The organism is Glaciecola sp. SC05, from assembly GCF_041380235.1.
Classification (GTDB): domain Bacteria; phylum Pseudomonadota; class Gammaproteobacteria; order Enterobacterales; family Alteromonadaceae; genus Glaciecola.
The window spans coordinates 57,672-115,342 of sequence record NZ_JBGIYY010000003.1; the positions used below are offsets into that span (position 1 = coordinate 57,672).

General features: G+C 43.5%; 49 protein-coding genes (2 of these 49 cut by a window edge). 26 read left to right on the forward strand and 23 right to left on the reverse strand.

Annotated features, from left to right (window positions below; translation table 11 throughout):
- Window positions 1-1,833, reverse strand: partial view of a TonB-dependent receptor gene (locus AB9H30_RS03550; protein ID WP_371193266.1) — the 5' portion only. The gene continues 444 nt to the left of window position 1, outside the view; only the first 1,833 of its 2,277 coding nucleotides appear in the window; it begins with the start codon at window positions 1,831-1,833; the stop codon falls past the left edge of the window.
- Between the two features lie 151 nt (window positions 1,834-1,984).
- On the opposite strand from AB9H30_RS03550, the gene AB9H30_RS03555 reads away from it, so the two are divergent.
- The gene (locus AB9H30_RS03555) at window positions 1,985-2,977 is read left to right on the forward strand and encodes a helix-turn-helix domain-containing protein (RefSeq protein ID WP_371193268.1); all 993 of its coding nucleotides are present in this window, start codon (window positions 1,985-1,987) and stop codon (window positions 2,975-2,977) included.
- Window positions 2,978-3,272: 295 nt separating this feature from the next.
- Here the strand turns inward: AB9H30_RS03555 and AB9H30_RS03560 are convergent, their stop codons facing one another.
- From AB9H30_RS03560 to AB9H30_RS03570, 3 genes are all read right to left on the reverse strand, one after another.
- Entirely contained in the window at window positions 3,273-3,533 is a 261-nt protein-coding gene (locus tag AB9H30_RS03560; protein ID WP_371193269.1) for an EF-hand domain-containing protein, read from the reverse strand.
- A gap of 80 nt (window positions 3,534-3,613) precedes the next feature.
- The gene (locus AB9H30_RS03565) at window positions 3,614-4,609 is read right to left on the reverse strand and encodes a rhodanese-related sulfurtransferase (protein ID WP_371193270.1); all 996 of its coding nucleotides are present in this window, start codon (window positions 4,607-4,609) and stop codon (window positions 3,614-3,616) included.
- 133 nt (window positions 4,610-4,742) lie between these two features.
- Window positions 4,743-5,249, reverse strand: a complete 507-nt coding sequence (locus tag AB9H30_RS03570) for a hypothetical protein (protein ID WP_371193271.1) — start codon at window positions 5,247-5,249, stop codon at window positions 4,743-4,745.
- 190 nt (window positions 5,250-5,439) lie between these two features.
- Here AB9H30_RS03570 and AB9H30_RS03575 point away from each other — a divergent pair, with 190 nt between their 5' ends.
- Window positions 5,440-7,086 (forward strand): response regulator, encoded by a 1,647-nt coding sequence (locus AB9H30_RS03575; protein ID WP_371193272.1) that lies wholly within the window; start codon window positions 5,440-5,442, stop codon window positions 7,084-7,086.
- Between the two features lie 55 nt (window positions 7,087-7,141).
- Here the strand turns inward: AB9H30_RS03575 and AB9H30_RS03580 are convergent, their stop codons facing one another.
- Complete coding sequence (locus AB9H30_RS03580) at window positions 7,142-7,990, reverse strand: DUF6279 family lipoprotein (RefSeq protein ID WP_371193273.1); 849 nt, start codon at window positions 7,988-7,990, stop codon at window positions 7,142-7,144.
- A 67-nt stretch (window positions 7,991-8,057) separates the two neighbouring features.
- Here AB9H30_RS03580 and AB9H30_RS03585 point away from each other — a divergent pair, with 67 nt between their 5' ends.
- Window positions 8,058-9,053, forward strand: coding sequence for an ATP-dependent 6-phosphofructokinase (locus AB9H30_RS03585; RefSeq protein WP_371193274.1), 996 nt, complete (start codon window positions 8,058-8,060; stop codon window positions 9,051-9,053).
- A gap of 97 nt (window positions 9,054-9,150) precedes the next feature.
- Here the strand turns inward: AB9H30_RS03585 and AB9H30_RS03590 are convergent, their stop codons facing one another.
- Entirely contained in the window at window positions 9,151-9,612 is a 462-nt protein-coding gene (locus AB9H30_RS03590; protein WP_371193275.1) for a DUF962 domain-containing protein, read from the reverse strand.
- A gap of 145 nt (window positions 9,613-9,757) precedes the next feature.
- Here AB9H30_RS03590 and AB9H30_RS03595 point away from each other — a divergent pair, with 145 nt between their 5' ends.
- The 3 genes from AB9H30_RS03595 to AB9H30_RS03605 all read left to right on the forward strand — a co-directional run bounded on the left by AB9H30_RS03595 (window position 9,758) and on the right by AB9H30_RS03605 (window position 14,807).
- A complete protein-coding gene (locus AB9H30_RS03595) occupies window positions 9,758-11,566 on the forward strand; it encodes a M61 family metallopeptidase (protein ID WP_371193276.1) in 1,809 nt (602 codons plus the stop codon).
- A gap of 142 nt (window positions 11,567-11,708) precedes the next feature.
- Window positions 11,709-13,175, forward strand: coding sequence for a decarboxylating NADP(+)-dependent phosphogluconate dehydrogenase (gnd, locus tag AB9H30_RS03600; protein ID WP_371193277.1), 1,467 nt, complete (start codon window positions 11,709-11,711; stop codon window positions 13,173-13,175).
- 201 nt (window positions 13,176-13,376) lie between these two features.
- Entirely contained in the window at window positions 13,377-14,807 is a 1,431-nt protein-coding gene (locus AB9H30_RS03605; protein ID WP_371193278.1) for an MFS transporter, read from the forward strand.
- A 66-nt stretch (window positions 14,808-14,873) separates the two neighbouring features.
- Here AB9H30_RS03605 and AB9H30_RS03610 read toward each other — a convergent pair whose 3' ends face one another.
- Genes AB9H30_RS03610 through yejK form a run of 3 tightly spaced genes read right to left on the reverse strand, consistent with a single transcriptional unit; the run spans window position 14,874 to window position 17,609 of the window.
- Complete coding sequence (locus tag AB9H30_RS03610; RefSeq protein ID WP_371193476.1) at window positions 14,874-15,668, reverse strand: M23 family metallopeptidase; 795 nt, start codon at window positions 15,666-15,668, stop codon at window positions 14,874-14,876.
- Window positions 15,669-15,714: 46 nt separating this feature from the next.
- Window positions 15,715-16,584, reverse strand: coding sequence for a 6-carboxytetrahydropterin synthase (locus AB9H30_RS03615; RefSeq protein WP_371193279.1), 870 nt, complete (start codon window positions 16,582-16,584; stop codon window positions 15,715-15,717).
- Window positions 16,581-17,609 (reverse strand): nucleoid-associated protein YejK, encoded by a 1,029-nt coding sequence (gene yejK, locus AB9H30_RS03620; RefSeq protein WP_371193280.1) that lies wholly within the window; start codon window positions 17,607-17,609, stop codon window positions 16,581-16,583. The genes AB9H30_RS03615 and yejK overlap by 4 nt, the downstream gene beginning before the upstream one ends.
- A gap of 178 nt (window positions 17,610-17,787) precedes the next feature.
- On the opposite strand from yejK, the gene AB9H30_RS03625 reads away from it, so the two are divergent.
- From AB9H30_RS03625 to AB9H30_RS03655, 7 genes are all read left to right on the forward strand, one after another.
- Entirely contained in the window at window positions 17,788-18,012 is a 225-nt protein-coding gene (locus AB9H30_RS03625) for a DUF1414 domain-containing protein (RefSeq protein WP_371193281.1), read from the forward strand.
- Window positions 18,013-18,046: 34 nt separating this feature from the next.
- On the forward strand, window positions 18,047-19,546 hold the full coding sequence (locus AB9H30_RS03630) for a DUF3413 domain-containing protein (protein ID WP_371193282.1): 1,500 nt from the start codon (window positions 18,047-18,049) through the stop codon (window positions 19,544-19,546).
- A gap of 192 nt (window positions 19,547-19,738) precedes the next feature.
- Entirely contained in the window at window positions 19,739-20,548 is an 810-nt protein-coding gene (locus AB9H30_RS03635) for an alpha/beta fold hydrolase (protein WP_371193283.1), read from the forward strand.
- Window positions 20,549-20,718: 170 nt separating this feature from the next.
- Window positions 20,719-21,831 (forward strand): cystathionine gamma-lyase, encoded by a 1,113-nt coding sequence (locus AB9H30_RS03640; protein WP_371193284.1) that lies wholly within the window; start codon window positions 20,719-20,721, stop codon window positions 21,829-21,831.
- Window positions 21,832-21,846: 15 nt separating this feature from the next.
- Window positions 21,847-23,376: an acyl-CoA carboxylase subunit beta gene (locus tag AB9H30_RS03645; RefSeq protein WP_371193285.1), complete on the forward strand. Its 1,530-nt coding sequence runs from the start codon at window positions 21,847-21,849 to the stop codon at window positions 23,374-23,376.
- Window positions 23,377-23,561: 185 nt separating this feature from the next.
- A complete protein-coding gene (locus tag AB9H30_RS03650; RefSeq protein WP_371193286.1) occupies window positions 23,562-24,428 on the forward strand; it encodes a transglutaminase domain-containing protein in 867 nt (288 codons plus the stop codon).
- Window positions 24,429-24,446: 18 nt separating this feature from the next.
- The gene (locus AB9H30_RS03655; protein WP_371193287.1) at window positions 24,447-26,678 is read left to right on the forward strand and encodes a transglutaminase family protein; all 2,232 of its coding nucleotides are present in this window, start codon (window positions 24,447-24,449) and stop codon (window positions 26,676-26,678) included.
- A 160-nt stretch (window positions 26,679-26,838) separates the two neighbouring features.
- Here AB9H30_RS03655 and AB9H30_RS03660 read toward each other — a convergent pair whose 3' ends face one another.
- The 5 genes from AB9H30_RS03660 to AB9H30_RS03680 all read right to left on the reverse strand — a co-directional run bounded on the left by AB9H30_RS03660 (window position 26,839) and on the right by AB9H30_RS03680 (window position 33,007).
- Complete coding sequence (locus AB9H30_RS03660) at window positions 26,839-28,137, reverse strand: cystathionine gamma-synthase family protein (RefSeq protein ID WP_371193288.1); 1,299 nt, start codon at window positions 28,135-28,137, stop codon at window positions 26,839-26,841.
- Window positions 28,138-28,158: 21 nt separating this feature from the next.
- On the reverse strand, window positions 28,159-29,064 hold the full coding sequence (gene mmsB / locus AB9H30_RS03665) for a 3-hydroxyisobutyrate dehydrogenase (RefSeq protein ID WP_371193289.1): 906 nt from the start codon (window positions 29,062-29,064) through the stop codon (window positions 28,159-28,161).
- A 93-nt stretch (window positions 29,065-29,157) separates the two neighbouring features.
- Entirely contained in the window at window positions 29,158-30,327 is a 1,170-nt protein-coding gene (locus tag AB9H30_RS03670) for an enoyl-CoA hydratase/isomerase family protein (protein WP_371193290.1), read from the reverse strand.
- Window positions 30,328-30,329: 2 nt separating this feature from the next.
- Window positions 30,330-31,484, reverse strand: coding sequence for an acyl-CoA dehydrogenase family protein (locus tag AB9H30_RS03675; protein WP_371193291.1), 1,155 nt, complete (start codon window positions 31,482-31,484; stop codon window positions 30,330-30,332).
- Window positions 31,485-31,504: 20 nt separating this feature from the next.
- Entirely contained in the window at window positions 31,505-33,007 is a 1,503-nt protein-coding gene (locus AB9H30_RS03680) for a CoA-acylating methylmalonate-semialdehyde dehydrogenase (protein WP_371193292.1), read from the reverse strand.
- 460 nt (window positions 33,008-33,467) lie between these two features.
- Here AB9H30_RS03680 and AB9H30_RS03685 point away from each other — a divergent pair, with 460 nt between their 5' ends.
- Both AB9H30_RS03685 and AB9H30_RS03690 read left to right on the forward strand, forming a co-directional pair.
- The gene (locus tag AB9H30_RS03685; protein ID WP_371193293.1) at window positions 33,468-35,105 is read left to right on the forward strand and encodes a response regulator; all 1,638 of its coding nucleotides are present in this window, start codon (window positions 33,468-33,470) and stop codon (window positions 35,103-35,105) included.
- Between the two features lie 134 nt (window positions 35,106-35,239).
- A complete protein-coding gene (locus AB9H30_RS03690) occupies window positions 35,240-35,731 on the forward strand; it encodes a glutathione peroxidase (RefSeq protein ID WP_371193294.1) in 492 nt (163 codons plus the stop codon).
- Window positions 35,732-35,733: 2 nt separating this feature from the next.
- On the opposite strand, the gene AB9H30_RS03695 is transcribed toward AB9H30_RS03690, so the two are convergent.
- The gene (locus AB9H30_RS03695; RefSeq protein ID WP_371193295.1) at window positions 35,734-36,483 is read right to left on the reverse strand and encodes a methyltransferase domain-containing protein; all 750 of its coding nucleotides are present in this window, start codon (window positions 36,481-36,483) and stop codon (window positions 35,734-35,736) included.
- Window positions 36,484-36,505: 22 nt separating this feature from the next.
- Window positions 36,506-37,273: a Nif3-like dinuclear metal center hexameric protein gene (locus tag AB9H30_RS03700; protein ID WP_371193296.1), complete on the reverse strand. Its 768-nt coding sequence runs from the start codon at window positions 37,271-37,273 to the stop codon at window positions 36,506-36,508.
- Between the two features lie 99 nt (window positions 37,274-37,372).
- Between AB9H30_RS03700 and AB9H30_RS03705 the strand changes: the two genes are divergently transcribed.
- Window positions 37,373-37,741: a hypothetical protein gene (locus AB9H30_RS03705; protein WP_371193297.1), complete on the forward strand. Its 369-nt coding sequence runs from the start codon at window positions 37,373-37,375 to the stop codon at window positions 37,739-37,741.
- A gap of 100 nt (window positions 37,742-37,841) precedes the next feature.
- Here the strand turns inward: AB9H30_RS03705 and sohB are convergent, their stop codons facing one another.
- The 3 genes from sohB to AB9H30_RS03720 form a co-directional block, all read right to left on the reverse strand.
- Window positions 37,842-38,861 carry a protease SohB gene (gene sohB / locus AB9H30_RS03710; RefSeq protein ID WP_371193298.1) on the reverse strand — a complete coding sequence of 340 codons (1,020 nt, stop codon included), beginning with the start codon at window positions 38,859-38,861 and terminating at the stop codon, window positions 37,842-37,844.
- Window positions 38,862-38,986: 125 nt separating this feature from the next.
- The gene (locus tag AB9H30_RS03715) at window positions 38,987-41,521 is read right to left on the reverse strand and encodes an acylase (RefSeq protein WP_371193299.1); all 2,535 of its coding nucleotides are present in this window, start codon (window positions 41,519-41,521) and stop codon (window positions 38,987-38,989) included.
- A 136-nt stretch (window positions 41,522-41,657) separates the two neighbouring features.
- Entirely contained in the window at window positions 41,658-44,273 is a 2,616-nt protein-coding gene (locus tag AB9H30_RS03720; RefSeq protein WP_371193300.1) for a VolA/Pla-1 family phospholipase, read from the reverse strand.
- Window positions 44,274-44,534: 261 nt separating this feature from the next.
- On the opposite strand from AB9H30_RS03720, the gene AB9H30_RS03725 reads away from it, so the two are divergent.
- Window positions 44,535-45,296, forward strand: a complete 762-nt coding sequence (locus AB9H30_RS03725) for a YciK family oxidoreductase (protein WP_371193301.1) — start codon at window positions 44,535-44,537, stop codon at window positions 45,294-45,296.
- Window positions 45,297-45,375: 79 nt separating this feature from the next.
- Here the strand turns inward: AB9H30_RS03725 and glnS are convergent, their stop codons facing one another.
- A complete protein-coding gene (gene glnS, locus AB9H30_RS03730; protein WP_371193302.1) occupies window positions 45,376-47,040 on the reverse strand; it encodes a glutamine--tRNA ligase in 1,665 nt (554 codons plus the stop codon).
- A gap of 405 nt (window positions 47,041-47,445) precedes the next feature.
- On the opposite strand from glnS, the gene AB9H30_RS03735 reads away from it, so the two are divergent.
- Complete coding sequence (locus tag AB9H30_RS03735) at window positions 47,446-48,624, forward strand: DUF3089 domain-containing protein (RefSeq protein ID WP_371193303.1); 1,179 nt, start codon at window positions 47,446-47,448, stop codon at window positions 48,622-48,624.
- A gap of 133 nt (window positions 48,625-48,757) precedes the next feature.
- Here the strand turns inward: AB9H30_RS03735 and AB9H30_RS03740 are convergent, their stop codons facing one another.
- Entirely contained in the window at window positions 48,758-49,066 is a 309-nt protein-coding gene (locus AB9H30_RS03740; protein ID WP_371193304.1) for an isoamylase early set domain-containing protein, read from the reverse strand.
- Between the two features lie 274 nt (window positions 49,067-49,340).
- On the opposite strand from AB9H30_RS03740, the gene AB9H30_RS03745 reads away from it, so the two are divergent.
- Entirely contained in the window at window positions 49,341-49,721 is a 381-nt protein-coding gene (locus AB9H30_RS03745) for a VOC family protein (protein WP_371193305.1), read from the forward strand.
- A 199-nt stretch (window positions 49,722-49,920) separates the two neighbouring features.
- Here AB9H30_RS03745 and AB9H30_RS03750 read toward each other — a convergent pair whose 3' ends face one another.
- Complete coding sequence (locus tag AB9H30_RS03750) at window positions 49,921-50,532, reverse strand: histidine phosphatase family protein (RefSeq protein ID WP_371193306.1); 612 nt, start codon at window positions 50,530-50,532, stop codon at window positions 49,921-49,923.
- 295 nt (window positions 50,533-50,827) lie between these two features.
- On the opposite strand from AB9H30_RS03750, the gene AB9H30_RS03755 reads away from it, so the two are divergent.
- On the forward strand, window positions 50,828-51,364 hold the full coding sequence (locus tag AB9H30_RS03755; protein ID WP_371193307.1) for a heme NO-binding domain-containing protein: 537 nt from the start codon (window positions 50,828-50,830) through the stop codon (window positions 51,362-51,364).
- On the forward strand, window positions 51,361-53,187 hold the full coding sequence (locus AB9H30_RS03760) for a putative bifunctional diguanylate cyclase/phosphodiesterase (RefSeq protein ID WP_371193308.1): 1,827 nt from the start codon (window positions 51,361-51,363) through the stop codon (window positions 53,185-53,187). The genes AB9H30_RS03755 and AB9H30_RS03760 overlap by 4 nt, the downstream gene beginning before the upstream one ends.
- Before the next feature lie 15 nt (window positions 53,188-53,202).
- Here the strand turns inward: AB9H30_RS03760 and AB9H30_RS03765 are convergent, their stop codons facing one another.
- Entirely contained in the window at window positions 53,203-53,679 is a 477-nt protein-coding gene (locus AB9H30_RS03765; RefSeq protein WP_371193309.1) for a DUF2177 family protein, read from the reverse strand.
- A gap of 220 nt (window positions 53,680-53,899) precedes the next feature.
- On the opposite strand from AB9H30_RS03765, the gene AB9H30_RS03770 reads away from it, so the two are divergent.
- The 5 genes from AB9H30_RS03770 to AB9H30_RS03790 form a co-directional block, all read left to right on the forward strand.
- Entirely contained in the window at window positions 53,900-54,241 is a 342-nt protein-coding gene (locus AB9H30_RS03770; RefSeq protein ID WP_371193310.1) for a hypothetical protein, read from the forward strand.
- Between the two features lies 1 nt (window position 54,242).
- Window positions 54,243-54,770 (forward strand): hypothetical protein, encoded by a 528-nt coding sequence (locus AB9H30_RS03775; RefSeq protein ID WP_371193311.1) that lies wholly within the window; start codon window positions 54,243-54,245, stop codon window positions 54,768-54,770.
- Between the two features lie 458 nt (window positions 54,771-55,228).
- Window positions 55,229-55,924, forward strand: a complete 696-nt coding sequence (locus AB9H30_RS03780; RefSeq protein ID WP_371193312.1) for a PEP-CTERM sorting domain-containing protein — start codon at window positions 55,229-55,231, stop codon at window positions 55,922-55,924.
- Window positions 55,925-56,091: 167 nt separating this feature from the next.
- On the forward strand, window positions 56,092-57,621 hold the full coding sequence (locus AB9H30_RS03785) for an AMP-binding protein (RefSeq protein WP_371193313.1): 1,530 nt from the start codon (window positions 56,092-56,094) through the stop codon (window positions 57,619-57,621).
- A gap of 47 nt (window positions 57,622-57,668) precedes the next feature.
- Window positions 57,669-57,671, forward strand: the start of a protein-coding gene (locus tag AB9H30_RS03790) for an amidohydrolase (RefSeq protein WP_371193314.1). Its footprint extends 1,719 nt past the window's final position; only the first 3 of its 1,722 coding nucleotides appear in the window; its start codon is at window positions 57,669-57,671; its stop codon lies off the right edge, out of view.

Here is a 57,671-nt window from a genome sequence, read left to right on the forward strand (position 1 = left end):
AACTTCAAGACCGCTGCTAACCGCTTTACCAGCATTTTCTAATCTAGTAATGCCACCAACGACTTGGAATATTTGGAGATCTTGGTAATCCATATAGTAAAAAGAACCGTTCAGAGTTAAGTCGTTGTTCAACAATGTAGACTTAAATCCAAGCTCATAATTAACTACTGTTTCTGGCGAGACAGAATTTCTAGACTCAGGGGCAACTCTAAATCCGAGTGCAGCATTCGGTGCCGGATAACTATTAAACGCACCGGATTTATATCCCTTAGTCACGCTTGCATAAATCAGGCTTTTATCAATTTTGTAATCCAAAACGACTCTTGGCGACAAGTCAGTCCATTCGTCCTCAAGGTTTAGGCCGCTAGGATCGACTTGTCCGTTTTCATCAATGAATTGAACAGGGGTTGGTACGATTAGACCTAATCCACCTAATAGAGCAGCGCCGTTTTCGTGAAAGCCGTTGTTATAAGCCATAGTCTTAGTGTCTAAAGAATACCTAGCGCCAACAGTTAAATTGGCGTTTTCGCTCAACTCTAGTGTAAAGTCGCCAAAAATTGCAAAGCTATCGGTGTCAGATGCGGTAAGGCTATTCTCAAAAAATGGGCTACCGCCATTAAACGGCGTACCTGTAAATGCTCCTAAATCTGCCAGGCCAAGTACAAAGTCTAATTCCGCTTTTTCTTTATGAAAGCTTGTTCCCAGTACCCAAAAAAGACTTTCGTTATCAAAGGATAGCCTGAATTCCTGACCGGTAGACTCACTAGACTCAATCGATCTTACGTTCTCACCCAGAAAAAACTCAGTACCATCGTACTCTCTGGCCGATTCAGTTGTATATTTGCGGTAAGTTGTTAAAGACGTAATTGACAGGTCGTCTATTTTCCAAGTAATGTCTAGCCAATGCTCGCGTAATACACGATCATATGTAGGTATTCCTGCCTCACGATTGTTTGCTGGGTTACCGAAGGGGTCAAAGCCACCATTAACTACCTGCTTATCGCTTATGTTAGTTGTTAATGCGCTTACAGGGAGCGCAGATGATATATTTTCGACATAACCGGCGGTATCGTTGTAACTACTCCATGTATTAGATAAGTTAACTTCGATATCATCGTTTACCAACCAATTAAGCTTAATACCGCCATTAGCCCTGTCTTCTTGATAGCCGTTTTGGTTTGATAAAGTATTGGTCTGCCATCCATCACTTTTAGAAAGTGAACCAAACAATTTTGCATATAACGAATTCTCAACCAAGGGGATATTTACGACTGCGCTTGCATTTTTTGTTGAGTAATTGGCTAATGATATTCTGAATGTTCCTTCCAAAAATTCGCTTGGTTTTTTGGTAATAATACTGATTGCCCCGCCAATTGAATTTCTGCCAAAAAGCGTACCCTGCGGACCTTTGAGTATTTCCACTCTCTCAATATCTAATAGTTCGGTCAATGCCCCGCCTAGGCGAGATGCATATACACCGTCAATGTATACGCCAATACTAGGATCAGCGCCGATACTAGTATCATTGGTGCCAATACCTCTAATGTAAGTAATAGGGAAGGCGTCTGAGCCTCCTACTACACTCAAGCTGGGAACAAGTGCTGTCAAGTCAGTAAAATCTTCAGCGCCAATGCTATTCAATGTATCTGCGGAGAAAGCGGACATCGAAATTGGCACATCTTGAATACTTTGCGCCCTTTTTTGTGCTGTGACCGATATAACCTCTAGTGAATCTTCATCGATTGCATTGAGCAATGGATTTGCAACGCTTGGTAATGCAATAGTCGCCGACAAGGCTAATAACAGCTTAATTTTGTTAAATTGCAATTTCATAGTAGATATCCTCTTATTACGATATAGAATACGAAACAATGGACCCACATAATGTGCAGCCAGCGTGTATTTTTGTGCAGCTTATGTTAATTCGGTGTTAATGTAGGTGCGAACGACATATTGGGCCACGGTTTCTAAGTGAGTGATTTAAATGGAGCGGATTGATAATTGTATTGTTGCTGACGTCCAAGACGTGCAGCGTCTTTTGGCGACAAACAAAAATACTGCTGGTATCGTCTCTGTAAAAAGTTTTTCTCAAGCGAAAAACCTGACTTGGTCTTCGGGAAGGTTCGATTTATATGAGTATAGGAAAGTAGCCTATGCTGGTATTAAAGACTTTTCAATTGACGAGGCCTTCACCACTAAAACAAGCCTGTCTAATTTAATATCATTCGAATACATGCTTAATGGTGGCTCTGACCAGCAATTAGCTGGCAAAACATTTCTAAATAATGATATGCCACGGTTGTATGTTACCTCACACGGTAAATCAAGTAAGCAGACACGCTTTCATAAAGCAGGAGAAAAATACAAAGGGGTTGGAATTTGGATCACGCCCGACAAACTAGAAGAGTTATTTTCCATACACTCTATTGACTTCCCATATTCAATAACTCAAGTATTGAATGCGAAAATCAATAGAGTTTTAACATTTCCTCTGACAGGCAATATACGCCGCGTAGTAGACCAAATTCTAAACCATCCATTTACTGAAAAGCTTAGTTACCAATTTGTAGAATCGAAGCTCACCGAGCTACTATGCTACACATTACTTTGCATGCAATCTCCAGAGCATGCGTATAACAATGACAACCAACTTTCAAATACAAAAAATAGCGCAATGAAACTCCTACTAACTAAGTTAGAAGGAGATTTAGAAAAAATCCCTAGTGTAGATAAACTTTCTAAAGAGCTAGGAATGAGCAAAGCGCAGCTTACAAAGACCTTTAAATCTAGTTATGGGATGACGATTTCTGAATACTTGACGCAAAAGCGAATGCAGCGTTCTCAAGACCTTATTAAAGAAGGTAAGTTATCAATTATGCAAGTAGCAATAGAGGTAGGGTATCTTAATCAATCGAGCTTTGGACGTGCCTTTAAAAAGTTCTTTGGTTATACACCGTTAAAGGATAAGACACGTTAGCGATATCAATCCCGTTCGATGTACTTTATTCCTATTCTCCAATTTAAACTCAATTTTGACGGACAAACTTCTCACATAATTTTGAACCGCGTATAACCCCCCTTTTGCCGCTTAAGAGCCTATTAGGTTAATAAGCCTCAATTCTCAACTTACATGTCATAACATTACACATTTCTATTTTTGAGTGGTTCAACAAGAACACTATCTTGAGCCTGAAAATCGGGAGTTATGTGGCAATAAACAAAAGTTCAGATCAAAAAAAAGCGCCGTAAAGCGCTTTCAATTTATACTTATTTCAGTATTCCCACCAGCATTCCTGCCACCAAGCTAAAAACTCTTCAAAATCAATAAACCCGTCGCCGTTGCCGTCAATCAGGTCAAATCCCTCTTGCACATGATTCGCCTTGGTTTTTGGAGACAATATCGTAAGCAAATCAATAAATTCATGTAGATCAATTTGACCGTTTAAGTCACGGTCAAAAAAATCAAAGTCTTTGCGAATACTTGCTATCTGCTCATTAGTCATTTTGTTGGCAGAAGTGTCAGTATCACTCATGGGTTTTCCCCTGTTTGTGTAACGTTAATAACAAGTTTACTCTGATAACTTTGTCACTGTCTAGGAAAAAAACCGATGAATTACTGCTGAGCTGCCTTTTGTGCCATTGCACGCTGTCTCTGCGCATCCGCTTTTTCTTCTCGCTTCTGATGCATGATGTCTCGTGCGCCAGTGCCTACATGTTCTTGCTGACGCTCTCGGGCTAAATTTACCTGTTTTTCACGCTCTCTGAATCGCGCTAACTGTTCCTCAGTGTGAGTACCAAAACATTTTGGACAACTTACACCCGCTTCATACATGTTTGTCTGTTTTTCGGCCTCGGTTATCGGGAGTCGACATCCATAACACTGGTCATAATCACTTTTTTGCAGTTGATGGTTTACCGCTACTCGATTATCAAATACAAAACAGTCACCCTGCCATAAAGATTGCTCTTCAGGCACGTCTTCTAAGTACTGCAGAATGCCGCCTTGAAGGTGATACACTTCATCAAAGCCCTGTTCCTTAAGGTACGCTGTCGATTTTTCACAACGAATACCGCCAGTACAAAACATCGCAACTTTTTTATGTTTTTTCGGGCTAAGTGTACTGGCTACATACTCTGGAAATTCACGAAATGACTGAGTATTCGGGTTAATCGCGTTTTTGAATGTACCAATTGCAATTTCGTAATCATTCCGCGTGTCGATAACTGTTACATCAGGGTCCGATATAAGCGCATTCCAATCCTCAGGCTTCACATAGGTACCAACAGTTCTGCGCGGGTCGATACCCTCAACCCCCATGGTCACTATTTCTTTTTTAAGCTTAACTTTCGTGCGATAAAAGGGCTGCTCGTCGTGCCATGACTCTTTGTGCGAAACTGGTGCAATTCGTGGGTCTTCATTAAAATGTGCAAGCAGTGATTTGATGCTATTTTCAGGTCCAGAGACGGTGCCGTTGAGACCCTCTTTGGCAAGTAAAATAGTACCTTTTATCGCTAATGATTCCATTAACACACGAAGGGGTTCGCGCATCGCTTTATAATTTTCGAGCGCGACAAACTTATATAGCGCGCATACTAAATATTGTTTCATCTTGTGACCTTTGCGAAGTTGGAACGTAAAACCAATGCAAAATTGCGGTGCGAAGATTAGCACAAGGCTCTGTAAAAATCGAATTATCTAGTTTGTGTAAAGCTTAAGTAGGACCTTGAGAACGGGGAATTGCCTAGAGCGTATCAAACTGCTCATGCACTTGTTCAATAATTTCGTGGAGCATTTCTGGGCGCTGCACGTATAGCTCATCATCGTTAACTAAAGTGGCTACTGATTGCATTTTTCTATGAGTTTGCTGAGTGGCATACGAGCAATTTGCAATGACTTCTTCGTTAATGTGCTTTTCATCATTGTGCATAGATAGAGGGTGTGTTTGTGCACACATTAATAAGCTAAAACCCAGCATTTGATGCTGATTTATTGCTCGGTTAAGCGCCTGAGCTGTTTGATAATCGGCATCTTCGGTCATCAAATGATATTGACATCGGGTATTGGTATGCATACCCACAAAGGGATCTGCTGATAGTAATGGTTCGTCTCGTTCAATATGCTCTCTATAAATGTCTAGCTGATCATTAAAAATTGCGGAAAATAGCGCAAATCTGGCCTTGCCTGCTGAATCAACATGCAATGCTTGATTGAGTGTTTTTTGCGTATAAACATAATCATCTAGTTTCATTTACAACACCGCTTTTTTTCTAAATTTGCATTAAATATTGGCTCTCTTACAAATATCTATCGGCACAAAGGTGAAATAGCTCAAGCCTTTGACCGTGCAAACGATATAAAGGTAAGCAGATTGCGCATCAGTTAGCGCAGTTGTACCTGTTAGCAATAGACAAATTTGACATGAGTGCCTTCGGGATCAGATGGAAAAATTAGATTATTCAGACAAACGATGTTTAGTCGTCGAAGATCGTAGGCCGTTCTTAATGCTGCTGCGTGGACTTTTGACATCCCTTGGCGCAAAAAAAATAGATACCGAACTGTCTGCAGAAGCTGGATTAAAGGCCTGCAAACAACATAAATATGACGTTGTCGTTTGTGACTTACATTTGGGCACAAACCGTAAAAACGGTTTCGAATTTTTAGAAGAAATCAGAAAATGTAACCTCATCCGACCGTCTACTGTGTTTATTATGATCAGCGGCGACAGCGCTCGCAGCATGGTGCTCGGATCACTTGAAAAACAGCCCGATGATTACCTAATCAAACCATTTTCGCAGGCTCAATTAAACGCACGTATTACCCGTGCGACGCAAAGGCGCACATCACTGGCAGCGCTTTATAGCCAAATAGATCATCAAAAATACACTTTGAGCATAGAAACTTGTAAGCATTTTTTAGAAACTGAGCCCCGTTACACAAACCACTTGCTGCAACTCTTAGTAAAGCTCTATTGGAAAACTGAAAAGTATGACGCGGCCGAAAATGTCTTAGCAAAAATACTAGATGAACGCGCGCTGCACTGGGCGGTTTGCTCAATGGCGAAAACTTACTTATTAAAAAAAGAGTTTGCAAAGGCAATCGATCTCGCTAAGCGGGTAATTGAAAGCTCAGTAAATACCGTTGAAGCTTACGATATTATCGCTGATGCCTATTTACAAGATAATAAAAAACCGGAGGCCTTAAAGTACATCTTAGATGCCCTTGAACGCTCTCCACTGTCTATTGATCGACACTTTAGGGTCTGCGAAATCGCCCGAGAAAATGGCCAGTATGATTTAGCAATGAACAGTGCAAAATCGATTTACGAACTGTCGCAGCGTTCAGTGCATAAGAATATTAATCACGTATGTGGCTATATTCGTTCTGTACTTGATCTAGCTGAGAACAGCGAAGAAAAAAGTGCTAAAAATCGCTACCTACAAGAAACCTTGCTGACCATTCAGCGCATGCAGCATGATGACTCTATCAATGACAACCCTGATGATTTTGATTTTGATATTTTTCAGTCGGTTATTCATTCTCGCATGCTGTTTATTGAAGGTAAGCAGTCTGAATCAAAGAAAAGTTTTGAAGAAACACAGATTCAAATTGAGCGAAATTTTACTGAATACCCAGTGGCAATGGCAGCCGACAGCCTAAAACTTATGATCGATTTGGGTGATTTTGAAGAAGCAACAAAATTAATCAAAGTCATTCGTAAAAATGAAGCGAAAGTTGACCAGTCGATTTTATATTTGATCGAGAGCGAAATGGCTAACGCGTCAGAGGTGTTTCAACAATATGTGAAACACAACAAAACTGGAGTAAGCCTATACAGCTCTGGCAACTATCAGCAGGCATATGAAGAATTCAGTACCGCCAAAAAAGTTTGCCCTCTGAACATCAATGTAAATTTAAACCTGCTGCAGTGCCTGATCAAGCTGATTGAAAAGACAAACCGCCCAGATGCTAAACATGTTACCCAAGCCAAAGAGCTGTATCGTTTTATGAATAATATGCCCTTAAAAGACGTGCATCAAACCAAGTTTGCTAACATGCGCGATGACATCGAAAAAGTCATCAAATAAAATCTTGGCCAAGGCTCAGCCCAAGATGCTCCATACTCACTTCGTCCTTACTCGCTTAGTCTCTACTCGATAGTTCAACAACATCATCGCGCAGGTCGTTTATCTCTTTAATTAAATGCGCACGCTGTTTTTCGGTACTTAAACTAAATATCGTGAGCAAATATTCTTTGGTAGCACGCTCATTGTGCGCACTCGTGGCCAGCATTTGCTCACTTCTAAATTGCTCAGGGTTGATTAGCAGAGCCGTCATTTCATTTTTGAACACTTCATCACGCTCTGGCGCGGCAAACTGAAGGCGCAATGCTTGTTGGTAATCTCGCTTATACTTTACCCAATTCTCCGAATTTGATTGCATGTTGCCATAACTATTTTCAATGTAGCTTTTTTGTTCGTCACTTAGCCTTCCTAACCAATTTTTTAGATTGTCGAAATTACGATCAACCCAGCGGTCTTTGCGCTTATCGTCACTCAAAGCTAAGCGCTCTAAACGCTCTTCTTCGTCTTTAACGTTTTCCTTCTCGAGCGCCGCAAAAAAATAAGTTATTTGTTCTTCGTCCATCGTCGCTGCAATGTCCGCTATCCCTGGTGAGATATGTTCTCGCAGTCGCTCCCAATGGTCGCGAGCTTTTTCTTGATGGTAGCCCATCCGATCGACGCTAATATTTTGCTGCGCTATATCATTAGCTAATTCCTCTAAATGCGCTTGATACTTTGGTAATTCAGTTTCGACATGCCATTGCTGCCACTGAGCAATATACTGGTCAAACTGCTGCTCTTGAGCATTAGTCATTTCAATATAATCATCAACGTACCAGTAAACTAGCCAGTCTAAATTCTTATAAGCAAATTTAGTCGAACAGCCTGCCAACAAAAATACCGCGACTAAAACGATAATTTTTTTCATGCAGTTGTTTTCCTTTGATTTGAATTTGTTATGCTAGATACGACAGTAAGGGCAAAAAAGGTTCCCTATGAGCGTAAAGAAAATTGCAGTACTAACTTCTGGTGGCGACGCTCCAGGCATGAATGCATGCATCAGAGCGGTCTATTTGGCCGCCAGAAATGAAGGCATTGATGTCGTTGGATACCAACACGGATACAACGGACTATTAAAGCAAGATTATGTTGCCTTTGAACATAAAGATATTCGTAACTTAATACAGCGAGGCGGCACTGTTTTATATAGCGCTCGCTGCGAGAAGTTTAAGCAGGCTGAGCATCGCCTCAAGGCGGTAAAGCATCTCAATGAAGCAGAAGTAGACGGTCTTATAGTAATTGGCGGCAACGGCTCATTTAAAGGCGCTGAATTACTTCAAGCTGAGTGGGATAAACCCGTGGTGGGGGTACCTGGCACCATCGACAATGATATCGCCGGCACCGATTATACGATTGGGTATCACACTGCTATCCAAACGGCTGTAGAAAGTATCGACAAGGTCAGAGACACCGCTGATGCGTTTGAACGTATATTTATCGTCGATGTTATGGGAAGAGATGCAGGCTTCATTGCTTTAAACTCAGCAATTGCAGGGGGTGCCGACCATGTGATCCTGCCCGAGACATTTGATTCGGCGGCAGGCGAGCTTGTGCGCATTTTAGACAAACTTGATCAACGTCGAAAAAACCACGCCAACAGCAGTCACATTATTGTCATCACCGAAAATCTTTGGCCTGGCGGTCTTAATATTCTATGCGATTCTTTGCAGACTGAAACCGGAGTAGACACACGCATACTGACCCTAGGTCACGTGCAGAGGGGCGGCTCTCCGGTATGGCAAGATCGCATCTTGGCTAGTAAGCTTGGTACTTTTGCGGTGGAAATGGTCATCAACGATGAGCGTGGACGCATGGCTGGGATCCGCCATCGTTATCCTGAATCGGTACCCTTAGAAAACAGCAGAGAAAACCTCAAACCTCTAAATCATTATTCGCTGAGTATGCTTGAAAAAATTGCATTGCTAGGATAATGAGCCTTTGCCGCTCTAGTTATTTAAGCAAATAAACCAAGGCATAAAAAAGGTCGCATTTTGCGCGACCTTATTTAAACAATTCTTTTTGAGCATCCTAGTACTGGATATTCATACGTTTTAGCCAGTGAACCCACCACCATGCGGGGCCTACCAATAAAAAGCGAAGGTCTTCAAAGAATGAGGGCTTTTTACCCTCGATTTTATGACCCACAAATTGCAATATCCACATCACCACAAATAGCGCCAAGCAAAATTGCCACACGTTAATATCGAGCATCAACAGCAGCTTCACTCCACCAAATGATATGATTGTTAGCAAGGTCATCGCAGCGCCAATGGGGCCCGATAATTTAAAATAATAATACAGCGTTGGAACCGCTAAAATATGCGCAAATGTAATTTTATATTGGGCTAAAAACTCTGGAATAGGAATAGACCAAAGTAAACCGATGGTAACAAAATAGATTGCCGGCACAGCAATAGCATGGATCCATATATTCGTTTTATTTTGATGACTCTCACCATAGTGGTTCATCAGCCTTTCGATCTCGCGCATACATCACTCTTAAAGTTGATTTGTTAACAGCTTATTACACGAAAGTTTACAACGACTATGCAAATCCGACAAGGTTAACCTTGCTACCATAAGCTTTATTCCTTAGCATTGCGCACATAATTTTAACTATCCAGTACTCCGACCTATGACCCCAGCATCGATTAGCTATCAAGTAACACCCGCCAACCTCAGCGAACATATATTCGAAGTAAAGATGAATATCACGCTTGCCGAAGAGAGTGCGCTGACGTCATTAAGCTTGACCTTGCCGGCTTGGATACCCGGTAGCTACATGATTCGAGACTTTGCCCGCAACATCGTGCAAATTGAGTGCGACAGTGACGAGCAAGTATTAGAAAAACTCGACAAGCAATCCTGGCAAGTGTCCAGTAAAAACGGCAGTCCAATCACGGAATGCGAGATCATGTATCGTGTATTTGCTTTTGACTTATCGGTTAGAAGTGCCTACATCAATCATGAATACGCTTTCTTTAACGGTACCAGCGCACTCTTAAATGTAGTCGGTTACGACGCCCTTCCCCACTATTTACAAATATTACCAGGACCAAAAACCGCGAATTGGGATATTGTTACAGCGATGCCCATAGCCAAACATACGCATCATTTATTAAAGCCAGACCAAACGGTCTATCGCAGTGAAAACTATGCAGAGTTGATCGACCATCCGGTATTACTTGGGCAATTATCAAAAGCTAGCTTTGAGGTCGACGGGGTCGTATTTCATGTGGTATTTACTGGCCCTCAAACCATGGATTTGCCAAGAATATGTGAGGACCTGAAACCCATCTGCCGCCACCATATTGCGCTGTTTGGTGAATGTCCGGTAGACGAATATTGGTTTATGACACTGCTCTGCGACAAAGGCTTTGGTGGTTTGGAGCATAAGTCTTCCACCGTGCTGCAGTTCTCACGATTTGACTTACCCATGCTGGGCGACCCTGAACAAAAAAGCGATAATTACCAACAGTTTTTAAGTTTATGCTCCCATGAGCTTTTTCATACTTGGCACGTCAAGCGCATTAAACCAAGAGTGATGGTCAATCCAGATTTAAGACAAGAAACCTACACTCCACAGCTTTGGATCTATGAGGGTTTCACGTCTCTTTATGACGACCTCACCCTTGCGCGCACCGGCATTATTTCAGCAAGTGAATACTGCCGAATATTAGGTGAGAGTTTTACACGCCTCATGCGCAACCCCGGGCGCCATCTGCAAAGTATTGCCGACTCGAGTTTTGACGCGTGGACACGTTTTTACAAGCAGGACGCTAGCTCTGTCAATCATATCGTGAGCTATTATTTGAAAGGCTCGATTGTTGCGTTAGCGTTAGACATTACTATTCGTCAACAAACTCACGATAAGCATTCCTTAGACGACGTAATGAGACACTTATGGCAACAATACGGAAAAGACGAATCAGGCACTCTGGATGATGTAATTGGTGACATTTGCGAGCAACAGTTTGGCATCGACATCCGTAGCTTTTTGCACGTAGCCGTTGCATCTACAATGGATTTACCGCTGTCTTCCATGGTCAACAGTATTGGCCTTAAGATAAACATGCGCGCCTGTGAATCAAATGCTGACAAAGGCGGTAAACCAGCTTCCCATGTGCTCTCTAGAGATATTGGCGCAACTTTTGTCGAAGAAACGCTTGGCTTAAAAGTGGTACAAGTACTCAGTGGCGGCGCCGCTGCATTAAGCGGTGTTCAATTAAACGACATTATTGTTGCCTGCGGGCGTTATAAAACCAACATCACTCACTTTAGCCGCTGTTTAAATAACACACCGATTAATAGCACCATGGTCTTGCATATTTTGCGCGATAACCAATTGATTGAAGTCTTATTTGTTGCCCAAGAAGCCCAGCTCAACACCTGCTATCTAACCATTGAAGATGAATCAAAATTTACCCAATGGCTTAATACGTAAAAAAAATAGCAATTAGTAGTTGTCATACCCGAGGCTCAACCTACAATATAGGCATATTAAAATGAGCCTGCGCTTGAGTGTATCGTTGTGTACCCGGTAACACTTACGTTTTTTGGGTGAAATAAAACACATAAGGAACTTTATGAAAGCACAATCAGATATCGCGGTTGTTGGTTTAGCCGTTATGGGTGAAAACTTAATATTGAACATGGCCAGTAAAGGATTTACCGTCACTGCATTTAACCGCTCATTTGATAAAGTCGAACGTTTCTTAGCCGGCCGCGCCCAAGGTAAATCCATCCGCGGCGCAGACTCCATCGAAACCTTAGTCGCGTCATTAAGTTCACCTCGTAAAATAATGTTAATGGTCAAATCGGGCCAGCCGGTAGATGATTTTATCGCACAATTGTTACCACACTTAGACCAAGGCGATATTGTCATCGACGGCGGCAATAGTCAGTTTGAAGATTCGAACCGCCGAACTGCGGAGCTATCGGCGCTTGGCATATTATATGTAGGAACAGGTGTATCTGGCGGAGAAGAAGGAGCACTGCTTGGGCCATCTATTATGCCAGGCGGTAATCCTGAGGCGTGGCCACATGTTAAGCCTATATTTCAGGCTATCTCAGCTAAAGTAAAAGATGAAAACGGTGAACTTACTATTCCATGTTGTGACTGGGTAGGCGAAGCAGGCGCTGGTCACTTTGTAAAAATGGTTCACAATGGTATTGAATACGGTGATATGCAAATAATTTGTGAAGGTTATGTGTTGATGCGCGACCTTTTAGGCATGAATGCAGATGAAATACAGGCGGTATTTGCGCAATGGAAAGAAACCGAGCTATCGAGCTATCTCATCGATATCACCGCAGACATAATGGGCTATAAAGAAGACTCAGAGCCCTTGGTTGAAAAAATTCTGGATACCGCTGGACAAAAAGGCACAGGCAAGTGGACGGGTATTACCGCCTTGCATTTAGGTGTGCCGCTAACCCTAATTGGTGAAGCGGTTTTTGCCAGATGCTTGTCGGCCCTAAAACCGCAGCGTGTTATCGCTTCAAAAGCGATTGCTGGCCCAACGCCCAGCTTTACCGGAGACAGTGCAGTATTTTTAGAAGATCTCAAACAAGCCTTACTGGCGGCAAAAATGGTCTCGTATGCACAGGGCTTTGCACTTATTCAAGAAGCGGCAAGTGAGTATAAGTGGCATCTCGACTATGGTTCAATTGCGATGATGTGGCGCGAGGGCTGCATCATACGCTCGGTATTTTTAGACAATATTAAAGCAGCTTACGACAGCCATCCAGAACTCGACAACTTAATGCTTGATGACTACTTTAACGATATGCTCAGCAAGGCTCAAAGTGGTTGGCGCAAGGTGATAGCAGAAGCAACTTTAAATGGTGTTGCAATCCCCTGCATTTCGTCATCATTAAGTTATTTTGATGGCTATCGCACTGAAAATTTACCGGCTAATTTACTGCAAGCGCAGCGGGATTATTTTGGCGCTCATACTTACGAACGCAAAGACAAACCTAGAGGTGAGTTTTTTCACACCAATTGGACTGGTCGTGGTGGCGATACGTCGTCGAGCACCTACGACGTTTAACGCCGAACAAATCCAAGAAATCTTTACCAATCATGATAATGCGTAATACGCCCGAATGGATAAATGAGGGCGTGTCATCGTGTTTTTTGCCCAAATCATCTTATAAAAATAACATTCGAACGCAAAAGTGTTACAACTCACAGTTGTTAACAATAAATTTACAGTTTAAACACTTAACGCATATAAGTAGCTAATTCATCTATGTCACATTACGAAACTCAACTTAAAGATAAAGTCTCTTTTTCGCAAAAAACGGCCTATGGCACTGGTACCCTAGTACTTAACTTGCTTCCAGCCGCTCTGGGTATATTTGCCTTTTTCTTAATTACAGGCTTTGGGATGGACCCACTGCTTGCAGGGATTTTAGCGGGTATCCCCAGACTTTTTGATGCTATTACCGACCCAATTATGGGTTTCATTACTGACAATACGCGCAGCAAGTGGGGTAGAAGGCGCCCCTATATAGTTGTTGGGGCAATATTGAGCGGTGTGTTTTTTGCATTACTTTGGCAAATGGATCCTGAGGCTTCTCAAGCGTATAATTTTTGGTACTTTCTTGCATTTTCATTAGCATTTACGGTGGGTAACACGATGTTTGCCACCCCCTTTGTAGGCTTAGGTTACGAAATCACTTCTGACTACAATGAGCGTACAAGGCTGATGGCGTTTTCACAGTTTATGGGGCAGATTGCTTGGATGGTTGTACCGTGGTTTTGGGTATTAATTGCTAACCCGGACTTATTTACCACACAAGCAGAAGGAGTGCGCGAACTCTCCCTTTATGTCGCAGCTGTTTGTATCGTGCTTGGTATTATTCCTGGACTATTTTGTAAAGGAATCGACAGCGGCAACATTGAGAACACTCAAGAAATATCCTTTCGGACTTTAGCGCAAAATTTAATGAGTGTAATTGATGGTATTAAACAAGCATTTAATAACGTCGAATTTGTTAAGTTGTGTGGTGCGACGTTTTTAATCTTCAATGGTTTTCAGCTAGTGGCGTCGTTTGCTTACTTTATTATCGTTTTCCATATGTTTAATGGTGACTATGGCTTGACCGGAAGCTGGCCTGCGTGGTTTTCTACTGTAAGCGCAATTGTCACCGCATTTTTAGTCATCCCAATTGTTAGCTGGATGGCCAACAAATGGGGTAAACGAAATGCATTTATCCTATCTACTGGCATATCGATTATCGGGTATTGCTTAAAATGGTATGGCTTCAACCCCGAGAACCCGTGGATGCTATTTATGCCAATCCCCTTAATGGCATTTGGTATCGGTGGATTGTTTACCCTAATGCTGAGTATGACCGCAGATGTATGCGACCAAGACGAATTGAGAAATGGCATGCCCCGCAAAGAAGGGACATTTGGCGCTATATACTGGCTAATGGTAAAGCTTGGACAGGCGCTCGCTTTAGTCTTAGGGGGTGTTGTGTTAAAAGTGGTTGGATTTGATCCTGGTTTAGATACTCAGGCGGTAGAAACTATCACCTATTTGCGTATTGCCGACATTGCTATTCCAGCGATTACCGCCGCTTTAGCCATTTGGATAATGTGGACCTATGACCTAGATGAAGAAAGGGCTCGCGACATCAAAAAACAGCTTATCGAGACACGTGGCGAGATATAAACGACAGTACCAATGATAACAATAAAAAAGCTGATGTGGTTTTTTCCCATATCAGCTTTTTTTTGATTATTGAAGCAGTAAGGCTGGATCTAAGCGCTCTTTAAACCAATTAATACGCCAGTCTAAATGCGGTCCAGTCACACGTCCTGTGGCGCCAATTTCAGCTATTAGATCGCCTTTTTCTACTCGTTGACCCTGCGTGACATGTAGCTTGCTTAAATGAATAAACGTAGACGACACGCCAAAACCATGGTCTATGATCAGCGTGCCACCAGAGTAATACATATCATTATGAGCTAATGTCACCACACCGCCTACTGGGGCGATAACCGGCGTACCCACCACATTAGCCACGTCTAAACCAAAATGTGGTCTTCGAGCTTCTCCGTTAAACACCCTCTGAGAGCCATAAACGCCCGAAATTCGTCCCTCTGCTGGAATAATAAAATCGCCTAAAAAATCAGTAAGCTCTGAACGCGTGGCTCTAGCATTTGCAATTGCACGATTGTCTTGTCGAATACGCTCTAATACTGTTTCAGGAGGGCTTACATATTTTTGGGCGACTCCCTCAATACGATCGATATCATATTCCCTAGCTTTGACGGTAAGCGGCATTGCTTGTTTCGCGCCATCGCTTTGCCATTCGAGCACATGCTCAGCGCCCGCGTCTCTGCCAAAGCCAAAAACAAAGCTGCCGCTATCGCTTACCATTATTGGCGCACCGTTTAACCAGACTTTAACCTTTGCATCGGTTTTACCGCGGATCAAGCTGCCTTGGGTCATCTCGCCATTTAGCATCGGTGGTGTTTGGGCCAGCGCAACTGCACTCAACATCAGGGCAATGCAAAAGACCAACAGCAAAACCATGCGGCTTGATGAAGCTGCACCTAACGTTCTATTTATACTATTAATTTCCAATCATCGCTCCTTTGCCGACACCTTCAAATGCCCTAACCAAGAACGTAGACGGAGCCATGGTTTGCAGCTCATCTAACATATGTTGCGCTAAACATTCGACCGTTGAATCATATTCAATGATTTCGCATACGACTTTCGGAATGGCCATTTCAAATTCCCCTTGCGATGCTTCGTAGGCGAAGCAGAAGTGCGACTCATCACTTATATTTGCTTGGAGAGTCAGATCAGCTACGCTGACCAAATCTTCTTTGGTGCCGATGTAGATATCTGCCCACCGCTCAGCCCAATAGCGCTCATAGGTTTCGCTGCGCTCACCGTTTTCAAGCACAATTACCTTTGAGCGGTGACCATGAGCAATGCGTTGACAGTTGCCATCATGCTTTTTTAAACCGTGGGTGTAATGATAATACGGCGAGTCGATCACTTCTGCACGCAGCAAAATGTCAATACCTTGTACATTTTCAGGCAGGTGAGTTTTGATTACATCTTTTAAATAAGCGGTCACCGAGTTCATATTTACACTGGTGTCGTATACAAAAGCATAGGCTTCAGGCGGGCAAAGTAAATGAATAGACTGCTGATTACCAAAAATAAAGTCGACAGCAATACGTCCCTGAGTTTGATCATGAGCAATCGTGGCTTTGCTATAATCAGCGGGCACCACTAATTTATGGTCGACATATTCGTCAATCAGCTTTTTAAGCTGTTTTTTAACAATGCCAAAATCTTGCACCATGCTCTCTTCGTTCAACCCACCGTCGAGGATAATATCAACAATCCAGCTCTCCCCTACCATGCCGCGCTCTGGGCACAAGTAAGAAAAATCCATTACGGTTAAATCGTTTACAAATAACTTCATTCATCAGGCTCGCTGTTGACGGATTTAGTCAGTTGGTCTTTAAGGTTTGGTGGTATGCCTTTAATGGTAAGCACATCATTGTGCACGTCATAATGCACGCGCTCTCCCAGTAATTTTCTATCAAAGCTGACCGACACGCCATTGCCCGCACCTGAAAACTTTTTCATCGCCGTCATCATGCTGCGATCTGGCTGAAACTGGCTTTCTATCGGCTGTGGCAATGCTGCGTTATACGACGAGAAGCCGTATTCACTTGACCCCTGACGCGGCAGGACTCGGTCTAAATCAGTAATTTGAACTTCTTCACCAAGGTTGACCTTTTCTTTGTAATAATCGGCCAAGGCTTCGCGATGCTGTTGCTTTTCGGCTTTGTCTAATTGTTCGCTCGAGAGGTATTCATCAACCTCATGCAGCAGGCGTTTATTCTGCTGTTTGATGTCGACTTTTTCTTCACAACCAATGAACTGCATGAAAAAGTCGCCCACTTTTCGACCCATACGCCCCTTTAAAAAACTGATATAGCGATTTTGTTCGTTGTTCACATCAAATTGGGTTAAATCAATGCGCACTGCTATTTGCATTCTGGATAGATCTAAATGCTGACTCTGACTAATCTCCAAATGCTGATTTACTTCAACGTGCTCTTTTGTGTCGAGCATTGCTATCATCAAATAGTCGGTTGCAAGGTATTCATAGCGATTAAAAATAACAAAGCCAGTTTCTAACATCGCTTCATTAACAATGGTATCAAGCAGATGTTTACCCGCGATCAAGCTAAACTCTTGAAAATCAAGCGCACCGCTTATCATATCGGGCAACAAGTCTTTGACTGGATTTTCTTGAGTCTGTTCAAAGCCCCCTACACCTTTCCCTGGTTTTGTGTTGAAGGTACTATGCAGTTGCCCGCATAGACTGATGATTTCTGGCGTGACCTCAAAACAGCTGCCACGGGGCAAAAAATTAAGCTTACCGTCGTTGGTAAGCAGGATCCTGTGCACAACAAATTGCTGAACGTTTGCGCTCATAAAAATAAAAGAACCTTATGGTTAATAGTTGTCTGATATATAAGCCACTGGGCTAAAATTCAGTATCAATGCAACAAAAGTTGGTGTTCGCGCTATCTGCCTTTATACTTTAAGCTAATAGATGCGACGCTTTGCTCAATTGTACCGAGTTTTCACCTAAAAATCATAGGACAAATACATGCCAATTCAGTCTAAATATAGTAATGAAGAGTTTGAGGCACTGATGCAGGACATATTTGTGGCAATTGAGAAAAACAAAGCGACCAGAGATTTGTCTATAATGGCGCTAGGAAACGTATTGGCCACCGTGTTCACAAATCAGGTTAATCCAAATGATCGTGACGTAATGGTCGAACAGTTTTGTAAAATATTGAAAAAAAGCACGCAAACGACTAAAACATAAAATGACACTACATAATAAGAATAAATAAGCTGATATGATTTATACCGAGTCACCAAGACGCAAACAAATAACACAGCAAGTTGCATGGGGCCATTGGTTTGCGTTAGCCAATATTTTCATGGCCATCGCTATCTCTTCAATTTACTTATTTTCTGCACCTATTGCAGATACCCCTTTGAGTATCATTTACACTCTTACGACTTGGTTTGGGCATATCAGCTTCATTACTTTCTTAGTCTTTGTCCTGATTATTTTACCGCTTTGTTATCAAGTCACAAATATGCGAGTTTTGCGTGGTATCGCCTCGGTTGTGTCGGCGGTAGGTTTGGCCTTGCTGGCATTTGACGCGCTCATTTTTAACAACACAGGGTTTCATATTACTTTGAGCTCCGCGGCCTTGTTGCGCAGCGAGACACAAGTTCAGGTTAGCGCATTTAGCTGGCTTCAATGGTTTTACTTAGCCTTGCTCTTTATCATATGGTTAATGTTTCAACTTGTGATCGCCAATGCAATAAACAAGCGCATGCATCGACTTGGGCGTTTACGCATTGGCTCGTATTTTACCATTGCTTTTGTTATTTGCTTTATTTCGAGTCACGCTATTCATGTTTGGGCTGACGCCAAGCTCTACACACCGGTTCTCAAACAAGACAATATGTTTCCACTTAGCTACCCGGCTACAGCTAAAACGCTAATGGCTCGCTCTGGTTTGCTCGACTTGGCAGATAGACAGCAGCGAGAAGAGCTTCAGCTGCAAGGAGTTTCAAATCAGTTTATCTACCCGCCTAAGAATGTTTTTTGCAGCGTTAACAGCGATAAAAAAGTCGTTGTGCTCGCCAGCACCGACGCAATTGATTCGGCGCTTCTGCAAAACCTGACTGCAAATATTTTTCATTTAAATACGCAAAGTTCATCGGCTCGCTTTTTCAGTCAGTTACAATATGGTATCCCAGCAAATTTAATTGCACGGACCAGCGCAATGCCGGTTATGCTAGATTTACTGAACGCCTTTTCTGTACCTAATATTACCTACAGCATTGATGATGGCTCAGAACAAGACTGGGAGGCCTTTAGTGAAGCATTAACGAATGCGCCTACCGGACTTTATATTGGTTTGGTGAATGCCGAACAGATGCAAAGTATAGCCTTAGAATCCTTAAGTAACAGCGCAAGCATTATGGTCATTGCTCAAGCGCCACAAACCGATGTATACCGCTTGTACTCTAATTTCGTGGATAGTACGCAGGCCTCTACCAATGAGGATATTGCGCCAACGGTCGTGCGAGAATTTGAGTGTTTAGCTGATGTTTATCGATTCTCTACAGGTCAAGCACTGCAAGTACCAACACGAGACTGGTTGGTCAGTACCATGGGTGAAAATATCGTTTATTTCAAGGCGCCTTACCTAACCGAAGTAGCCAAAGACGGTAGTTATGAAGTGACCGATATTCGTGATCATTCTGAAGTCTTGATTGATATCGATATCAACATGTTAAGTCGCTCAATCAGGCATTTAGAAAACTTCAGCAAGTAGCTATCGAGGCTGAATATTGATAATAAATTGAATAGCAAAGTAACTCACTGATTAAAGATTGCAAAAGGTGCATAACGTTTAACGGTAAAAACCTTATAAAACATTCTGCTTATCCTGCTATTAATTGTGATAGACAACGCTTATTCTATGCCCAGTTTGGGCCCCAGTTAACTAGGCAGAAACCTTAAAACGATGAAAATACAAAAAGGTGAACTTCAACTCGGCAGGTTCTTAGTCCCATATCGCGTTTATGGAGAATCTAACAAGACCATTGTGTGCATTAGCGGCGCTAAGCAAACGATGGCGGCATGGCGAAGTTTTGTAAGCCATTTTGTAGCTGACTACTCGGTTGTTTTATTTGACCTTCCAGGCCAAGGCAGAGCGGTTATTCTAGAGGGATCGCCCGCTGCGTCTTTTCAAGAGCAACAAGATGTTTTGTTAGGGGTAATTCAGGCAACCAATAGAGATGAAAAAGTCGTCTTAGCAGCGGCGTCTTGGGGCACTATCGTGTCAGCGGCTATTGCAGCCAGCCATCCTAAATTAGTCGATAAAATGATTCTGGGTAGTTTTGGAGTCAAACCGAATCAAGAAATATTAAGCGTGATCCATCAAGGAAAAACTTTATACGATGAGGATCGTCTCGACCAAATAGCACCACTCATGATAAAGAGTTTTGGACAACAGATCCCCGATTCACAGAAACGACAAATAGTTGAGCAGTTCGGCAATATGGATCGAGAGCAGTTTATGAGTTTCTACGAACACTGCGTATTCGTGGAGCAATGTGACCATATAGAAGAATACATTGAACTATCTAAAATTGAGGCCAAGACCTTAATTATAAGTGGTGAACACGATGCGATTTTAGATCATCAAGGTATTCGTGATGCCGCCAAAAGAATCTCTGATTGTGTATATAAGCTTGTGCCAGGGGCTGGCCATTTTCTGCATTGGGAACAACCTGATATCTTGCATACATACCGGAAATTTTTAAGCACCTAAACCAAAGCATAGGCCAATTTGATTAACTTATCTGAGCATTGCACTCTGCTGCAATGCAGATTCGTATTAAATTGGGACATTTAATCGCCAAATAAAATCAACAATTTCTCGATTCCTAAAGCAGTGTGCTACTCTAAATCTCAATAATGAATTCCTCAAGAGAACACCTAATGCCGCACAAACCCTCTCTCGGATCCTTAACCGTCAATGCTGGTGCGCCAGCGCCAAAAAATGGTGAGGCTTTTCGCAAAGGGCCAGAGTTTGCCAGTACTTTTCATTTGTCGGGTGAGGTCGGTTCACAGAGCTATCAATATGGTCGATTCGGTCAGCCTACTTGGACTGCTTTAGAACAAGGTATAGCGACCTTAGAGGGTGGCGAAACCATTATCTTCCCTTCAGGCATGTCGGCGGCCGCTGCAATTTTAACTAGCTTAGTAAAGCCAGGCGACACTATCTTATTGCCGTCAGACGGCTACGCACCAGTCAGATATTACACTGAACAGTACTTGGTCAGATTTGGCGTGCATTTACGAACAGTCGCGACGGCTGATATCGATAGCTTTGATTTTGCTTCAATCGACATTGCTTTACTAGAAACACCGAGCAACCCAATGCTCGATACTTTTGATATTAGCGCTGCTGCAGATAAACTGCACAAACAAGGCGGGATACTTGCTATAGACAACACCACTCTCACCTTTTTAGGCCAGCAAGCATTAGCCTTAGGTGCAGATATTTCGATGTGCGCCGACACCAAAGCGGTCAATGGGCATAGTGATGTCGTATTTGGGCACGTAGCTACTCAAAATGCTCAACTGTGCAGTAAAATGCGAGACTGGCGAAAATATTCAGGCAATATTCCCGGACCAATGGAAACATGGTTAGTACATAGAAGTTTATCCACATTAGATGTAAGGCTTGAACGAATGTGTAATAACGCCTTGCTTTTAGCTGAGGCCTTAAGTTCTCATGCAAAAGTTAAAACGGTTCGCTATCCAGGGTTACCTTCAGACCCTTCTTACCTTGTCGCGCAAAGGCAGCAAAAATTGTTTGGATTTATTATCAGCTTTGAACTCGCCAGCAAAGAAGCCGCTGACAGATTTTTGCAAGCCTGTGAATTGGTTTACGAAGCAACAAGTTTTGGCGGTGTTCACAGCACAGCCGAACGCCGCGCAAGATGGGGCACCGATAAAATTGCCGACGGCGTAATTCGATTTAGTGTGGGCTGCGAGAGACCTGACGACCTGTTGAATGATGTAATGCATGCACTTGAGCAAGTTTAACTAGGAAGTATATTCATGACGAAAAAGGCCGACAAACCCAATTCCGAGTTAGGCACTAGACTAGCTAACACTGGCGATTTACACAGAGCTGAACAAGCCACAAAGCGCCATCAAAAAAGCTATAACACAGCTCGTGAAAACATCAGCAAACTGTGCGATGGCAATCCATTTAACGAATATGGGCAACTTGCAGTTGCGGCTCAAAGACAGCGTAAATCGTATGAAGATTTACAAACTGAAACGGCAGCCGATGGGGTTATTACAGGGGTTACTGCAATAAATACTAAGAGCATCGAGTTGTGCGAGGTAACATCGGGCTCGCACAATACGGCGCTGATCGTAAACGATTATTCGGTTATGGCCGGCACGCAAGGGTATTTTCATCATCTAAAAGTTGACCGTCTGTTGCACATCGCGGCCAAGAAAGGCTTGCCCGTTATTATGCTTACCGAAGGCGGCGGTGGACGCCCCGGCGATACCGACGTCACCACTATCAACTCAGGGCTGCAGTGCGCTACCTTTGCTCAGTGGGCAGGCCTCAGTGGAAAAGTGCCTCGCATCGCGTTAAACAATGGCTATTGTTTTGCAGGTAACGCTGCGCTGTTTGGTGTTGCTGACATTACTATCGCAACCAAAACATCGTCTATCGGTATGGCAGGGCCAGCAATGATTGAAGGCGGCGGCTTAGGTAAATTCGCTCCCGCAGAGATTGGCCCGATCGACATGCAGGCGCGCAATGGTGTCGTCGACATAGTTGTAGAGGACGAAAACGCAGGTATAGAACTAGCCAAAAAATGTTTAGGCTTCTTTCAGGGAGCAAGCAAAACATGGGCAGCCCCGGATACTAGCGTATTAAACAGCGTGTTACCCGAAGACAGACGCTATGTGTATGACGTCTACAAAATAATAAATGCAGTGGTCGACGTAAATTCATTTGTTGAGCTTGGAGCCGCATATGGCGGGGCCATCATCCAAGGTTTTGCAAGACTCGAAGGCAAACCCATTGGCCTCATAGCGAACAATTGTAAGGTGCTCGGTGGCGCAATCGATGTAGACGCCGCCAATAAAGTGAATCGCTTTATGAATTTATGTGAGCAATTTTGTATCCCAATCGTTTCACTGTGCGACACTCCGGGATTTATGGTTGGCCCCGAGCATGAAAAACGTGGCGCTGTGCGTCATCTGAGCCAATTATTTACTACAGGTGCTAATTTATCGATAGATTTTATCGCCGTAGTAATACGTAAATGTTATGGCTTAGGCGCTCAGGCGATGCTCTCAGGCAGCACATCTAAGCCAAGCTATATGCTTTCTTGGCCTCAAGGTGAATTTGGCCCTATGGGACTAGAGGGAGCAATAAAGCTTGGATTCAAAAAAGAACTGGCCGAACAAACTAACGATAAAAAACGTCAGGCGCTGTTCGACAAACTTTTGGCTCAGCAATACGAAAAAGGGAAAGCCATCGAAGTGGCGACGATGTTAGAGATTGACGCTGTTATTGAGCCGAGTGATACTCGGAGCACGATTATCGCTGCACTAGGGTAAACATGCTGAATGAGTGAGCATAAGCAAGACATCGACTTTGTTGAGAATGATTGTCTCTTCGAATCTTTTGACCCACTCCATAAACCCCTTGAACTGCGACTATTATCCGCAACTGATATGATCATTTTTGCTCCCATAAGTAAGCAAAGCCTTCTTTACGCTTCAAAACTGATTTACAATGCCCGATGAAATTAAAAATAGCTCACACCAATATCTATCGTTACATTCGTCCCGTCGAATTGACCAATCATCTCCTTATGCTAAGGCCTGTGGAGAGCCATGGACTGCAAATTCGCTCTGAAAAAATCGAAATAAGCCCTGCTCATAAACTGAGTTGGGAGCACGATGTATTTAATAATTCGGTGACACAAGTCAATTTTACCGAAAAAACCGATGAACTCATCATAAGCTCTGAATACATCGTCGAGCAGTTTACCCTGAATCCTTTTGATTTCTCACTTGAAGCATATACTAATATTCTTCCCTTTGACTACCGAGGCGATATCACCACTGATTTAGCGCCTTTTTTAATCAAACAATATCCTGAGCAACACAAGGCAATTGAAAAGTGGCTAGGCCCTTTTTTAGATGCGCAAAGCACAGCTAAAACACTGCCGTTTTTACTGGCATTAAATGAATATATTGCTGCCAACTTTGGCTATGGCCGCAGAGAAGAAGCAGGTGTGCAAAGCCCAGCTGAAACACTTTCTTTGGGTACCGGCTGTTGCCGAGATTTTGCATTATTGTTTATGGAGGCGGCCAGACATATGGGTTTAGCCGCACGATTTGTCAGTGGATACTTGTGTAGTTCAGAGCAAGAAGACACTGAGGTGGCGGCGAATGCAACCCACGCTTGGGCAGAGGTTTACCTTCCTGGGGCTGGCTGGAAAGGATTTGACCCAACTTGCGGCATTTTAGCCGCAGGCTTACACGTGCGTGTTGCAACCACGCGAAACCCCAACCAAGCTACCCCAATTCGGGGCAGTTATCTGGGTGATGCGTCATTGTTTAAAGACATGACTGTGATCATCAACGCTCAAGTCATCAACTAACTAAATGTGGATATCAAATTGAAAACTAATATCAGTGCCCAGGGGCGCTTGGCAGACGAAAAATTAGCCGCGCAAAATTTAATATTAACTCAGGGCGGCGAACCAACCTTCGTTCCACTCGATACTACTGCCCCTGAATGGAACCTAGCCGCTTTAGGCCCTGAAAAGTTAAAATATGCCCGACTATTAGCACAAGAACTTGCCACGACGCAATTCAAAGGCGCGGTGATATTGCAATCTTTCGGTAAGCACTATCCGGGTGAACCGCTGCCGCGTTGGCAAATTGGTATTTATAAATCGCGCACCGAGAAACCACTGTGGAACGATTTGAGTCGTTTACGCTTAGGTCAAGACTCTATCGAAGCTGGCGACCCAGCGATGCCCAAACAATTTATTGCTGAACTAGCTCATAGCTTAGGCCTGCACGACACAAGTCTGCCTGCCTATGAGGATCTGGAAGCCAAGCTTAAGTCGATTGGCTCGGATGAAACGACACATCTATTGCCTCGTTTTAGTCGTAAAAAACGCGCGTTTATTTCACGCCCACTTCCAGACGACATCGATGAAAAATGGCAATCTTATTTCCAGCCCGCCGGTTGGGTACTCCCACTCGACCACGATGGTGAGCAGTGGTCTACGGGGGAATGGATTCTGCCCGACGGTGATGATTTAACTCTTTTTCCGGGTGACAGCCCCGTGGGTCTCAGACTCCCTCTACATCGACTGCCAGACGATGCTATTCGCAGAGGCCTTTCTGTTGAGCTTAGAGACGAAGAGTTAATTGTTTTTTTACCGCCATTGCCAAGCTTTGCATGTTTTGCTGAACTGGTCAGGACTATTGAAACACTCGCTCACAAGCTTAAATTGCCGCCACTTCGCTTAGAGGGATATACCCCGCCTAATGAAGACGACCTTGAGTCTATGGCATTGACTTCAGATCCAGGAGTGCTTGAAGTGAATTTACCGCCAGCCGACAACTGGCCGGATTTTGAAAGAGTGATTGACGGGCTTTTCAAAAGCGCAGAATTAATTGGTATGCGTGCGCATAAATACCAACTCAGTGGGCGTAAGGTCAGCACTGGTGGTGGCGCACACATTGTTTTAGGTGGTCCAGACATCGCCAACAATCCGTTTATTGCACGCCCAAACTTACTGAGCAGTTTTTTGCGCTTTTTACAGCAGCACCCTGCTCTATCGTATGCATTTAGCGGATTGTTTATTGGCCCATCAAGTCAGGCACCACGCGTAGACGAAAGTGCCTTTGAATTGCCCTATGAGCTAGAAATTACGCTACGCGGCATTGAGAATATGTGGCTACCCGGTGATCCAGTAATGATCGATGCCTTGCTACGTAATCTTCTAATGGACTGGAATGGCAACACCCATCGCGCCGAGCTAAGTGTAGATAAATTCTATAATATTAATACTGGCAATGGCAGAAGTGGCTTAATTGAGTTCAGAGCTTTTGAAATGGTGCCTACCGCCGAGCCACTGTTGGCCGCAAACGTATTGTTAAGGGCCTTAACCGCCTGTTTTGCGGAACGTCCATTTACCTCGCCATTGATCGAATGGCGTGAAGCGCTGCACGACCAATATATGTTGCCTTACTTTTTACGCAAAGACCTAAGCACGGTCATTGCGTACCTTAATGAGCATGGATTTTCTTTCCAAGACGACGTATTTGATGAACAAATCGACTTTAGATTTCCATTTATTACCCAGTTTACTACCCCAATTGGCAGCAGCAATGTCAACTGGACACTACGTCACGCTATCGAGCCTTGGCCAGTAATGGGCGAGCATGAAGGCACCGGAAGAGTGGTAGACAGCACAACTGATCGCTTAGAACTACTTGCGCAAGGTGATTTGGGAACAGCTGGCTTAAGCGCGACAGTCAACGGTATCCGTGTGCCTTTGAAAAAGGTTAATGATAATACCTCTATTGCCGGCATTCGTTATCGCCTATTTGATAACCCTTGGGGGCTACAACCTCACATCAGGGCACATTCACCCCTACATATTGAAATCATCGATTCGGCGACAAACGCAGTTGTGCATGCTTTTGAATTTGTAAATTGGAAGCTTATAGGTCAAAAATATGATGGCATACCAAGCAACGATGAAGAAGCTAGAGAACGGGTGGCTGAACGATTAGTAAACAGACCAGATCGCATTGGCGCGCAAGCTGACATAGTTGAATTACATGCGTCAAAAGCATCACTCTATACCCTTGATCTGCGAACAATTTAGATAAACGTAGCACAACATAAATACGTATCAGCGGCATCTACATAAATACGTATCAGCGGCATCTACAAATTACCGATATTGTAGATGCCGTTTATGTTGTTTTTATCGCATCAACTTACTTAGCTGCATTAATTAAAAAACTAAAACACATCTTGTGCGGCTAATTTTTGCCAAAGGTTACACTAAACGCATGATCCAAATCGGCAATTAAGTCGTCTGGATGCTCTAAGCCAATTGACAGTCTAATCAATCCATCCGTTACGCCAAACTTATCGCGAAGCTCAGCTTGAACCCCAGAGTGAGTTGTACTGCCGGGATGACATACCAAGCTTTCGCTGCCGCCCAAACTCACCGCTGATTTAAAAATAGATAAACTGTTGATGAGCTTAAACGCCTCTAACTTTGAGATATTGAGCACAAAAGAAAACGTAGAGCTTGGGCCCGAACATTGACGCTTATAAACAGTTTGGTAAGCGGGTTCTTGAATAAAATCGGGGTGCAAAATTTCAGCCTCAATATAATCGTTTTCAGCAATCCACTTGGCGACTTTATAGCCGCTATCAGCCGAACGCTGCATACGAATACTCAGGGTTTCTAATGAGCGCGATATCATCCAACTGGTATGCGGGTCGAGATTCAGACCTAGCGCACCGCGAGTAGCACGCACTGGACGCAGCATGGCTCTGCTACCGCATACTGCTCCTGCCACTAAATCGCTGTGGCCACCCACATATTTGGTCAGCGAATACATCGCCATATCGATACCCTGCGGCACGGCCTGCTGAAAGACCGGTCCCATCAAGGTATTATCACACACGCTAATTGGGCGATGTCCTGTTTCTTGTTCAAGGGTATCTAATACGCGATTTAAGGCTTCAAAATCCACCAAAGAGTTAGTGGGATTTGCCGGTGATTCAACAAACACCATCGCTACCTTGCCTTTTTTACTCGCTTCGCGAAGTGAAGCAAGCATCTCGGCCTCGTCTAAGCCATCATGAAATTCTGCGGTGTGGATATTAAACTCAGGTAAAAACTTACGGATTAAGGTTTCAGTGCCGCCATAAAGTGGCGCGCTTTGCACAATCACATCGCCGGGGCGCAAATACGCTAGCATAATCGCGCTAATTGCACCCATGCCGCTTGAACAAACCACTGAAGACTCGGAGCCTTCAAAAAGCGACAAGCGGTCTTCAACAATTTCGACATTAGGATGATTAAAACGGCTATATATCAAGCCGCCAACACTACCTTCTGGGGCCGGCTTGCGACCCGCCATTATATGAAAGGACTCTTCACCCTCTTCTGGTGTTTGGTAAGCAAAGGTAGAGGTCAAAAATACAGGAGGTTTTACCGAGCCTTCAGAAAACTGTGGATCATAACCGTATGACATCATCATCGTTTCAGGCTTCAGTGCATGCTCGCCGATTTTGCGTTTCTTATAATTTGCGTCGTTCGCCATGAGGTAATGCCTCTTTGTGGGTTAATTTTTAGGCTGAAATGCGGTAAATATGCTAGAGAAGTCTTTTTTGCCATGGCCATTTAAACCATGCAGTTGATACAAAGACTTGGCCAATGAACCCATCGGCACTACCGACTGATGCGTCGCTGCGGTGGCCATTGCTAAATTCAGATCTTTGTTCATCAAATCCACCATAAAACCGCCTTGATAATCGTTTGATGAAGGCACCCCTTCCATGACGCCTGGGCAAGGGTTATAGGTTTGCAATGTCCAGTTGTTACCAGAGCTTTTTTTCATAATTTCTGACATTACGCTAGCATCAATGCCGTTGTCCATAGCGAGCTTTAGTGCCTCACTGGTTCCGGCCATCAATACGGCTAAAAGCATGTTGTTGCATATTTTGGCCACTTGTCCTGCGCCCGCATCGCCAGCATGAAAGATATTTTTGCCCATTGCTTCCAACACTGGGCGAATTGTCTCAACGGTCTTAGCCTCACCGCCTACAATAAAGGTAAGCGTTCCCGCTTTAGCGCCGCCTACTCCACCAGATACCGGCGCGTCTGCAAAGGCAAAGCCCAAATCTACCAAACGGGTGTTGAGCGTACGGGCAGTTTCCGCTTCAATAGTGGAACAATCGATAAATACCGAGCCAGGCTTAGCGGCACTGCTGATCCCACTTGTATGATCGCTAGCATCGCCAAAATATAAACCCGAGACGTGACGCCCTGCAGGCAGCATACTTATGATCACATCAGCATCTTTGACCGCCTCATCGGGGGTGGCCGCAGGATACGCGCCGAGGGCTGCAAGTTCATCTACCTGACTTTCTACTAAGTCGTACACCCTGACTTCAAAGCCCTGTTTGAGCAAGTTTGCGGCCATGCCTGCGCCCATGTTTCCTAAACCAAAAAAAGCAATGTGTTGCATATTATGTTTCGTCCTTATTTTTAGCGTCATGGTTTACTACCGCTCACTCACAAACCACATTTCAAGCTTATGCTGAAAAGTCACCTATTGACTTCATAGGCCAAAATCCTGCTCTAGGCGAGCAAGGGGGTGTGACTCACTGGGTACATCGTCAAATCGGGTAAAATGCGCATTAATGGTCGCCTCTGGCACATCATCAATCGACACATACTGCCAAGCGCTCTGGTTGTCTTTATCAATCAACAGTGCTCGTACGCCTTCTTCAAATTCACCTAACGCACCGCAGGTATAGGCCATGCTCAGTTCCATTCTAAAGCAATCTGCTAAACTCATTTGCTTGGCGCGATGAAGTTGTTCGAATACCAAGTGCGCCGTGATCGCGCTGCCACGTTCAAAACTACTAAGGGCTTTTGCTAGATAAGTGTTTTCAGGGTGTTCGGCAACTATCTGTGATAATACCTGGGAAGCATCGTGCAGGCTTGTTGCTTCATCGAGCTTGCTAAGTGGCTGCATGATAGCTGCTAGCTTGCCATCAGATACCGCATCATCGGCTGGCGAATATGCGTTGGCTAATTCGACAACGGATAATTTATTTACGCTTGGCAATTGGCACAGTGTACGTAAAAAATCGCTTTTACGCTCATGTAAAACCAAGGCATCGGCCAAACCAATTGATAAGGTATCTTGCGCGTTAATGCTCGCCGCCGTTAGCCCTAAAAATAAGCCTAAACCTTTCGGTAAGCGATTTAAAAAATAACTGCCACCGACGTCTGGGAATAAGCCAATGCTAATCTCTGGCATGGCTATGCGCGCGCTTTCAGTAACTAATTTTATTTGAGATGCGGTAAACAAACCTAAACCGCCGCCCATAATAATACCGTTGCCCCATACAATCACCGGCTTAGGAAAGGTATGTAAACAGTAGTCTAGGCGATATTCTTGGGTAAAAAAGTCTTGTAAAAAGCCGGGTGTCGGCGCCTCTAAATCGCCTTTTGCTTTGGGTCTGTGCTCTTTCATAGCATGATACATTGAGACAATATCGCCGCCAGCGCAAAAGGCTTTTTCGCCTTCGCTGTCAAGCAACACCGCTTGCACGGAATCGTCGCGGCGGATCTGCGCCAAAGCATCTAACATCAAATTGACCATATCTAAGTCGAGGGCGTTTAATGCTTTTGGCTTATTCAGAGTGACTTGGGCAATGCGCTTGCCTGTTTTGTTTCCATCAACAGTGGTGCAGTCGAGATAGTTAACTAATACCTTCACGCTTACAGTACCTCAGTGTCGTCGCTGAGCAGTCGTCTACCAATGATCACGCGCATGATCTCATTGGTACCCTCTAAAATTTGATGCACTCTGACATCGCGCACATGGCGCTCTAGTGGGTACTCTTTGATATAACCGTAACCGCCGTGAATTTGCAAAGCTTGATTACACACCTCAAAGCCTACATCCGTCGCGAAACGCTTTGCCATTGCGCAATAGGTGGTTTTATCCGCATGGTTATGATCCACTTTACTGGCTGCCAAACGCACCATTTGCCGCGCTGCAACAAGCTCGGTGGCCATATCCGCTAATTTAAACTGCAAGGCTTGAAAGCTCGCAAGCGACTTACCAAACTGTGAACGTTCGTGCATGTAAGCTCTTGCTGTATTTAAAGCTTGTTGCGCGGTGCCTATTGAGCAAGTGGCGATATTGATTCGCCCGCCATCGAGCCCCTGCATAGCAAACTTAAAGCCTTCGCCCTCTTCTCCTAAACGATAGCTTTCGTCTATTTCTGCATCGTCGAAGGTCACCATACGAGTAGGTTGTGCATTCCAGCCCATTTTTTCTTCAGGCTTACCGTAAATGATACCTTTAGTATCGGCTGGCACAACAAACGCACTCACGCCTCCTGCTCCACTATCCCCGGTGCGGGCCATTACCACCAATACCTGAGTTGCACCAGCGCCAGAAATGAACACCTTAGAGCCATTTAATCGATACTTGCCGTCGGCATATTGTGCCGAAGTTCTCAAGGAGCCTGCGTCCGAGCCAGCGCCAGGCTCAGTTAAGCAGTAGCTAGCAATCGCATCTCCCGTTACCAGTTTTTCCATCCAGTCTGTTTTGACTTTTTCGGTACCCCACTTGGCCACCATCCACGTTGCCATATTATGAATAGTCAACATGGCAGTGGTGGTAGTACAACCCATCGCAAGCTGCTCGAAAATAATCGATGAGTCTAGTCGGCTCAGTCCTAAACCGCCGGCATCCTCTGGGGTATACAGGCTGCAAAAACCTAATTCCCCAGCCTTTTTGATAACTTCTACCGGAAAGTAGTGCTCTCTATCCCACTGCGCAGCAAAAGGTGCCATCTCAGCATCGGCAAATTGTTTAGCGGTTTGCGCGAAGGCAATTTGATCTTCTGTTAATTCAAAATTCATTTTCGATTCCTGTGCGCAGATTAGCGTAAATTAATCGTCATATTCGGGCCCTTGTTCGGACCATTGTCTTCTTCGTCGTCAAACCAACGTGCGGTGATAGTTTTGGTTTCGGTATAGAAACGAATGGCTTGTTTGCCATAGGCGTGTAAGTCGCCATAAAAAGAATTTTTCCAACCGGTAAAGGAGAAAAATGGCAAAGGCACAGGAATCGGTACATTAATGCCCACCTGACCTACTTCCACATTGCTTTGATAATTGCGAGCAGCTGCGCCACTTGCGGTAAAGATGCTGGTGCCGTTTCCATAGGGATTCGCGTTAACTAAGGCAATGGCATCTTCAAGGGTTTCAACCTGCATGCAACATAACACTGGGCCAAAGATTTCTTCTTGATAAATTGCCATATCGGCCGACACTCCGGCAAACACCGTAGGGCCCACCCAATTGCCTTGCTCATAGCCCTCAACCGTAAACTCGCTACCGTCGACTAAGCACTTCGCACCTTCTTGTTTGCCTCGGGCAATTAAATCTAGCACGCGAGCTTTTGCTTGCGGGCTGATCAGTGGTCCAAAACCTGCTGATTTGTCGTCCCATAAACCCGGCTTTACTGCACCGATTTTTTCGGCAAGCTCCGGTATCCAATTAGCGCTATCACCCACAAAAACCGCAACCGAAATTGCCATACAGCGCTGACCGGCCGCGCCCACTGACGCACCCACTAAATTATTCAAGACCTTACTTTTGTTTGCATCTGGCATAATCACTGAGTGATTTTTTGCGCCAGCAAAACACTGTGCTCGTTTCATATTTGCGGTAGCCGTGCGATAAATATGCTGTCCAACCGGCACACTGCCCACAAAAGAAACGGCTTTGATGTCTTCGTGCTCAAGCAGATGATTAACTTGGTCTTTACCGCCATGTACGATATTTAGCACACCCGCTGGCGCACCCGCCTGCATGAACAGCTCAGCTAACTTCATCGGCGTCGCAGGGTCTTGCTCTGAAGGCTTCAATACAAAGGTATTGCCTGCTGCAATTGCCATAGGGAACATCCAAAGGGGTATCATCGCTGGAAAGTTAAATGGAGTAATGCCCAAGCATACGCCGAGGGGCTGGATCATCGAGTAGGTATCGATATCAGTGGCAACGTTTTCAACGGTTTCGCCCATCATCATCGACGCAATATTAGCTGCCTGCTCAACAACCTCTATGCCGCGCCATACGTCACCTTTTGCATCTTCAAAGGTCTTGCCCGTTTCTTTTGACAAGATGGTCGCAATTTCGTCGTGGTGAGCTTTTAGCAAATGTTGGTATCTGAGCATGACGCGCGCCCTTTCTGATACGGGTACTTTTTTCCAGGTGCTGAATGCCTGTTTCGCACAAGCCACCGCCCGCTCTACTTCGCTCGTCGTTGACACGGGTAAATGCGCAATCACCTGATTGTTAGCGGGGTTAGTCACCTCTATCATGTCTGATGACGCTGAATCTTCAAATTGACCGTTAATAAGCTGCTGAATTTTTTGCATTTGAACTCTCTACATGGGCTAAAAGACGTGCCGCAAAGACGCATTTTTTAAGATGAATTTCACGCACACTTTTCATGTTACCTTTACGTTAACGTAAACTATAAATGATCGCGCTAGTCCTTGTAAATCATTTGTTAAGTCAATGTGCTAAAAGAAGCCACTTTCATTGTAAAGCTGTTGACTGGACCCATACGCTTGTTGCAATCATCCATATCCTAGCAATCACAGCGCTTACCCCACAGTATTTTCTATCAGCAATGTTAACGCAGAAGTATTTATCAACACTGCCGATAAACAATAATAAGAAAAGTGATGTTTATTGATTAACAAAAACCAACAGTGAAAAGTAAACAGACCTTTGTATAAATATGCATACATCAAGCGGGTATTCTGAATAACCTGACGTGTTATTCTGAGCACCTTGTACAGATTATGTTCACCGAGAGCACATAAAAACATTATGATAAGTTTAGCGAGATACAGACCAGCAAGCCGCAGCAGTTTGCGGGTCGCCATCGTAGAAGATAATACAACGGCACGCATGAATCTGCGCAGTCACCTGTTGTCTTTGGATAATTTTGAAATATCTAGCTACAGCAACGGAAAAGAGCTTCGCAACGGACTTAGAACCATGAATTTTGACATGGTTTTCATCGACTTTCATTTGGGTCAAGCAAAAAATGGCGTAGAGTGGATTCAGCAGCTAATGGATGCCGGTTCATTCAAACCTTCCATGGGTTTGTTTTTTGTCACTTCAGACAGCCTGCCGCAGACCATTGGGCAAATCCTCGACTTACATCCCGATGTGATTATGATCAAACCCTATACAATAAAAGGTTTAACCAACAACGTTAAACACTACTTACAAGTTCGCCAACAAATTCTGCCCGCTTTGCAAAATATGGATGCGGGTAAAAACCAAGAGGCGCTTCGGTTTATTGAAGAACAGCTACAAAATGGTGTCAGTAAACGATATGAGTCTGACTTTTTAAAGTTGAAAGGTCGCTTATTACTTATCCAAAAAAACTACGACGAAGCGACAAAACTTTACTCTGGGGTGCTAGAGCGCTCAAGCGCAGTGCTTTGGGCACACTGGGGCCTGATTAAAAGCGAGTTCTTTACGGGCAAATGGCAGCATTGTAAAAACATGCTCGACCGTCTGATTGATGAGAGTCTCACCAAAGACAAAGCCTATGAGTGGCTAGCCAGTGTTGAAATTGGTAAGCAAAACTATATCTTAGGCGAGCAATTACTCGACAATATTAAAGATAGCGAATTAACAATTCAAGCAACTCGCTTAAAAACACTTTGTTATAAAATGCAGGATAAAAGCGAAGACGCCCTCGCTCTACTAGAGAAAAAAGTGCAAAGTAATCTCTCGGTAAAAGAGCGCTTGGTCGATTACGCCATGGAGCTAGCAAGATACCACTTACATCTTGCCGAACAGTTTACTGAAACTCAAAAAACAGATAGCGTATCAGCCGCTAGGGTAATGCTCGGCAAAGCCTCTCATGGTATTAGCGACCGCCAGGCTGAGCTGCAAAAAGATACTATGCTTGCGCTCGCGTTTTTGTTAGACGACGATAAACCCAGAGCTCAAAGAATTATTGAAGAAGCCAGTCAAGCGCATCAGCTATCAAAAGCCAACGTAGGCACTATGGTTGATGCTGTGAAAGTGTGGTTTGGTTTAGGTCAACCTGAAAAAGCTAGAGCGATATTAGAAGAGTGCGACGCTAAACTATTGGAGCACGAAAATCATATCGAAAGCTTGATTGCGGCAGATTTACTTGCAGAAACAGAAAAAACCTTAGGCATTGGCAGAGAGCGCGCATTAGTGATTAATGAAAAAGGCATGAATGAATACAATGAAAATCGCTATCAAAACGCGCTGAGTTATTTTCACCGGGCGCACAGCATGTTCCCGGGTGTACCGGCTTTCTCTTTAAACCTATTACAGTGCTTAACTGATTCTAATCAGGCCGAATACAAAGACGTTAGCATCGACTTGTTGGTCCAAGAATTGGGTACAATTTCATTATCCGACAAAAACCTCAAACGTATGGACAATATCAAGCAAAAACTGGCTAAAATTGCGTAAGGCTTATTGTCCTGAACGCAGAGAAAATGCCTGACATCTAAATATATTCCCTACACGCTATGTTGTGGCGTGATACCCTGTGCAAATAGTTGCAAAGCAGACTACACTTATCTAAAACTGCATGGGAGCACTTTATGACAGGCACGGTACACAAGCATTCGATTACGCTAAATAACGGTCAGAAGGTTGATTTATCTGAATATGTGGGCAAAGTTATTTTGATTGTAAATACTGCCAGCAAATGCGGATTCACGCCACAATACGATGGCTTAGAAAAGCTATATCAAGAATACGGCGACCAAGGCCTGGTAGTATTGGGTTTCCCCTGTGACCAGTTTGGACACCAAGAGCCTGGCGACAACGAAGAGATTGCGCAGTTTTGTAGCATGAAGTTTAACGTCACCTTTCCACTGTCTAAAAAGATTGAAGTCAATGGAGAGAATGCTGACCCGCTTTATCAGACATTGACTGCTGAAGCTCCGGGCTTGTTAGGCTCAAAACGTATCAAATGGAATTTCACGAAGTTTTTAGTCAACAAGCAGGGCGAAGTGATTCAACGTTACGCGCCAACCACTAAACCGAAAGAAATAGAAATTGATATTAAATCAGCTCTGCTGGCTGAATAAGCTTAAGCTGACGCTTTTTTAAGGCGAATGTAAAAATACTTTCCTAACCACATGTATGGTGCAGTTGCGCCATACTGCTTCTCAAGCATCAAAATATTGTCAAAATGCGTGCTCTGCATAGTGGTATCTCGCATGTAGTCGTGAAAACAACGGATACCTGCTTTAAACTCAATATCGATATGATCTGATGCTTCTAATTTTGCGATGACTTTTGCGGGTGATTGTGGATTGTGAGGATTGAGTCGCACAACATTACGCACTTTCATGCCCTTTGCGATATAGTCGAAGTTACCGTATATGGCGTTATTAAACAGCATCGCATCTTGATTAAAAAAGCTCAGGCTCAACACACCTTCAGGCCGCAACATATGAATCAACTTGTCTAATGCAAGTATCGGGTCATCTAGCCATTCTAGTAAAGCATGACAAATAATCAGGTCGTACTGCCTTTCAACACTGCCAATATCACCGCAAATATAATTTGTCTCTGGAAAATCAATTAGGCGCTGTTTAGCAATATCTAGGGTTTCGCTCGATACATCCAGTATATCTACGCGATGGCCTCTGCTTGCAAACTCATAGCTCATCATTCCTGTTCCACCGCCGGCATCCAATACGGAGAGTGGTGTTTCAGCATCCAAACAGTCGACTAAATAGTGCGTTAAAAGTGCATGCCGGAGCCGCCCCTTCGTGGTTCCATATATGTTTTTATCAAATTTGTTGGCGATTCCATCAAAGCTGCCACTTTTCATGTTTAGTCTCGTTTAGCAGCAATCAAGCTGGGTTATCAATGTCAACAAACGATACCGTGATGCCATATTCATTTTGTAGGTGTTCGCCGAGTGATTTTACGCCGTAGCGCTCAGTCGCATGATGGCCCGCCGCAAAGTAGTCTATATTGAGTTCGCGAGCGCTGTGCGTCGTTTGTTCGGATATTTCGCCAGAAACAAAAGCATCAATTTGCACAGCGTTTGATCGAGCGAGCGCAACTTGATCTATATAGCCCTGACCGCCACCGGTACACCAGGCTAGGCGCTTAATGCTAGCGTTAGCTGCGACGCTTATGGTCTTGCGTCCTAGGCAACTTTGAATGTGAGCTGATAATTGTGTGTGGCTCAGCGCTTGCGGCAACTCCCCAGTCATTACGATACCCAATGGCTGAATGTCTTCTAGTGGCTGTATATTTGTAAGGCCCAATATTTGACCCAATTGTGCGTTATTACCCAGGACTGGATGCACATCAAGCGGTAAATGATAGCCAAATAAGCTTATATCGTGCTGTAGGAGGCGACTAATTCGGCGTTTTTTCATTCCGACAATCGCGTAATCTTCATTTTTCCAAAAAAAACCATGGTGCACTACAATTGCATCAGCGTTCAGCTCGATGGCTTTTTCTATTAAGGCCTGACTTGCTGTTACTCCGGTAACAATATGCTGAATGTCATCCTTGCCTTCTATTTGCAGACCATTAGGGCAATAGTCTTTTAACAAATGGGGCGATAATAGAGAATTTAGAATCGATAAAAGCTGATTGCGGGTCAATTTTACTTCCTTTTGTTAAGAAATTAGACATTTAAGTAAGTTTATGTATAAACTTAGAAATATTAACATTATTAAAACAATAAAGGTTTATTTTACTCAATGAGCAAACTAGATAAAGACAGCGTTATCGAAAAATTTACCCAAGCATACACAGCCGCCAATGGAAAGGCACCTTCAATAGAAGCGAAAGGCGGATGGTACAGTGTTGATGGTGGCAAAAATATTCGTTTAGCACAGCTAGACGAAATGACAGGCGAGCTAAGTGCCAGTGCACCCAAAGCCAAAGCACCCGCCAAGAAAGCAGCTAAAGAAGCCGCACCAGCGGCAGAAAAAGCAGTTGCAGCTAAGCCAGCAGCGAAAAAACCTGCGGCCAAGAAAGCTAAGAAAGCAGCACCTAGCTTTTCTGTGAAAGACTTTTACACACAGCAAATCTTGGAAGCTAATCCTGGCAGCAAAGCGCCTCGATAAGAACTACGTTTTAGATCAAAAAAAAACAGCACCTAAGGTGCTGTTTTTTTGCATGCCGCTTATACTTTACGGTCCCAAACCACTTATCATTATATTTGTTTTATAACCAAGCACTGCGTGCCTGAGTAATTAGCTTGCTCACTGCGCTTTCTATCCCCTCAGACGCAGCAATTCCGAGTTTTTGTGCGAAGTTCTTTTTGGTCGCATATTTTAGTTTATATAACTTATGAGTATTGTTCGCCTTCATCAAAAAGTCGTCAGATGTTTGTATTTCATCTACCAATTTAAGTTCTAGCGCTTTTTGCCCGAGCCAGTACTCACCGGTTGCAACCTTTGTTATATCCAAATCAGGGCGATTGTTCAGAACAAAGTCTTTGAACATATTATGGATTTCTTGAAGCTCATTTTTAAACTTGTCGCGACCTTCGTCAGTGTTTTCACCAAATACGGTTAAAGTGCGTTTAAATTCTCCAGAAGTATGCATCTCAAAATCGATATCATTTTTCTTTAGTACTTTATGAAAGTTTGGTAGTTGTGCTACCACACCGATAGAACCGACAATCGCAAAAGGAGCAGATATTATTTTATCTGCGACACAGGCCATCATATAACCGCCGCTAGCGGCTACCTTGTCAATACTAATGGTAAGGTGTAAGCCCTTATCTTTAATGCGCTGTAATTGCGATGCAGCAAGACCATAACCATGCACTACCCCGCCGCCGCTCTCCACATTTACTAAGACCTCGTCTCCTGCTTGAGCAACGCACAGTACAGCTGTGATTTCTTTGCGCAAAGAATCCACTTCTTTTGCCATTGACGAACCTTCAAAGTTAATCACAAATAAATTAGGCTTTTTATCTGGCGATTTATCCTTACTTTTCTTTTTCTCTTTTTTATCTGCTTTTTGTTTGTCTTTTAAAGCTGCTTTGTCAAGCAAGACTGTTTCAGCTTGACGTTTTAAGTCGTCATAAACCTCAGAAAGAGAATCAAACTCCAAATTGCCTGGTCGTTGTTTTTGGCGACTAGCCATCGCAATCACAAATCCCACCACAATAAGTATTGCAGCGACTAACGTTACCGCTTTGGCTAAAAATAACCCGTATTCAAATATAAACTCCAAGAAAATCGCTCCATTTAATGTTTTCGTTACATGCTATATATGGATTAAACAAAAAAGAAAAAGGACAATAATGTCCTTTTTCTATGATTGCCTTAAGTCTAGCCTAAATTCAATTAAAACTCAGGTTACTCTTCGCTTTGAGCAGTAGTAATTGAAATTTGCTCTACCAGCGCAGCTTCAATCTCCGTTTCAGTAAACGGTAATGGACGCAGTGTTGGCTGTTGCGAGTATAATGCCGTTTGATCGTTGAAACTATCAGACGCAGGTGAAGTCGACTGTGAATATGTAAGCAAACCTCTTCCAACGGGACCATCCTCAGTAAAGCTCACAACCATTATCCAGCTAGAGCCTGACGTTAGATGGTAACCTTTAGCCTCTGCGCTTAATCGCGTGGTCGAATCAACAGTAGAGTATGTATGACGGGCAAGTTCAGTACCATCATTACCACGACTCACATCAAAGACGTTAAAACCGCCCTCGACGTTGTGCGCACCGCCCCAAGGGAAGCGTTCGCCGCTCGCCTGACCAGCAGCATTGCTTTTTTCAACAAACTGTACGCTGCCCAGCGTTGCATCAAATGCAATACCAGCCTGATTGATTTTATCAACCGCGCTTGCCAATTGACCTAATGTAACGGCGTTGTCAGCTAATCCAGAAGGCGTGGTAACTGGTTGCGCGACATCAAAAGGCGTTATCCACTGAGGGTTAAGGCGCATTTGAAATGCAAACTCTCTAAATACATGCGCACCAACACTGTCAAGATTCATCGTTCCGTCCCAAAGCGCTAATGCGTCGCAAGCGGGCGCTATATCAACAGATGTTGCACCAACCATTACGGGAGTCTCTCGGTTGCTTTGGCAAATCTGTAAAAGCTCCGGCAAAATTGCTTCAGATAGGTAAGAACGGTTGTTTAGCAACGCCTCTTCCACTTCGGTCGCTGAAAATTTATTATCAGATCCTGCCGCCTCTTTCAAAAACACATGTGCCATGCGCGAACGTAAGCTTTGTTGATTACCCACCTGACCAAATAATGGTGATACGCCTGTAATGGGCGACTCTAGGTTGCTCAACCAAAAACTATCGTTAGAGTTTTGCACATAGTCAGTGCCTTCATACTTTGGTGCATTTTCGTAAGGAACCGGACCACCGTAGTCGAATACTGATGCAAAGCCAGGCAATACAGTAAAACCTGCCGCTTGTCTGGTGCCTGCTAGCAATGGATTATTCTGTAATTGATCAATTGCTGTTCCAGTTAGATTAGGCACTGTTGAATCATCTATATAAAAGACTTCGCCCTCTTTCGAAGCTGCCATGGTGTTGTTAAAAATTACGCCATCGAAGTCTTTAAACGCTTGCTTGAATTCGTCCATGTTACCGGCAAGATTCATCGCGAGCCAATGGTCAACAATATCAACATTCGCCATATTGGCATCTTTAATCGCAAACGCACTGCCGCCGGGGCCCCATTCAAAATTACCAGGAACAGTAATCATCGGACCATAATTTGTATGGTAACTGTCTTTTTCTAATTTAATGGTGTTACCCCCGCCCACGCCCACTTCAATGGTATGGGTTTTCTTGAATATGGTGCGCTTGGCGCCATCAACTGTGTGGGTAAGATTGCTGGGATCATCGGGGTCTAACTGTAATTGATAAACCACAAAATGTTCGGCCGTGGAGAAAGTGTGTGTCCACGCGACGTTTTCGTTATAACCGATATTAACCACGCCGGGGATCCCCATTAGAGAGCCACCCATTACATTCAAGAAACCCGGAATAGTCGTTTGGAACTGCCAAAAACGACGATTACCTGTAAACGGAAAGTGAGGATTTCCAAGCACCATTCCCATGCCATTTTCGGTCATGTCTGAGCCAAGCCCCCAGCCATTCGATCCCATTTTTAGAGGGTTGCGCTCTGGCATAGGCACCTTGGGCGTCATTTTTAATGGTGTTTGCTGTGCATTGACCATTCTTGGAAGCGGGTTTTCACCAGGCGGCGCCGAAATAAACATGGCGCCCAAGAAGTTTGCATTACCCGGTAGCAAGGCAACGCCAAACGAATAGGTCAATATATCAATTTCATTAATCGGCTTTACCCAAGGCTGGTTAGCACACTGTGGGTCGATATTAGCAAGGCCGGTTTCAGCAAGGTATTTATTGTAACCCTGAACATACCCTTGCGTCAGCGCTCGTGAATTTGCAGACATCATCGGAAAGTTCGTCTCGGCTAGCTCTCTTATATTGTTAGCTAAATAACCAAAGTCATTTATTAGATGCTCTGAATCGCCAGAGCCAGGAACTCTGTCTGGGCCTAGGTATTTTGCTCGTTCAGAATTATATTTTATAATTTGGTCTGCCAAGATACAGATATTATCTCTTGCAAAGGCATATCCTACACCAAAAGACATGCTCTCAAGATTGTCGGCCTTAACATGCGGGACACCAAATTCTGTCCAGCGGATATCGGCTTCCAACACACCATCAGTATCAAAGTTGGGCACTTGTGCCTCAGGCATAACAGGCGGTATCGTAGGTGGTGGCGAGGGTGGTTGAATATCTGAGAAGTCATTTTTGTCACCGTCTCCACATGCCATGAGAGCGAGCGCAACAGCGCAAATAGAAATGGATTTGCTTAGCTTAATCCTAGGATTTATTTTCATTGTTAGACCTTATTATGAATTCCCCGTAAGCATAAGATATTTCTTCTTAAATTTACATAAGATTAACGAAAGTTTAATGTTTTTTTGACAAAAAAAGCCCGCTTTTAAAAGCGGGCTTTTATCCATCGAATATTATCTAGTTGGATGTTATATCTTCATTGTTTACTTGAATAATACGTCCACCCGAGCCTAAATAAGTTGCTACTTGAGTCTGCATCTCTAAGGTTACCGCGGGATCAGGAACGGGGTTGAGGCTGCTTGCGTGCGCGCCAGAGGTGTACAAAACGATTCCGCTTTGCGGCTCTGGAGACATCACTGTCGAGGCTACTGTCTGCAAACCCATTAATGTTGCTAACGGTAATTGCCCAGATAAGGGAACCGATGTTGAGACTGGGATAACCTGATCGGGTAAGTTATCTCCCCCATCACCGATGACCGTTAACATGTGTACGTTAGTGTTTTCGCCCAAGGTTTTGAAAAAGTTAATGGGATCTGACTGGTCGCTTACCGTTTGTGCGGCAAAGGCAAATTGTGAGAAAACAGCATTTGCTGCCGCATTCTGAGCGTCAGAAGCCTGCGCTAAATACTGTATTACCCCTCCAACTAATTGTGCTTCGCTGACATCCGCGGTACCAAACGTTTCAAACAAAAATGCTTGAAAATCAGCAGATGCTGCTCCGAGCAAGAAACCTTTTATCAAAGGACCAAACGATGCTGACTCCAGTAAAAACTGTGACAAACCGCCACCAGGAGACTCAAGAGAAACAGCCTGCACCGTGAACAAACCGCTCAGTTGTGCAAGTGGCCCCTCGAAAGGTGTATTCGCTAATGCGGCAAAGTTACCACCGGTAATTGCGCCGAGTGATACCCCCATTAGAGAAACATTTGTACCATTTACATTTACTGCATTGTCGCCTGTAGCATTTACGAAAGCATTTAAGGCTAATCTGATACCTAGAAGGTCTGATACTGCTTGACGAGAGTTATCTCTAGCAGTTGGCAAACTAGCCAAGTTAAGGAAGGCCGTTGCACTAACGGTGGTCGCGTTTATTTCATCACCAGGGCTAGTAGGATCGACATCGAAGCCGCGTGAGCCATGCAAGGGTTGATCGATGGCAACGGTTGCAAAACCCGCTAAAGACAGCGCCCCAGAAATAGACAGCATCGCTTCTTTTTGTGATGTAATGCCATGCACTAGCATAACAACAGGCCACCCACCATCCGGCATAGCAATGTTAAAGCCTAAGGCTGCAGCAACGGCTGGATTAGGAACGGTTAACTGCACATCTAGCGTCTCTCTACCCATGTTCCCACCTTTCATTTGTGGAATTGGGTTAAATTTAGTGAGGTTTCTATCACGGTCCACCTTTTGACCGTTAATACGTAAATCACGTAAACCTAAGGCGCTACAAAATGCATCGTTTGGCCCAGGCGTAGCGGCAGCCAGCGCTGCACCAGCGCCTGCTAACACAATGCCTGAGTCACAAGCAGCTTCCCAAAATTCATTGGCTGGCGCTGCTGGATTGTCTGCACGAGGGATCGCGGAATAATAAGGCAGTGATACGCTTCCCTGATAAACACTTGCGGCACACAATGGACCGGCGCCCTGACCGAGGATGCCGACGCCAATTTGTTGCACAACACCGTTTACTTCAGCATCGAAAGGCGCAAAGCTTTGACCGGTCGCCGCACCAAATTGTCCACCAGCGGCGGCAAGCAAACCATTACAAGTGGTTAGTGCTGCAAAATTAGCATTTGCAAACAATGGCGCGAGTGGCGCTGCAGCTGGGTTAGAAAGCGCTAATGCAACCGCGCCATCTACTGCTGCTTGAGATACCACGCCCAATGTTTCCATTGCGTTTGGTTGCGCTCCGGCTGAGTTTATTACGATAGCAGGTAAGGCTTGCCCTGCGGTAGGGTCGCCCATCGCGCTTCGTTGGGCAAACTCACTGACATAAAGCTGTTTTATCGTCGACATCACCGGCGTTATCGATTGCGTAGTAAATGCAGCAACATAGGTTAATTCATCGCGAGTTAAACCAGCTGTTTCTAATGCATCAATATGACTATTAATAAGGCCCTGCAGTGATAGCTGGGCTGGTGTGGCAAGCGGTGCAGTATCGATATCTTGTTTGACAAGATCCCACGTAGTGGATCCCTGCACTGACTTTCCTGAGCTATCTTCGAGCGCAGTAGTCATCACCAATACATAGCCTTGGCCTTCTTTTAAGGGCTTAAGCGGGACAACACCGATGGTATCTGCATCTGCAAGTTGAAGCACAAAATCAACACCAAAAGTAAGTTCATCACCGATTTTGCAGCCCGCACTGGGCACGCTAATTTGCGCACAGTCTGCATCGTCTTGATTCAAACCCAGCGTCGCTTCAAAAATTCTTACACCAGCTGATAGCGTATCAGCCGATAAGGACACGTTTGGCGGCGTTGCAACGTTTATCACGAAAGGGGTATTAGTCGACCAACCGTCAAGCACGTTCAACGCGTTTTGGGGGTCGCTAAAATCGGAAGGATCAGCAACAGGGATATTCAATGTATAATCGAAAAAGCCGTCTGCTCCAGGCAGCATCAGTAAATCGTTAGGGATATTCAAATCGCCATTGGCGGGATCAAACACGATTCGAGAGACTGGAGTTTGCACAACCGTTTCTTCTCTCAAATCCTCGATGGTTTCTCCACCACAGCCGGCAAGCCCCAATGCTGCTATAATACTTGTGCTTACTAACAGTTTTTTCATTCTTTCTCCCTACTCAATCCATATATACTGATACATTATTGAGTGACTAATATTAGCGGTAAGGTATGCAGTTTTATTCGCATAACTAGTATGACCAGTTTCTTTCACCCTATAGTATTGGCTTTATGTTTACTTTGCAAAGTGTTTGTAAACGTAATGTAATAAAAAAACAGAATATTTGATTAAGTCATAGCGGATACTTTAGGTAATTCAAATTCTGCGTTAAGATTCGCGCTCTTTTTCTGAGTAAGCACGTAATTTATGTCTGAGACACTACCCCATTTAGCATTTGAAGCACATGAACAAAGTTTAGCCAACAAGGTAATTTTAGTCACGGGGGCCGGAGATGGCATTGGCAAAGAAGCAGCACTGACCTATGCAAAATGCGGTGCAACGGTAATTTTGGTAGGCAAAACAGTAGCCAAACTGGAGGCCACCTACGACGAAATAGTTGCTCAAGGCAGTCCGCAGCCGAGTATTGTACCAATGGATCATCAAGGTGCTAATGCGCAGCATTACCAAGGCTTGGTAGATACGATTGCTGGGGAATATAAAAAACTGGACGGCGTGCTGTTTAATGCCAGTGTGCTGGGCACATTGTGTCCTTTTGCCGAAATTAAAGAAAAAGAATACGACCAGGTAATGCAGGTAAACGTGAAGAGCCAGTTTTTGATGGTGCAGGCTTTATTACCTCTAATCAAAAAGAATGAAACGGCTTCAATTGTGTTTACGACCTCTGGGGTTGGGCGCAAAGGTCGAGCATTTTGGGGGACCTACAGCATGTCAAAGTTTGCTACTGAGGCTATGATGCAAGTCTTGGCGGATGAACATAAAAACAAAGCCATTCGTTTTAATTGTATCAACCCCGGAGCGACACGCACCGATATGCGTTCAAAAGCTTATCCGGGAGAAGATCCAAACACACTGAAAACGCCGGCTCAAATTATGCAGACATACGTGTATTTGATGTCAGATGTCTCTCGGGGTGTAAATGGTCGAAGCTTGGACTGCCAAGCTAAATAAGAGCCTTAATTAATCAAAAAAAGCGGCAATACCTTGTATGTGCCGCTTTTCTCATTTTTGTTACAGCCAAACCGACGGTTTAGCCCGATATTTTAGCCCAAGTATCTCTGAGCTCAACGGTGCGATTAAATACAAGCTGTTCTGACTTACTTGCGGGATCGACACAAAAATAACCGGTGCGCTCAAACTGGAATCGCTGCAGTACTTCTGCCTCAATCAGGGCTGGCTCAACATAACCGTGCTTCACCACTAAGGATTCACCATTAATGGTGGCGCCAAAATCATCTTGAGCTGCAGGATTCGCTACTGTAAAGAGCCTATCATATAAATTAAACTGCGCCGCGCTCGCTTGCGCAGCACCAACCCAATGAATTACTCCTTTTGCTTTACGTCCATCCTCAGGGTCTTTTCCCAAAGTTTCTGGATCATAAGTGCAATAAATGGTGGTGATGTCACCGTCCGAATTTTTGTCTACTCTCAGAGCCTTTATCATATAAGCATTGCGCAAACGCACTTCTTTATCGAGCACTAAACGTTTGAATTTTTTGTTGGCTTCTTCTTTAAAGTCCTCGCTTTCAATCCACAGCTCTCTAGAAAAGGCAATTTTACGGGTGCCCATGCTGTCATCGGATGGATGATTGGCAGCATCAATCCACTCTACTTGGTCCTTTGGATAATTTTCGATTACCACTTTAATTGGGTCCAAAACAGCCATTCTGCGCGGCGCCGTTGCGTTTAGCTCATCCCGAATGCAAGCTTCTAACATGCTCATTTCGACCATGTTATCCATTTTGGTCACGCCGATGCGTTTGCAAAACTCACGAATAGAATCTGCGGTATATCCACGTCTGCGAATACCTGCAATGGTAGGCATGCGTGGATCGTCCCATCCAGACACATGATTTTCGTCAACTAATTGAATCAATTTACGTTTACTGAGCACTGTGTATTCAAGATTGAGTCGACTGAACTCATACTGTCGCGGTGTGCGCTCGATGCTAATATTTTCAATCACCCAATCGTACAACCGACGATTATCCTGAAATTCAAGCGTACACAATGAGTGCGTAATTCCCTCAATCGCATCGGAAATGCAGTGCGTAAAATCGTACATCGGATAAATACACCACGCATCACCTGTTTGATGGTGATGAGCAAATTTGACACGGTAAATGATAGGGTCACGCATGCACATAAATGCAGACGCCATATCTATCTTAGCGCGCAAACTGCAGCTACCTTCTTGATATTCTCCTGCACGCATCTTTTCAAAGTGCATGACATTTTCAGCAACCGATGTGTCGCGGTATGGGCTGTTTTTGCCAGCTTCGGTCAGAGTACCTCTTAAGGCTCTAACCTCTTCTGGGCTGCTGAAATCTACGTAAGCTAGGCCTTTATTAATCAACTCTAGTGCATAGGCATATAGTTGCTCGAAATAATCTGACGAGTAGCGTTCCTTTCCTTGCCATTCAAAACCCAACCATTCCACATCATGTTTGATTGAATTGACAAAATCGATGTTTTCTTTTTCAGGGTTGGTGTCGTCAAAACGCAGGTTACACGAGCCTTTATAATCTTCAGCCAGACCAAAATTCAAACATATCGATTTTGCATGACCCATATGGAGAAAACCATTGGGCTCAGGAGGAAACCTTGTCACAACTGTATTGTGAAGACCTGAAGCAATATCTTTATCGATAATTTGACGAATAAAATTGGTCGGACGTGGCGCAGTCTCGGCCATAGAAGTTGATTCCTTATACGAGTCTTTTAGATTACTTTGTTTAAAAACATATACTCAACGCTGTCGAGCATAAATATGTTGGGAGTATATCACCACAAATGCACCTACATCATGGCTTTTTTGGCGCGGTAATTAGAATTTCGATGAACAGTAATGTAAACCTGCTTATGTTCTAACTCATCTAGCCATGAAATCCAGATAGCAAAGAACAGTGAAAATACGGTTTAACATTACAGAGCGCAGTGCGATGAGTGACATTCAAGCATGCAAAACATCAATCTGTAGCGCGTGTATTGGCGAAATTCTATGCTCGAAACAAGCAAAGCGCGTTTACTTTTGTAAATAACGATGCTGTTTCAATTAGTGTTATTGTTGTAGGTACAAAAACAAGGGGATAAGTGAAATATGAGAAAGTTTTTTATTGGTTTAGGAATTATTGTCATTTGTTTAGTGGTGCTTGGCGCCAATGCCGAAAAATTGGCTCAATGGTATTTATTTCCGAAAAGTACTTTCAGCACAGACACGCTGCCACAGCCACCCAATTATTCCGACAATAGCTTTTGGTATGCTCACCCGGATTTTGCTGACACCTCAGACCTTATACCACCAAACGCAGACATATCTAAAGACTTATCAAGCAAGCCTGTGGATATATTTTTTGTGCATTCGACCGGTTATGTAGGGCCTGGCGGCTGGAATTCAAATATGGCTAAAGAAAATTCAGAAGCACAGTCATTGGAATATATGCTGTCGAGTATGGCAAGTGCTTTCAACGGCTGCTGCCGCATTTATGCACCGTTTTATCGTCAGGCGCACATTGCTTCCTTTGTTGACGATGACCTTGACTCTAGCTACGCTGCTTTAGATCTTGCTTATAGCGATATCGAAACAGCCTTTGATTACTTTATTGCACATCAAAACCATGGTCGACCTTTTATGATTGTGGGGCACAGCCAAGGTAGCCTGCATGCCACACGTTTGCTTGCCAACAAAGTCGAGCACACAGTACTTCAGCAGCAATTGGTTGCTGCCTATACGATCGGATACTGGCTTGAACTTGACGTATTTGAAAGAACTTTCAGTACTATAAGTTTATGTACGTCAGCGGATCAAACTGGCTGTATTGTGTCATTTGATAGCTACGGAGAAGGCGGCGCAATGACCGAAGCGAGGCGTCGTTGGTACCCATCGGGTTGGGAAGAATCGGAGCTGAGCAAGATAGCCTGTGTAAACCCGCTGAGCTGGGAGGTAAATACGCAAAGAGCATCAGCCAACATGCACCTCGGAGCCTTTCCAGTGGTATTTAAACGTGAAATTATTCACATGTTTACGGCAAAAAATCCTGGCTTTGTGTTTACCGAACTGCCGGAACTAAGCGCTAATTTAACCTGGGCAGAGTGCGGCGAAAACGGTGAACTATTTTTGGCTGAACAACAAGACAATCCTTTTTCAAACCATTTAGATGGCCCTCAAAAAAGCTATCATCTGTTAGATTTCAGCTTGTTCTATGGCAACATTCGAGCAAATGCGATTACGCGTTCAAATGCTTTTATAAATTCGCAGGATGCCAAAATCGCCAGATAACAAATTGATAGAAGCTTTGAACAAACACAAGGATATGTTCGCTTTTGTTCATTTGCAAAGTGCAATAAGTAAGATTAGCTTGATGTTGCAACGTCGTTTCGGCGACATCAAGCTAACAAGTAACAAAATACGCTTAAACGCTTAACACAGAGTTTTCATCTAAAGACACTGGTGATGGGACATACGCATCTGCATGCCAATCGTTTTGCCACTCTTTATCATTTAGTAAATAGCGAAATTGATACTGATTATCTTTTTGCAAGGCAACAGTTGATGAAAACGAGCCATCTTTGAGTTTTTTCATCGGCGGCGTGTTCAGATCCCATTCATTAAAATCGCCAACTAAACGCACTTTTTCAGCACTTTTGGCTTCTTCCTTTGAAAGTTTAAAGGTGACCTTACACACAGGTTTTGACTTCAAATATTGTTTTTTGAGACTCATAGCCGCTCCATAAAAGTAATATTGTTACAATAAAATCAAATATTAACGCTTTTTAAGGCGTATTGTAAGTATATAACGTAATTTAATTACATTAATAATCTTTTTTGATGTGCATCCCGTGTCAAGCGTTGAAAAAATGTCCAAGGACTGTTTCATAACTACCTTAAATATTCAGCACTATCACTAAAATGAAGTTGAATTTGTAGTGCATTAAATAACATACTAATATCCGAAAATTATTGGTTAATTTTAACTACACTACAAAGGAATATCTATGTTCAGCCATATCATGATCGGTGCTAACGACATACAAGCAGCAAAAGTATTTTATGATGCCACCTTAGGTGCGCTCGGACACAAACCCGGTGTTATCGACGAAAAAGGTCGGCTTTTTTACGTTACTAACACCGGAATATTTGCCTTAAGTAAGCCTATAGATGGCAAGCCTGCGAGTCATGGTAACGGCACCACCATTGGTTTTGCAGCCAAAACAAGCCAACTAGCCGATGCTTGGCATGCAGCAGGACTGGCTAACGGCGGCACAGATTGCGAAGATCCACCTGGAGAACGTCAGGGCGCAGGTAGAACGCTTTATCTGGCATATTTGCGCGACCCCAGTGGCAACAAACTATGTGCATTGCACAGCGTAAAATAAACGCTAAGCGAGGTTAAACAGCCCTCCATGACGCGCACTCTTGTTGGCAGACCGCTGCTATTCGCTAATAAGTAGATTATATAGCAGTCACTCCTTGAAGTGCGCGTATGGTTTAAATGTGGCCCCGGCATGTTGCCGATTGAGGCTAGTGGTACTAAGAGCTTAAGTTTGCTACCCAACCGGGAGCATTCATTGCCTTCTATACGGCACCCTGATTGCCTGCACTAAACGCTTCATCAGCTAAATGATTGGCATTGCATAGAAGTGGAATATCTGATGGGTCAGACCGACTAATTTTTGTCACGCAGGTATTTTTAATATCACTGTGCTCTAATTTAGCCGGCGCAATCGATAAAATCTCGGTCAATAAGCAGCGCAGCACTAAGCCATGGGTCATGACCACTAAATCGCCGTCTTTACTGTTAGCTTGATTAACTACATGCCGCCATGCTCGCCTTACACGCCCCACAAATTGTGAATAGCTCTCGCCATTGGGAGGATTGTAATCTTGCGCAAAAAAATCGTGCCCAATCTCGTCATAGGCTTGTCCGCGCAAATCACCAAAGTTTCTTTCCCTTAATAATTCGGTATAGCTCAGCTCACAGTTTAATCTTTTATGCAAAGGAGCTGCGGTGGCCTTAGTGCGAGCATAATCACTGCACAGAATATGTGTTGCTGGCAAATGAGCATAGGCTTTCGCCAAATACTCGGCCTGCAAAAGCCCGATTTTTGAAAGCGGTGTATCGGGGGTTTGTACAATCCGATTACGATTGCCGTCAGTTTCACCGTGTCTGATAAGATATATCCACATAAGCATTCTCTAAATCTATAAACTGTTTCTTTGTGTAAACTAACATTTCAGACTACTTTCAAACACTTTTTTCATGATAAACAATCACTGCAAATCAACACGGCTTTAGTTTTGCTCATTTCAAACAAGCCAGCGACTTATCATTTTTTATACCTATGCTAAGAATTGCATACTAAAGCGTCGTAGCGACATCATTTAAAATACCCGATAGAAGATTGAAACCTAATCAGTATTACTTGCTTAATGACGCTGTAAGGTAAGTGACGAGCAAGGCAACAAACAAATAGGTATTATCTTGAAAGGGATCGTGTTTACAGAATTTAACGACATGGTAGAAAGTCAGTTCTCAGCTGACATGCTAGATGAAATTATCGTAGAGTGCGAGCTTGCCTCGGATGGAGCCTATACAAGTGTCGGTACCTACGACCATCACGAGCTGATTCAGATGGTCAGTAAGTTATCTGAAAAAACCAATATTGACGCAGACGACTTGGTTTACGCTTTTGGCTTACATTTGGCGAAGCAGTTCTCTGTTTTATTCCCTTCGTTTTTTATGTCGGCTACAAATGTATTTGACTTCATGCGCAGCCTTGATAGTCATATTCATGTTGAAGTAAAAAAATTATATCCGGATGCAGATTTACCCAAATTTACATTCGACGACAGTGACCCACGTTGCTTAATCATGGAATATCAGTCATCCCGAGGTTTTGCAACGCTTGCCCATGGATTAATGAAAGGGGTAATCGACTATTATCAGGAGTCCATTACCATTAAAAAACATCATATCGATGGTAACTGCCACGTCAGCTTTCATTTAATACAATCATGACCAGCGAGGAAAGCCAAGCACGAATAGCCTTGTTAGAAAGGCGAATACTAAGAGAGAAAACTGCTAGAGCGTCAGCAGAGAGTATTCTTGAGGAAAAAAGTAAACAGCTATACGAAGCAAATTACGATTTGGTAAAAGCAGTTTCTGACCTTGAGAAACTCACGGTAGCGGTAGAACAAAGCCCAATTATTGTATTGATATCAGATGTCAGAGGGATTGTTGAATACGTAAATTGCGCGTTTACCGACCTTAGCGGCTATACCCAAGCACAAGTCTTAAATAAAGATATTCGAAGCTTAGGTCTGCTAATCGATAAGGAGCCGATGGAAGGCATCAGGCAAGTCATGGAAAACAAAACGATATGGCGGGGAGATATCAGAGGCCTTAGCCAGACCAAACAGGCATATCGGCTCAAGCTTAGTATCTCTCCAATAATCGACGAAGTGGGCTATATTACGCATTTTCTATACAACTGCGAAGACGTCACAAAACAAAAAGAAAATGAAGAAAAAATCTTCCACTTAGCACATCATGATTCGCTAACCGACCTTTACAATCGGTTCAGTATTAACGGCATTTTGCAGCAGGCAATTAGTAGTTCTGAGCGCAATAAAAGTATGCTCTCTGCGATGTTTATCGACATGGATCGCTTCAAACAAATAAACGATACTCATGGTCACAAGGTCGGCGACGAATTGTTGCAGCAAGTCGCCAATCGGCTAAGTGGTATCTGCCGCAGAAAAAGCGACTTTTTAGCAAGAATTGGTGGTGATGAATTTTTAGTGATACTCACCGATATCGAAGACATTTCATTTACAGCATTAACCGCGCAAGCCATCGTTGAAATTTTGAGCTTACCCTACTTTATCGACGAGCACGAGCTTACCAGTAGCCCCAGCATAGGTATTGCGCTTTATCCAAATGATGGCAAAGACGCAAACGAGCTCATTAAAAATGCAGACATTGCGATGTATCACGCCAAAAATAACGGACGCAGAAACTATAGTTTTTTTACTGAAGAGTTGAATAAATTAGTTGCAGAAAAAAACCACTTAGAGGCAGAGCTACGCTCGGCAATTGACAATCAAACACTCCAACTATACTACCAACCTCAAATATACTTAGATGACGAAAAAGCATTTGGGCTTGAGGCGCTACTGCGCTGGAACCACCCTACTCTAGGGTTTATTTCACCCGAGAAATTCATTGCGATTGCAGAAGAGCGAGGTCTAATTTACGATTTAGGTAACTGGGTAATTGATACCGCTTTTAAGCAACTTAAAGCTTGGCTTCCAGATACCAATGTGGCTATCAAGATGGCTATTAACCTATCTGCTAAGCAAATAGAGGACAAACGCTTTATCGACGATTTGAAGCGTGCAATTAGCCAATATAATATTGACACAACAATGATCGAACTTGAAATTACAGAATCAATTGCGATGAAAGACCCCGCGGGATCTATTGCTACCCTGAGCGAGTTGAGAGATTTAGGCTTCGAGCTATCTATTGATGACTTTGGAACGGGTTATTCTTCCTTAGCATATTTAAAGCATTTACCGATTCAAACCCTTAAACTTGACCGATCGTTTATCGACAATTTAGAAGAAGATCAGGATAATGCAAAAATCTGCAAAGCCTCTATTTCACTTAGTCATGACCTTGGCTTGCGATTCGTAGCTGAAGGAGTTGAGACCAAAGGACAGGCTCAATATTTATTAAGTAATGCCTGCGATGTATTACAAGGCTACTACTTTTGTCGCCCTGTTCCAGCAGCTGAGGCCTTTGCTTTTATTAACGAGTATCGAGCACACACTTTCTAAGCGAGTAAAAACACGCTACGCCCGCGGCTCCCTTTCTGAGCGTAAAATTTGAAAACCAAACCAACCCGCAGTAGCCGATGACGCGGTAAGAAAAATTCCCCAAGCCCAATCTATGAGCATAATTTTAAGCGTAAAACCCTCTAACACGCTGTAATTGGTTAAGTTATATGCACCATAGCTAGCAAGTCCAAGTAAGGCTCCATCGATAGTTGCATAAAACCATGGTTTTTCTCGATTAGGCACAATAGCCAATACAAATGTAACTAGTCCATACATCACATAAAAAACCATCCACGGCCAAGATATAAAATCATCTCTAAGCAAGCCACTCATTTCAGTCTGATACCATGAAGATGCAATCAGCCCTAACCACAAAAAATCCAGCAAGCCAAAGGCAATAAAGATACACAATACCGAAACAAGGATATTTTTTAGAAACTGATGGATTTTATCTAACATATAAGTAGCGTGCCCATTGGCTTTGTGATGCATGTTTGTAACATACCTCACACTAGTAACTCAAGCCTGCAGATACAAGTGACATATTTATTGTTGTCAAGCGATACTTGCTGCTGCGCCCTCTAGAAAGGGCATACGGAAACTATTAGTCAGGCTTTAATGACTCGCCTGTAAATATTAAATTTCGTAAACAAGTGCAAGCGGCGGCAAATAAAACTAAAATAGAGATAACGTCACATAAAGATACCTTAATATGAATACCAAGCACTACATCAACTACTTTTCTGAAATTAAAGATAAATCTAAAGAAGAGCAGGCTCAACTCTTAGAACAAGCTCGATTTGAAACCTTCGCAAAACTCAAACTCTCTGGCTTTAGCGCTTTAAATTTATTGTTTTCTCTTCTTATAATTGCTGCTCTTACTGTGGCCTCCGCTATTCAATTCGGTTATCCAAGCTTATACAACATTGTGGCCCTTATAATCGGCCTCGGCATTCAACATTATTTTTTAAAATGGGCTGACGGTCGCTTACTCAAAAAAGGCTTATTGAAAGCAATGTCTGAGCAAAATGACAGTCACGCAAAAGGTAATTAACTTGTCTGAAGCCCACTTAAATAATAGCGCTAAAATTGCACTAGCCGGATCGCTTGGTAACTACAGTTATCATATGAAAAACGTTATCCAACTTGTCTTACTTTGCCTGATGTCTATATCTAGCAACGCGGCGTTTGCAGACGAAACCTTGCATGTAGGCTTTGGTTATGAATTTGGTGGCGTAATCGGCGCAAAATACAATTTTAAGCGCGAAAAAGACAACTATTTTGTTTCAATTGGTCTATTGGGAGGTGCCGCAGGATATCAATACCTTACTGATGAAACTGAACAACATGCTTTTGGCATTATGGGCGGTGCTGAAACACTTAGCAGTGAGAACGGTTTTCTTGCGTTAAGCTATCATTATTACGCCAAAGGTTTTACAAATGATGGCTGGGTCATTGGTGCATCATTAGGATTTCGACGAACCGACGAAGACCCGCTTAATATTAGTGGATTATTCGGTGTTCCAAGCGAAACAGAAACAAAGGCCTTAGTTGGTATCAGCATTGGTTTTACCTTTGACTAAACTCAGTTTTCGTAAACAGGGCCTTGACGTAAATACAGCCCATATAATCTAATTTTTCTATTGAATCCACAAAGAATAGGTATTCAAAACATCGATTCGCTTGATTTCGCCCTATAGTAGATCTTTTCTTAAACTAACTACATTGACCAAATTCGGATCACAACTTGATACTTCGTTTAGCAAAACAATAGCTGGGTACATACATTCATTAAACGATTAACAATATTAGGATCTGATCTTTTACAGATAGTAACGCCGAAATAGACGCAAAATATATTTAAACTTGCTGAAAATCGGTTTAACCGATGTTTTTATCAGTAAAATTCGTCATTTAATTTTACAGTCAAAATTTTAATTGTCATAAGCCACTGTATTAATTGATTTATATTTGTGGCATGAAATCTGCTGTGACTAATTATGTTGTAGTTTCAACATTTAACTTAATTTATGGAGTTCCGATGAAAATTTTAAAAACCCTTGTTGCTGTATCGTTATTAGCAACGGCAGCAATCTCACAAGCATCATTGTTTAGTTTTGATACTAATCCAGCAACAGGTGGAAGCTTAGGCAGTCAAATTGACACGGTTTCAAGCACTTTTAATTCCACTACTCAAAACTTCACATGGGATGTTGGCTTTGCAAGCGATCCAACACCTATTGATGGCTTTTGGTTGGTTGTAAATAATGGTGACAACCCAAAAAGCTCAAATGTTAACGAGTTGGCTATAATATACGGTGACTTGCAAACCGGTATTGCAAGCACCTACGTTTACAATGGCCAAAATAACGCTAACAGCATTAACTCGCCTGGCATATTGTTGCAAACCGATACGTTTGCGGTAACTAGTAACAGCTTCAGTTTAGATATTGACGCCACGACTATCAATGCATGGTCAGGTGCTAACTCTGCAAACTATACCGGTATTTCATATGATGCTGGTGTAGGTGTGTGGTTTCACGTAGCGTCTGGTTCAAACTTTGGCTACACAAACGGTGACATTACTAGCTTCTCATTCGGTCAACAAGGTTGGTGGGATGCTGCGAATCTAGTAACTGATGAATTAAGCTTGAACAGTGTTTCAGCGCCTAGTTCACTAGCGATGCTTGGATTCAGCTTGTTCGGCTTAGTGTTACTAAGAAGAAAATTTTCTTAATATTTAGCACAATATTTAAAAAAGCGCTCTTTAGCGCTTTTTTTTATTTCTAAATACTGCTTCTAACATTCCATTTATCCGCCCTTTCGGCAATTCACTATTGCTTAGATACAGGATGCTATCTATGCTAACCTTTTACCTCTATTAATTCTTGAGAATCAGCCGAAATGCCTAAACTAGTGTTTAATAAGAGCAGTTACGGATTAGACGAATACAGAATTAATGCTAAACGAATCGCCGCAGTTATGCTTGCAAAAGGCATACAAGCCGGCAGCACAGTAGCAATCCTAATGCGAAATGATGTCACACTATTTGAAGTGATTGAGGCATGCAGATATTTAGAAGCTTCGTTCTTACCTTTAAATTGGCATGCGACTGGAGCGGAACTCAGTTATATACTCGAAGACTCTGGCGCGAAGATATTGATCAGCCATGAAGACCTCTTTGATAGCGCGTTTTCAGATGGCTCTGCCGATACGATATTGCAATCAATCACAACACTCTCCTACCCTACACCTTCAAATATTTATGCTAGTTACGGCCTAGTAAAAGCAGATATGACTTTTGTAAATACGAAATGCGAGGATCTTTACACTCTTATACAAGCAGTTCAGCCCTTGACTACCGAGACCAAGCCATTTAGAGGCTTACTCGCTTATACCTCGGGCAGCACCGGCAAACCAAAAGGAATTCGTCGTCAAGTCAATCAGAACCAGCCCGACCTTTACCCTGTTTATGAAGGCTTAGCGCGTAGTTTATTGAAGCTAAATAGTGGCGACCGATATTACATTGCGGCTCCGCTTTATCACAGCGCGCCAAACACCCTTTCCTTATGTTGTTTAGCGGCGCAGGATGTTGATGTTTATATAGAGCCAAAGTTTGTTGCTGAACAATTTTTAGCGGATATTGAACGCTATAAAATCACTCATGTATATATTGTGCCAACCATGATGATTAGACTGTTAAAGTTGCCTGATGAGAGCAAAGCAAAGTATGATGTATCTTCGCTAAAATTCGGTATTTCATCTGGATCAGCATGGCCATCTGACGTTAAACACGCAATGATTGACTGGTTCGGTCCAATCTTTTATGAGTCGTATGGGGCCAGTGAAATTGGATTTATGACGCTCATTTCTTCACAAGAAGCACTTGAAAAGCCAGGCTCAGTGGGCAAAGTTTTACCCGGCGGCTCGGTAAAGATAGTAGACGACGAGCTTAATGAGTTGCCCACCGGAGAATCGGGCACCATTTATGTCTATTTGCCTATGTTTGGCGACTTTGTTTATTCAAATACAGACGTGGCACAAGTCGAGCAACGCTATCTAGGGCACACTACCGTTGGAGACGTGGGTTATCTTGATTCAGAGGGCTACCTGTATATAAACGATCGTAAAAAAGACATGATCATATCCGGCGGCGCAAATATATTCCCAGCTGAGATAGAGGCGATTATGATTCAAATGGAGCAAATCGAAGATTGCGCAGTGTTTGGCATACCTGATGCCGAGTACGGTGAAAAAGTCGTTGCCGCCGTCACTTGTCAGCAAGGGCTTACGTTAAGTCTGGCTGAGCTACATTTATATTTAAACGGCAAGCTCTCGCGATACAAGTATCCAAAACAACTCCATATACACGAATCTCTACCCCGTGAAGACAGCGGTAAAGTATTTAAACAAAAACTGAGGGCGATGTATTAATCGACTTCAATATTGACAGTGACATCTTAAAATGGAAGGTAAATAAAATG

Excerpts from the sequence above, each read along its gene's own strand:
- AB9H30_RS03555 (WP_371193268.1), top strand. The coding sequence starts at position 1,985 with ATGGAGCGGATTGATAATTGTATTGTTGCTGACGTCCAAGACGTGCAG.
- AB9H30_RS03560 (WP_371193269.1), bottom strand. The coding sequence starts at position 3,533 with ATGAGTGATACTGACACTTCTGCCAACAAAATGACTAATGAGCAGATA.
- AB9H30_RS03565 (WP_371193270.1), bottom strand. The coding sequence starts at position 4,609 with ATGAAACAATATTTAGTATGCGCGCTATATAAGTTTGTCGCGCTCGAA.
- AB9H30_RS03570 (WP_371193271.1), bottom strand. The coding sequence starts at position 5,249 with ATGAAACTAGATGATTATGTTTATACGCAAAAAACACTCAATCAAGCA.
- AB9H30_RS03575 (WP_371193272.1), top strand. The coding sequence starts at position 5,440 with ATGGAAAAATTAGATTATTCAGACAAACGATGTTTAGTCGTCGAAGAT.
- AB9H30_RS03580 (WP_371193273.1), bottom strand. The coding sequence starts at position 7,990 with ATGAAAAAAATTATCGTTTTAGTCGCGGTATTTTTGTTGGCAGGCTGT.
- AB9H30_RS03585 (WP_371193274.1), top strand. The coding sequence starts at position 8,058 with ATGAGCGTAAAGAAAATTGCAGTACTAACTTCTGGTGGCGACGCTCCA.
- AB9H30_RS03590 (WP_371193275.1), bottom strand. The coding sequence starts at position 9,612 with ATGCGCGAGATCGAAAGGCTGATGAACCACTATGGTGAGAGTCATCAA.
- AB9H30_RS03595 (WP_371193276.1), top strand. The coding sequence starts at position 9,758 with ATGACCCCAGCATCGATTAGCTATCAAGTAACACCCGCCAACCTCAGC.
- gnd (WP_371193277.1), top strand. The coding sequence starts at position 11,709 with ATGAAAGCACAATCAGATATCGCGGTTGTTGGTTTAGCCGTTATGGGT.
- AB9H30_RS03605 (WP_371193278.1), top strand. The coding sequence starts at position 13,377 with ATGTCACATTACGAAACTCAACTTAAAGATAAAGTCTCTTTTTCGCAA.
- AB9H30_RS03615 (WP_371193279.1), bottom strand. The coding sequence starts at position 16,584 with ATGAAGTTATTTGTAAACGATTTAACCGTAATGGATTTTTCTTACTTG.
- yejK (WP_371193280.1), bottom strand. The coding sequence starts at position 17,609 with ATGAGCGCAAACGTTCAGCAATTTGTTGTGCACAGGATCCTGCTTACC.
- AB9H30_RS03625 (WP_371193281.1), top strand. The coding sequence starts at position 17,788 with ATGCCAATTCAGTCTAAATATAGTAATGAAGAGTTTGAGGCACTGATG.
- AB9H30_RS03630 (WP_371193282.1), top strand. The coding sequence starts at position 18,047 with ATGATTTATACCGAGTCACCAAGACGCAAACAAATAACACAGCAAGTT.
- AB9H30_RS03635 (WP_371193283.1), top strand. The coding sequence starts at position 19,739 with ATGAAAATACAAAAAGGTGAACTTCAACTCGGCAGGTTCTTAGTCCCA.
- AB9H30_RS03640 (WP_371193284.1), top strand. The coding sequence starts at position 20,719 with ATGCCGCACAAACCCTCTCTCGGATCCTTAACCGTCAATGCTGGTGCG.
- AB9H30_RS03645 (WP_371193285.1), top strand. The coding sequence starts at position 21,847 with ATGACGAAAAAGGCCGACAAACCCAATTCCGAGTTAGGCACTAGACTA.
- AB9H30_RS03650 (WP_371193286.1), top strand. The coding sequence starts at position 23,562 with ATGAAATTAAAAATAGCTCACACCAATATCTATCGTTACATTCGTCCC.
- AB9H30_RS03660 (WP_371193288.1), bottom strand. The coding sequence starts at position 28,137 with ATGGCGAACGACGCAAATTATAAGAAACGCAAAATCGGCGAGCATGCA.
- mmsB (WP_371193289.1), bottom strand. The coding sequence starts at position 29,064 with ATGCAACACATTGCTTTTTTTGGTTTAGGAAACATGGGCGCAGGCATG.
- AB9H30_RS03675 (WP_371193291.1), bottom strand. The coding sequence starts at position 31,484 with ATGAATTTTGAATTAACAGAAGATCAAATTGCCTTCGCGCAAACCGCT.
- AB9H30_RS03680 (WP_371193292.1), bottom strand. The coding sequence starts at position 33,007 with ATGCAAAAAATTCAGCAGCTTATTAACGGTCAATTTGAAGATTCAGCG.
- AB9H30_RS03685 (WP_371193293.1), top strand. The coding sequence starts at position 33,468 with ATGATAAGTTTAGCGAGATACAGACCAGCAAGCCGCAGCAGTTTGCGG.
- AB9H30_RS03690 (WP_371193294.1), top strand. The coding sequence starts at position 35,240 with ATGACAGGCACGGTACACAAGCATTCGATTACGCTAAATAACGGTCAG.
- AB9H30_RS03695 (WP_371193295.1), bottom strand. The coding sequence starts at position 36,483 with ATGAAAAGTGGCAGCTTTGATGGAATCGCCAACAAATTTGATAAAAAC.
- AB9H30_RS03705 (WP_371193297.1), top strand. The coding sequence starts at position 37,373 with ATGAGCAAACTAGATAAAGACAGCGTTATCGAAAAATTTACCCAAGCA.
- AB9H30_RS03715 (WP_371193299.1), bottom strand. The coding sequence starts at position 41,521 with ATGAAAATAAATCCTAGGATTAAGCTAAGCAAATCCATTTCTATTTGC.
- AB9H30_RS03720 (WP_371193300.1), bottom strand. The coding sequence starts at position 44,273 with ATGAAAAAACTGTTAGTAAGCACAAGTATTATAGCAGCATTGGGGCTT.
- AB9H30_RS03725 (WP_371193301.1), top strand. The coding sequence starts at position 44,535 with ATGTCTGAGACACTACCCCATTTAGCATTTGAAGCACATGAACAAAGT.
- glnS (WP_371193302.1), bottom strand. The coding sequence starts at position 47,040 with ATGGCCGAGACTGCGCCACGTCCGACCAATTTTATTCGTCAAATTATC.
- AB9H30_RS03735 (WP_371193303.1), top strand. The coding sequence starts at position 47,446 with ATGAGAAAGTTTTTTATTGGTTTAGGAATTATTGTCATTTGTTTAGTG.
- AB9H30_RS03740 (WP_371193304.1), bottom strand. The coding sequence starts at position 49,066 with ATGAGTCTCAAAAAACAATATTTGAAGTCAAAACCTGTGTGTAAGGTC.
- AB9H30_RS03745 (WP_371193305.1), top strand. The coding sequence starts at position 49,341 with ATGTTCAGCCATATCATGATCGGTGCTAACGACATACAAGCAGCAAAA.
- AB9H30_RS03750 (WP_371193306.1), bottom strand. The coding sequence starts at position 50,532 with ATGTGGATATATCTTATCAGACACGGTGAAACTGACGGCAATCGTAAT.
- AB9H30_RS03760 (WP_371193308.1), top strand. The coding sequence starts at position 51,361 with ATGACCAGCGAGGAAAGCCAAGCACGAATAGCCTTGTTAGAAAGGCGA.
- AB9H30_RS03765 (WP_371193309.1), bottom strand. The coding sequence starts at position 53,679 with ATGCATCACAAAGCCAATGGGCACGCTACTTATATGTTAGATAAAATC.
- AB9H30_RS03770 (WP_371193310.1), top strand. The coding sequence starts at position 53,900 with ATGAATACCAAGCACTACATCAACTACTTTTCTGAAATTAAAGATAAA.
- AB9H30_RS03780 (WP_371193312.1), top strand. The coding sequence starts at position 55,229 with ATGAAAATTTTAAAAACCCTTGTTGCTGTATCGTTATTAGCAACGGCA.
- AB9H30_RS03785 (WP_371193313.1), top strand. The coding sequence starts at position 56,092 with ATGCCTAAACTAGTGTTTAATAAGAGCAGTTACGGATTAGACGAATAC.